The sequence below is a fragment of the Halomonas sp. Cn5-12 genome, from assembly GCF_021532545.1.
Classification (GTDB): domain Bacteria; phylum Pseudomonadota; class Gammaproteobacteria; order Pseudomonadales; family Halomonadaceae; genus Vreelandella; species Vreelandella aquamarina.
In genome coordinates this window covers 57,455-112,882 of the sequence record NZ_JAKGAY010000003.1, presented here as the reverse complement: position 1 = coordinate 112,882, position 55,428 = coordinate 57,455, and the positions used below count along the sequence as shown (strand labels likewise).

The following is a 55,428-nucleotide window of genomic DNA, read 5'->3' as shown; positions in this document are numbered from 1 at the left end:
TGTTGAAAGCCCGCCCGCTCCCCAGCGTTAGGCGGGCTTTTTGCGTTTATTCCGTATCTCAAGACGACCTGACAGGGCCGCGTATTGGCCCCAAAAGCGGGCCTAAGCCCGCTGGTACTAAACCGCTCGCAGCGTGCGCTCACGGCGCATGGCATAGAGCTGGTCTTTTAACGGTCCCGCGATAGCAATGGCGTGATCGAGCATCACGTCCTCCACCGCCACTCCGCGCTGCGCGGCCTCCTGTTCCACCACGGCTTGATGCGGTGGCGACAAGCGCCGATACGTTCGTGACAAAGCTGCACGGTTCACAGTCACTCCTCGGGCCTCGTCCGGCCCTTCTGCTAAGCGCGTAAGCGCTGCATCATCTGCTCAGTGATGCGGTTTTCGATGAGGTGCGCCATGAGCGCTTCTACCATTTCCTGCTGTGCTGTTTGCACGCTGTGGCCATTGGCCAGGCGGTCGAGCAGCACGTCTTGCCGGAGGTTGATCACCTCCATGCCCACCAGGGCACACTCCCGAATGGCGTGGGAGATAACGCCCCCGTGGCGCATTTCTGCTACCTGCTCCAGCGCGAGGTATTCCGAATCCTTGAAGCGAACGCGAGCGGGGTTGTCCAGGTGCTCGCCTTCCGGCTTCCGAGTGGCAGGAATACGGGGTTCACGGTTCAGCATTGAGACTTCCTTCTTCTGGTTTGCTGAGTTCGCGGCCTTCACAGGCAGGCGGTTGGGGTTAAGCGGCTTTGATGGCGATAAGGCGCGGGCAAAGCTCGACAGCCTTAACCTTTCCGCTTGTGAGCTTTTCGGCTACCAAGGCATGCACCTCAGAAACGCCATGCCGACCAGTGGCCCAGCCAGAAACAGTGCCTTGCTTAACGCCCAAGGCTTCCGCTGTTTTCTGCTGGTTACCAAAGTGCTTGATGAGTTTTTGGACTGGGGTTTCCATAGGTATGCCTAAAATAGAAAGGATTACCGATATACTAGATATAGGAACACCTTTTTGCAAGCATATAGGTTCGCCTATATCTTGCTGGGATATGACTATCGGTGATCGGGTGAAGCGTGCCCGCAAACACGCAGGGCTAAATCAGAGGGAATTGGCCAAGGCCATTGGCATTACACAGCCATCCCTTTCAGAGCTTGAGCGCGGCGAATCCCGCTCAAGCGCTTACCTCGTTCAGATCGCATCTGTTTGTGGGGTGGACGCCTCGTGGCTGGCAACCGGCTCAGGAGAAATGCTTGCTTCTGCTGCAAGGCGTGCGGGCGGCTCGGATGAAATTGAGCTCCACAATACCGAGATTGTCGAAGGCGGCTCCCCCGTCTCTCCTGATGAAGTCGAGCTTCCTTGCTTCCGTGAAGTCGAGTTCTCTGCTGGCGATGGTTGTACTCAGGTTGTCGAGAACCACGGTCATACGATGCGCTTCCCGCTGTCTAAGCTTGCCAAGCGCGGCGTATCGCCAGAAAACGCGGCGTGCGCGACAGCCAGTGGCAGTTCAATGGAGCCCACGATTGCTGACGGCTCCCCTATCGCTATCGACAAAGGCACGCGACACATCATTGACGGCAAGATTTACGCACTCGATCACGGCGGCATGCTTCGCATCAAACGTCTCTACAAGCTGCCGCTAGGACGTGTGCGCCTGGTCAGCGACAACAGTGACGAATACCCTGAGGAAACGCACAGCCTAATGGGCCCTGACGCACCAAAGATTATAGGTCGCGTGTTCTGGTGGGAGGTCTTTGACTAATGCTACGAGCTGTTATTACGATCGGCGCTTTCCTATCAGGCATTGCCATTGGAATCGCCTGGGCAAATGATCAAACTTTGGTATCGAAAGCAGAAGCTAAAAATAGCGTTGAACAATGCAGTATGTATTTTGCAGAAAATGCACCCACCAGCTTAGGTGTTGAAGTTGGCGTCGCGATGTGTAGACAGGCCAGTTACTAACTACCTTACCTTCTAAAACCCGCCAACCTGGGCGGGTATTTTTTTGCCTATCAAAAAATATAGGTATTCCTGTTGACTGACATGAAAGGTATGCCTATATTTATGAGCAGAACACAGCGCACCGTGTTCAGGCCCTCACAGGCCACGCTCTTTAACAACAGGATGAGCCTAGCCAGCCGTAGCGGGTAACGCCGCGAGAGTTCGCTAGGAGTACGCCAGTCTGAGGCTGTCGAAATATCAGACCATCTTCCCGACGCCGGGAAGATGATCGAAAAGCCCGTTCACTGAGCGGGCATCGGGATGGGCTCGGCGCCGTGTCGGGTTTCGGCTGCGGACAATACGGCCCACGGGCTGCGGTACGTTGAGTCCATCCCGATGCTTCACGAATTACACAGGAGAGCGTTATGGCTATCACGGTTACTCGATCCAATGCCCATCCAGGCTTTGAGCACTGCAGATTTAAAGCGCGCAATGGATACCTGCAAGGGTTTGGAAAGACAGAGCAAGCAGCTATTGATGCTTTGAATGAGCGCATCGGTCGCCTTGGCTGGAAAGGCGATCATGACTTCACGGTTAAACCAGACTAGCCGCTAATCAACAGGAGGTGGTATGGGCGTCAAGAAGCAGCCAGACATTCACGTCTGCGACCGCTGCGGTCATGAAACAACGGACAGTAGCGATAGGCGCGGCAGTGAAGAGGGTTCATTAACACTCAATTGGCGAGGTAGTAGAGGCGGCGCTGCATATAACGGCGATTGGGGCGGCGTTAATCATAAAGGTGATGGCTGGCTATGCATGAATTGCACTGATGCTTTCCTTGAATTTATGAAGGGCGCCACCCGTTCCGCTGGGTAACGCGGCCTACAGCGTCCCTCTCCGCTGAGAATAGAGAGGGTATCGGGGAGTGTTCTAGGCATACATTGGTGGCCATGACTGCCAGAGCAAGTAAGACGAGCACTCCACCGATGTTAACGCCATTGACATCGACTCCTTGCAATGGAATGCGCAGCCCTCTACGGAGGGCTTTTTTATGCCAGTTGTAAAGCAATTCTTTACACCTCAATGGAGCGCCTATGTATACCGACAAGAAAGGCCATGTTTACGAAAGCGACGCTGACCTAGACAGCGCGATCTTGTGGTTGGAGCAAGATGCGGCTTATTTGCGCGCTCAGGTAGAGAAGTACAACGACCGCGCGGTTAAGCAGGCGGTGGCCGATAACGCCAAACACAGCGCTGAGTATGCCGACCATCTACGCAGCCTGCGCCCAACCGTCAAGTAATCCTTGTCAGTTGGAATAGCGCTGCATCGACGTTATTCCCGCGCTGCTTGGCCCCCTTCCACTGGCACTGCGAGGGGGCGCAGATACAGCAGGCAGCGCGCCCAATTCTATGAGAGGTGTTTATGAGTACGACCGAACAAGAAAAGCCGGTTTATCCCGAAATGCACGTCAAGGGCGTCCGCTTTTCGCTCTATAAAAACGGCGAGGTCTGGGCGCGAACCAAAGACTTGCCAGCAGAGCTTATCTCAACTCTGCGAAATAAAGAGGATGGCTCCGCCTGGAAACCGTCTCATAAAAACTTCAACAGCCTGTGCAAGCAGTTTGTGCGCTACGGCGATGTTGACCACCTCATTAAGCAGCAAGAGAAGATATCGAAAGAGCGCGGCAGGAAGCGCAACGCTGGCGTGGAGCTTTTCGAGGCCCTAGATGAGCTAGTTGCAGTCAACGAGATATGCGATGAAACAGGGTATGTCGACGGCGAAGGATTTGTGGATATTGAGGCGGCGCTAGATAAAGCCCGGGCCGCACTGGCTAAAGCAAGAGGTGAGACATGACCACACGCTACCTGATCCGCGAGAAGCGCGGAGACATCATCACGCCACGCCCTGACCTGGGCGTTTTTTTTGGCCTGCGTTTGGCCCGCACCACGGCCAAGCGACTGGGCCGTCAAAACTGATCAAGAAGGTGGTCAAGCATGCCAACGAGAACACTTAGCCTCATCGCGCTGGCCGCCATCATCGGCAGCATGATCGTGGCCAGCAAGCTGGACGCATCCGATAAAGAGCGGATGCATCGTAAATACTGCCAAGAAGTGGCTGTTTGGGAAGCTGAAAAAGCACGCGGTATTGACCCGCTAGACCGTACCGGTCACCCGGACTACCGGGGTAACGCTGCAGAGGTGTGCCCAGGTATGCGGCCCGCTGCATTCAGCCCCTCTTACCCTTCCCCATTATTAGTTCAGTTCTGAGGTGCTTTATGAACCGCAACAAGCTAATTCAGCTACGCGCAGAATCCCTGAGCGAGTCCATCCATGACGGTGACGCCGCAGGCATTGCGCGTTTCGGCACATATTTAAATGAGGTTGGCGACTTGGCCAGCGCCGTCGAAGAGCTCAACGCCACCACTACCGTTGCGGATATGGTTGATGCCTATATCCAGTCACCCGCTGGCGAAACGGTGCTGTTCGCCTGGGCCAAAGACGTTGCAGAGGACGAGCAACTGGGCGAGGAAGAAGACCGCGCCGAAATGGAAGCCAACTGGAGAGCGGCATGAGCGAATGGCGACTCACAGGCAAAGCAGGCTGGGATGAAGAGACAGGCGTGGCGGTTTACTACGTCACCAAAGACAGCACCAGCTTGAACGTCAATGACCACGTTGAGCTAGGCAAGCTGCTGGCGGAAGCGCAGGACCAAGAGCCAAGCCGCGAAAACTAAAAAGCCCCTTTCGTGCTGGAACACGTCAGGGGCCACCGATCATCGTCGAGATTGATCACTTCGGAGTATAAACCATGACACACATCAGCGAGAAGCCACGCATACGCGTGCCTTCCGGACGCTATCGCGTGGTCGATAGCTCTGACCACTTGGAGTTATGGCGCCAAGTCGACAAGACACCAACCACTGCTGTTCGTGAAGCCAGCGTAGATGGCCAGCAGATCACCACGCTGGATGCGATGCACGTCATCGAGCAAGCCACCAAGCTATTTGGCCCCATGGGCATAGGTTGGGGCTACCGCATCGAAGATGAGCGCTACGACATTGGCGCCCCGATTTTAGGCACTAAGGGTGAGCTAATCGCTAACGAGCAGACCCACACCATCCGGCTAGCACTCTGGTACCGCTGGCACGGCGAACGCGGCGAGGTAACGCAGTTCGGCCACACCCGCGCCGTTTATCGCACTAGCGGCGGTAAGTGGAAGACCGACGGCGAAGCGCCGAAGAAGTCGATCACTGACGCTATCAAGAAATGCCTGTCACTACTGGGCTTCGCGGCTGACGTCTATTACGGCAAGTTCGACAACAAGGACTATACCCAGGCACAGCAAGCGGCTACCCGCATTGCGGTGGCCGAAGACCAGGACGCCGAAATAGAGAAGCTCCGGCAGGATTACACGGACTGGCTTAAACGTGAGTGCGAAACCCTTCGCCACCAAATTCCCCACCCCAAGAGCATCGAGCTGGCTGCCGACAGAATGATCGGCCGCATTCCGGACAAAGCATCCATGGCCCGCGTCGAACCCGACAAAGGCAGAGGCATGATCCTCAAGGCCCGCGATGAAGGTATCGCCCGGGTATACGCCGAGAAGGAAAAGGCCAAGCAACCACAAGAGGTAACGCAAAATGACTAACGCAGCCCCCAAAACCGACTACAAAGGCGAACTGGTCAAGCTGGATGCCGTTGAGCAGGCCCTGGCAGGGCTGCGTGAGCAGTACGGCACTGTGCCCGACATGCAAACCAAGGCAGGCTATGCATTGTGCAAGAAGGGCATCAAAGAGCTGACCACGTACCGGACTAGTACCGATAAGCTCCGGAAGGAAATCACGAAGCCGCACCGCGACTTTATCGACCGCGTGAATCAATACGGCAAGGACCTGATTGAAAAGCTCGAAGCCATCGAGAAGCCGCTGAAGGACGCCAAGCAGCACGAAGACGAGCGCGCCGAGCGAGAAAAGCAGCAGCGCATCGCTAAGTTGCGTGAGCGTATTCAGGTCGAAATTCTCAGCTACAAGGACACAGCGGTTGGGCTCGACTCAAACGCCTTGGCTGAGCTGCATGATGACGCCGTGAACATCAACACGGACGGTTTTTTTGACGTATCCAAAGAGGCCGAGGACGCCAAAGCGGAGGTGCTGCAGCACATCAGCGACATGCACGCCCACGCTCTTGAGAAAGAACGCCTAGCTACCGAGCAGGCCGAAGTGGAAGCCGAGCGCCGCCGCTTGCGTGAAGAAAATGAGAAGCGCGAAGCCGAGCAAAAGGAGCTGGAAGAACTGCGCCGCTTCAAGGCAGAACAGGAAGCGAAGCGTAACCCAGCACCTCAGCCACAGCCGAAACCAGAACCGGAACCAGCTCCCCTGCCCGCCGCTGCTGAGCGCAAGCCATTGGACACCAGCCGCCTGAGCGCTGCCGCCCAGCGGCATGAAGCGGAGGTCTTGCGGGGTGGCCAGGTGCAAGCACCGGAGCAAGTCACGATCAGCCGCGGCGAATACGACCAGTTGCTCGCGGATCAAGCCAAGCTGCGCGCCCTGGAAGCCATGGGCGTCGATAACTGGTCTGGCTATGAACAAGCCATGCAGCAGCTAGCCGCTTAAACCTTCCCTTAACCTCTGGGGCCTCAAGGCCCCTTTTCTTTGGAGCCCACTATGAACCCTGTTCTCTTCTTCGACACAGAAACCACCGGCCTGCCCGACTGGAAATCCCCCAGCGAAAGCAAACACCAGCCCCACCTAGTGCAGCTTGCCGCGATCCTGGCAGACACCGACACGCGTAAGGAAATCGCGACGCTGGATTTGATCATTGCTCCAGACGGCTGGGAGATTCCCGCCGAGGTATCTGCCATTCACGGCATAACGCAAGCACATGCCGCTGCGGTGGGCGTCGATGAGTCGCTTGCCCTGAACCTTTTTTTCCAGCTCTGGAACCGGTACCCACGCGTCGCCCATAACCGCACCTTCGACCAGCGAATTATCCGTATCGCCGCCAAGCGGTATATGGGAGAAGCCGAGGCCGAAGCCTGGGGCGATAAGGAAGAATTCGCCGACACTATGCTGCTGGCCAAGCCGATCATGCAGATGCTGCCGAAAGGTAAGTATGGCTACAAGTCGCCGAAGCTGTCCGAAGCCTACGAGTTCTTCACCGGTAAGCCGCTGGAGGATGCGCATAGCGCCATGGCCGACGCCCGCGCCTGCATGGAAGTCTACTGGCACCTGCTTGATCACGAAGCCAAGGCCGCATGAAGTCCATCACCAAAACCGTCACCACCACTTACACGCCTGAATGGATCAAAAAAGAGTTCCTGGTTTACGGGCCGGAATTCAGAAAGGCCCGCGAGCGGTCGCGCAAAAAGTACAGCCGCTGCTTCGCCTGCAATACGCCCTTTCAGGATGGTGACGTCATGGCGCTTGGTGGGTTCGGGAAGCACGGCAATAAAGCGCTATGCCAAACATGCGCCACCGATATAGCTGACGATGAAAATGAGGCATCTCAATGACTCTTACCAGCATCCCAACCACATTTCACATCCATATCCCCATCCGCGTTCTGCTGAGCTACGGCGACAAGCGTCTCGGGGATATCGTCACACATTCCGAAGGCGTTGACGGAGCTCGCAAAGAGCTTCGGCAAATGCTCGAAAACGGCAAGCAAGTCCTCGTCTGTGACAGCAGCTGCGATAACCGCAATCCCGACGGCTCGTGCGCAGGCCATCCCAGCGCCAAAGCGGTAGTCGCCTAATCCTTACCCATCCTGGGGCCAATGGCCCCACTACCCCCACCTCCATGAGGTAACTCGCAATGTCCCAACACCCAACCGATGTGACCAGGTTCCTCGAGGACCTGGATGGCGGCGTATTGGCCGAGCGCCTAGGCACTGTTTTGAGCCACGCAGCAGCAGCGGCGACGAACAACCCGAAGAAGAAAGCCAAGGTGTCGATCGACATGACGATCGAGAACATTGGCTCCGGCAGCAAGGTAGGCGTCAGCCATAAGCTGGCCTTCAAGATTCCGACTGAGCACGGCACGCAGTCGGAAGAACACACCACAGAAACGGTCATGTGCGTGAACACGGGCGGCGAAATGACACTAGAGCCCAAGAACCAGTTCGACATGATCGGCCACCCCCACCGCGATAAAGACTCGCACCAGGAGAAGCACTGATGTCATTGACTAAAGACGCCCTGCAGCACCTTGAAGCAAACCACAAAACCGGTACCGAAGCCGCCGAGGGTCACGCGCTGATCGTCGGCGAAGGCTTCAAGCTGGTTGACATGGAGAAGTACCAGGGTCACCGCCGCCGATTCCGTGGCCAGTTCAAAACCAAGGGCTTGCGGGACTTCATTTCTTACGTATCAGCTCGTCAAGCAGATGCCCCGGTATTCATCGACCGCGACGCCATGGCGGCATGCTCCTATCTGGATATCGGCGACAAGTCACTGCCTGGCCACTGCGACCACTCCGCCACGCTCAATCTGCCCAAGACACCGGAGTTCAGCGCCTACCTGAATGCTGACGGCAGCACTTTCGGGCAGGAAGACATGGTCGAGCTGGTAGAAGATTGGGGCCATCTGCTTACGTTTGAGAACAGCAAGGGTGAACCGCTGGAGCGCGGCAAAGTCATTCATGCGTTCCGCAAGGTCAGCCTGGATGACCTAACCAGCATCGAAAGCGATAAGCAGGAGCATTCTAGCCGCGTGGGCGTTATGAACAGCGTCACCGTCAAGAATGCTGACCGTCTGCCCACGGTGATTTACTGGAAGGTCACTCCATACGAGGGCCTGTCAGAGCGCACTCTAGCGATGCGAGTTTCCAGCAAGACCAAAGGCGGTCCATCGTTTGGGCTGCGCGCTATCGCGCTGGACGCCGCTAAAGAAGAGATCGCCGCCGAGTTCGCCAAGCTGGTGACGGACGGCTTGCCAGAGAGCGAATGCTTGCTGGGCACCTTCCAGCCCTAACATCAGCACACAACCACAGAGGGCCTTCGGGCCCTTTTCATTTGGAGGTCACATGGCCCGAGGCATTAACAAAGTCATCTTGATTGGCAACCTGGGCCAAGACCCAGAAGTACGTTTCACCACAGGCGGCACCGCTGTCGCCACTCTCAACATTGCCACCAGTGACAGCTGGCTCGACCGCAACAGCGGCCAGCGCCAGGAGCGCACCGAGTGGCATCGCGTCATCTTATTCAAGAAAACGGCAGAGACTGCGCAGCAGTACCTACGCAAAGGCTCGAAGGTTTACATCGAGGGCCGACTACAAACGCGGAAATGGCAAGACCAGAGCGGACAAGACCGCTACACCACTGAAATCGTCGCTAACGATATGCAAATGCTGGATAGCGGCGGACAACACCAGCAAACCCCACAGCAGGGCGGTTACCAGCAACCACCTCAGAATCAGCAACGCATTGCTCATCAGCAATCGCCAAATAACTTGCGATATGATGCCAAGCGACCCTATGGCGCACCTGATCAAACGCAATATGGCTATTTCGATGATGAAATCCCGTTCTGATAACTCTGAAATATTAATTCAAATAAAACTATATTTCACTCTTGTGACAAATTACTCGAAATTAAAATGCATAACTTTCAATTATACATCTTAAAATTACAGCAACCCTCTAACTACGCACAGTAACATCAATCAGAACAGATTGAGCTAAAATATTTTTCTTTTCATCAATATTTAACTCAGGCATTTCAACAGAAATCATCCCAAAGCCAGAAAGCTGATTAATATAATTACTCAATAAATCATAATGCAAAAAAGGTTTTAAACTTGTAGTAAATAAGGGAAATGAAACATCAAAGCCCTTAAACTTTACCCAGCGAACAGCATTATTAGGCCTGGGAATAAAGCTCAACTCAATAGAAGCATTTATTAACAAAACAAAAAAATCAATGTAAACAACCTCCAGCTTATTGTAATCACCCTTAAACTCATTAATCAAACTCACTTTATCAACAAGCTTAGTTGCAATTTCATTAAGTTTCGAAACCGCCCCCTTATCTTTGCCATGGGAGCACGTGATTACATTAGAGGGCGAGTTCAATGGAAACAGAATTTTATATAAATCGAAAGGATTAAACTCCCTCAAACCAAAGTCATTACTCTTATTGACCAACTTATCAAACTCCTCTAAATGCTTATAGAAATTGGAAAATGAATTCTGCAGATAGCTCATTTCAATCTGTTTTTTTGTCTGCTCTGATCTATGACTGGTAGCTATCAAGGCCACTAACGGAAACAATAGAGATAAAACCCCCAAAGGAACCTTGTAAATTTTCACTAATCCATCAAGCCCTTCGTACCCTGGCACGAAAACCAAACTAGAACTTTTATATATATATATAGCGATTGCTACTGCTACAACAATGACAAACAAAACTGGCAACCAAAATCTTTTAAGCTGCAACAACGATTTTTCTTTCACGGCAACTCCAAAATGTCTTTAGAAAACCCAAAAATTTCACGAGAGACCATATTATATGTATTTTGATAAAGTTATAAAGCATCTCCACTTATTTTGCGGCCTTGGTGGCGGTGCACTTGGCTTCAATCGAGGCCATGCCCGCATTGGCAACACGGAAGCCAAATTCCAATGCCTGGGCGGCATTGATGTAGACCCAGGTGCTATCGCTGACTTTCAGCGGCTCACCGGCACCCCTGGAACCGTGCTAGATATGTTCAGCCGTGACCAGTACGCCGCCTTTCATGGGCATGAGCCACCCAGCGAATGGAAGGAAGCCACACCTGCCGACATACAGGCAGCCGCTGGCAACCAGCGCCCCAACATCATCTTTCTAAGCGCGCCATGTAAAGGGTTCAGCGGCCTGCTCTCTCAAACTCGCAGCACCACGCCGAAGTATCAGGCGCTGAACCAGCTCACGGTTCGCGGCATGTGGCTTGCCTTAGAGGCATGGGCCGACGATCCGCCCGAGCTGATCATTTTTGAGAACGTGCCACGTATCGCCAGCCGTGGCCGAGAGCTGCTAAGCAAAATCACCAGCATGCTGCAGCGCTATGGCTATCACGTTGCTGAAACCACGCACGACTGCGGCGAAATCGGGCATCTAGCGCAGTCACGCAAGCGCTTCCTGCTGGTGGCACGCCATGCCGAGAAAGTGCCGCCCTTCCTTTATGAGCCCATCAAGCGACCGCTTCGCGCCGTGGGCGATGTACTTGGGCAAATGCCGATGCCAGGTGATGCGCTGGCCGGACCTATGCACCGTGTGCCTCGCTTGCAGTGGAAAACATGGGTGCGCCTAGCGTTTGTGGAAGCCGGTAGCGATTGGCGGTCACTGAATAAGCTGGCGGTCGAGGATGGCTACCTGAGTGACTACCTTATCGTGCCCGAATATCGCTCTGGCTACATGGGCGTGAATCACTGGCATGAACCAATGGGTACAGTTGCAGGACGCAGCACACCCACCAACGGGGCCTTCAGCATCGCTGATCCTCGCTTCAATCAGTCCGCCAAGTGGAAGGATGGACAAGCCTACGGCGTACGTCGGTGGGATGGCCCAACCGGTGCCATTACGGGCCAGCAGTCGCCCGGGCAAGGGGCGTTTGCGGTCGCAGACCCACGCCGCAAAGGGCCGACTTATGGCAAGTACGCTATCACGCCTTGGGATAAATCAACCGGCACCGTCATATCAGGTAGCACCACTGGCCAGGGAGCTTTTGGCGTTGCCGATCCACGCCCGGGGCTGAGCCGGTCGAAAGGCGACCATTATTTAACCGCTGGCCACTATGGCGTTGTGCCATGGCAATCATCGTGTGGTGCCGTTTCAGCATCCGCTGGCCATGACAATGGCAATTGGTCGGTTGCTGACCCTCGCTTGCCTGAGCCCAACGACAAGCTGGTAGCCGTGATTCGCGCACTAGACGGCACCTGGCACCGCCCCTTTACCACTTTTGAACTGGCCGCCCTTCAGGGGCTAGTGGATCCCTACGAACACCTCGAGCTTGAGGGCTTGAGCGATAGCGCTTGGCGTGAGCGTATCGGTAACGCGGTGCCTGCACCTGCGGCTGAAGCTATCGCCAGCGTAATGGGTACCACCCTGCTGCTGGCTTGGTCTGGCGAAACCTTCGCGCTAGGTAACACGCCTATCTGGGTGCGGAATGTCGCTGCCAGCCTATCGCTTCAGCAACCGAGTCACACTATCAACTAAAACGTAAACACTTAGAGAGGTGAAGCATGAAACTGAATATCACAACTCACATCATCGGTGATGACGAAAACGATAAACGCCCAATAGTTGCGGGAGGGAAAGTAGAAATGGCCAGCGCCCTGGGCGACCTAAAAGCAGAAGTCACCGAGGGTAAGCATAAGGGCCGCATCATAGAAGCTTTTGCGTGGCTCGCTTGCGGTAAAGAAAGCGCGACCATCAATATTACCGAGGCCTCAACAGGCCACTGCCTTGAGCGGGTCCATGCTATTGCGGTCATCAACGGCAAACCATGTAGCGCAACAAAGCTACCGGACGAAGCCTTGTGGAACATGACGCCCAACTTTATGGAAGCGGCCAAGAAAGCAGGTTTCTACCGCTTCGAGAAGGCAACCGATATAGAAGCCGATGTACTTTTCGAACGCATCGACGGCTTGCCGAAAATCAAAGCAACTGGCTCGCTGGTGGCATAGAAGAAACATGAGCTATTACCCCAAACCCACCATGTGCATGTCCTGCCGCCACGCTATAGCCGATTGTGGCCACCTGCCCTTTTCATCTATGCCTGTTCTAAGTACGAGCAAACGCCGCATTATAGTCAGCTGCACGGAGTACCAAGATGCTCGACCAGCTCCCGAACGCCAAGCGAATCGCCGAGATAGTCCGCAAACGGCGGCTTATTCCTGATACGCCACGCTGGCGATTATCGACCAGATTGTTCAAAGACTACCGCCGCCAATGAGCGGTTTTTATTGTGAGGTGTTTATGAGCGAACTAAAGCCTTGTCCATTCTGTGGAGGCAAAGCCGAGCTAGTTACCGGTGCTCCAGAATATTGGGTGAGATGCCTGACATGCGGTGCAGGTACCGATACTACCGCGAGCAGTAAACGGGCTACCGATAATTGGAATCGCCGTAAATCGCCTGATGGCTACCAGCTTGTGCCCATCGAAATGACCGATGACATGCTTGCGGCTGGATATCTTGGCGGCGTTAAAACAGTTGCTAAGAACTATGGACATTACTGCAAGAGTGAGAAGGACGCATGGCGGCGAATGCTCCGCGCGGCACCCAAAGCGCCATGTTAATTTTTCCCACCGATCAATAGGCCGCCAATTGAGCGGTTTTTTTGTGCCTGGAGAACGCCATGGGCGAAATGCTAATGAGCCGCGATGAAGCGGCCAAAGAATTGTCGTGCCACCCCGCCACTATTTCCAAATGGGTCAAGTCAGGCACCCTGCCCGGCATGAAGATCGGCGGCAAAACCTACGTCAACAAGCAAGCACTCAAAGCGATGATTGCCGGAGATGCACCGGTCAGCCACACTACCGATGCACCCGGCGCGATAACGGGAGGTAAGCCATGCCGTATAAGCGCCCAGACTCGCCGTTCTGGTGGGTCTACCTATCCCCGCCGGGAGGCGGCGAGCCAATTAGACGCTCTACTCGGACGACCGACAAGCAAGCGGCTGAAGCGCTAGAGGGGAAATGGAAGGCGCAGCTCTATCGCCAATCCTATTGGGACGAAGCCCCCGAGCGCAGCTTTGCCGAAGTGGCCACCGAATACCTGATCGCCAGTCAGGACAAGCGCTCATTGGCCGATATCAAGATGCGTACCGGCAAGCTCTACGACTTCTTTGGTGCCGACAAGGTCATGGGCAAGCTGGAAGGCGCCGACGTTCGCGCCTTTATTGCCTTTCGGCAGCGTGAAGGCGTCGGGCCTGCCACGATCAACCGAGAGCTGGCGATACTCGCCGCCATGATTACCCACGCGGTCACGCATCTTGAATGGTCGCTACCCAACCCTGTGAAGGGCCGGATGCTGAAAGAGCCGCCCGGGCGCGTGCGCTGGATCACACGGAAGGAGGCGGACACGCTGATCGAGAAAGCCAAGACCACCCGTGAGGGCGAGCGCTTGGCCGACTTCATCGAGCTTGCCCTGCATACAGGGGCGCGCAAGGGGGAATTGCTCAAGCTGGAGTGGCGGCGGGTGAACTGGGAGCACGCGCTGATAACGCTCGAGCCCGAGGACAGTAAAGCAGGCAAGCGCCGCACGATCCCGCTCAACGAGTCGGCCGTGGCCGCTCTCAGGAGACGGTACCGTTACGCGCAAACCTACTGCCCTTCCTGCCCCTGGGTATTTTGCAAGCGTGACGGCAGTCGTTACGTGTACCCGAACCCGGTGTTCAAAAAGGCGTGTGCGCTGGCAGGCATCAAAGACTTCACCATCCACGACTTGCGGCATACCTGCGCAAGCTGGCTGGTGTCGGAGGGCGTGCCGCTGGCCGATGTAAAGGAAGTGTTGGGGCACTCGACGATCAACATGACGGAGCGCTACGCACACCTGGCGCCACACCGAGCGAGGGACGCCGTGGCCAAGCTTCAATCACGTTCTCATCACGTTAAAGAACCGGTGGAGAATATCGAGGCGCTGCTGGGGAGGAAAAAGAAAGCCTAGAAACGAAAAAAGCCCCGTAAAAACGAGGCTTTAGAATCGAGGTGGCGGAGGGACAGGGATTCGAACCCTGGATAGGCTATTAACCTATGCCGGTTTTCAAGACCGGTGCATTCAACCGCTCTGCCATCCCTCCGGCTTATGGGTGCGTATAATAACAGCTTCTCCTTGTAAGTCAACGCCTTTTGAATAAATTAGTAAAGCCTTAAGCCTACCCGGGTAATGTCGCCGCCTTCCATTTCACTGACGACCCAGTGAATGCCGTGCCAGTCCACGTCGTCCCCCACCACTGGGTGGCCGCCCACCCGCAGAGAGACGAACTCGGCCAGGGTCATCTCCTGCTCGCCGGGGCTCAGAGTCAAGCCATAGGCTTGAGCGATGTCTTGCATTTGGGCGTTGCCGTCCAAAGTAAAGGTGCCAAAGAAGGCGCGCTCTTGCTTGAGCTTGGCATCGCCATTGAACAAGCGATTCAGGGCCACCAGGTCTTCACTGCGACCAATCACGCAGACCACATCCCCCAGTTTCAGTCGGGTGCTGCCTTTGGGGTGGAGCATGACGTGGTTGCGGAACAACGCCGAGATCAAGGCGCCGGAGGGAAACCGCAGCAGCCGGATAGGCACATCGTCCAGGTCCTGGTTTTCTACCGTGTAGACGAACATTTCAAAATCGTTTTCCGGCAGGATGCCCAGTGGACCGCGACGGTTGGGCATGGTACCCGCGGGTACTTCTACTTTCAGCCAGCGGGCCATGAGGGTGAGAGAGCCGCCTTGAATCAGCAGCGACATCAGCACCACCGCGAAAGCCACGTTAAAGTAGAGCGAGGCATTCTCTACCCCGCCAATGACCGGGAAGATCGCCAGCACAATCGGCACCGCCCCGCGCAGGCCTACCCAGGCAATAAAGAAGGTTTCTCGCCAGCGGAACTTAAAGAAAGGTTTGATAGTAATCAGCACCGCGATCGGACGAGCCACGAAAATCAGCGCCAGCGCAACAACCCCAGCAGGCAATGCCACTTCCCATAGCTGGCTGGGGGTCACCAGCAGGCCCAGCACCAAGAAGAGTCCAATCTGGCTTAGCCAGGCTAGGCCATCGTGTACCGGTAGAATAAAGTTCAGGTGCCGCCCTGGCTGGTTACCAATCATCAAGCCAGCCAGATAAATCGCGAGGAAACCACTGCCGCCCAGCACGCTGGTTAGCCCGAATACACTAAATCCAAGTGCAAGCGCCAACATGGCGTAAAGGCCGGGCGCTAAATCGAGCCAGCGCAGCAGTTTGGCGCTCAGCCAACCGCCACCAATGCCCACTGCCAAACCAATACCAAACTGAGAGATAAAGAACAGCAACGTTTCGGTAATGCCGCCAATATCCCCAACCAGCAGCTCCACCAGCATTAGCGTTAGGAAAATTGCCATCGGGTCGTTGGTACCCGATTCAATTTCAAGCGTGGCCCCTACCCGTTCGTTCAGGTTTACACCGCGGCCGCTTAGCATGGAGAAAACGGCGGCGGCATCGGTAGAGCCTACAATCGCCCCCACCAACAACCCTTGCACTATCGAAAGGTCGAAGACCCACATGGCGATAACGCCGACAATGGCACTGGTAATAAAGACGCCAAAGGTGGCCAGTGAAAGTGCGGGGCGAAAGCCTACGCGGAATGTTTTGAAACGGGTGCGTAAACCACCATCCAATAGGATCATGGCCAGTGCCAGATGGCCAATGGCGAACGCCATGGAGTAGTCGTCGAACTCGACGCCTAGCAGGCCCTCTTCGCCCGCCAGCATGCCCAGGCCCAAGAAAATCAGCAGCAGCGGCACGCCAACCATTGATGAAAGGCGGCTCGCTAATATGCTGAGCGCCATAAGGGAACCACCTACCAGGAAGAACGTATAAATTGCGTCCATGTCTCTCCGTCTCTACATCAATGCCGTTCTATTATTACATGTCGGTGCTGAATTTACTGAGCGTGTTCGCTTGGTTTATGCAAGGGGCTAGCCAGGTGCTTTACCTGAAAGCTAAACTTCGCCGTCCTACCATCGGGAGTTGAGGTTATGTTGAACGCTTTTTTGCGTGGCCGTTCATTTCTAGCACTGTCATTGGTCTTTTTTTTATTATTTTCATTTTCAGCGACTTACGCAAACGAAGAGCGTGATTCAGGAAACCTCGACGCCCCTCTTTCTTTAGAAAGCGATGTAGCGCTTCCTGAAGGGCTGTGGCCTGCAGGCGACAACAGCGCAGCTGAAGTGCCTGAAGAAGCGCCCAGTATGGCGGTGATTCCCCCGCCCCCTCTCGATCCGCCGCCACTGAAACAGCTAACGCTGATGCTAGATTGGTACTTAAGCCCCCAGCATGCCGCCCTCATCGTGGCGAAAGAGCGGGCCCTGTTTGCCGCCCAAGGGCTTGAAATCGAGCTATTAACCCCAGCCGACCCATCCATTGCGATTAAGCTGCTGGCGGCCGGAGAAGTTGATTTAGCGCTCACCCGCCAGCCGCTGCTACATTTACATGCCCACGATGGCGCGCCAATTACACGCATCGCCACGCTGATAGAAACACCGTTAAATGCAGTGATCGTGGCAGGTGAAGCGCCAGCACCCGCAGCGGTTGCCGACGCCCTAGCCGATTTACACTACGGTTATTCCACCCGCGAGGGGCGTGATGTGTTAGTGGAACAACTTCTGCCCCGTTCAGTGCGCCAAGTCGATGACTTCGTTGCGCCTGAAAGCGTCCATTTTGATGCCGCCGATGCACTACGTTCGAGCAGAGTCGACGCCGTGGCGGATGGTTTTTTTCATACGCTGCCCCAGCAGCTCGCCTCCGATGGCATCGTCACTCATACCGTGCGCTACAGCGACATCGATATCCCGCGCCACGATGGGCTGATTCTATTAGCCAATAGCGACTCCGTTGCTCGTCAGGCCACCACCTGGTCGCGGGTGCTGATCGCTCTGGAAGAGGCCAGCAACTGGATGATTGAGCACCCCGAAGAAGCCTGGACGCTGCTGGTCACAACACACCCCGTACTGGATAACCCCATCAATCAAGAGGCGTGGGATGACCTGCTCCGCCGCGTTGCGTTAAGCCCTGCGGCACTAGACGAGCGGCGCTATGCGGCGTTTGAAAGCTACTTGCAGAGTGCGGGCGTCACAGAAAATTCAATTCCCATCACGCGGCTGGCGGCGAACCCCCACTTACTGATGGAGCGCTAACCCGCACGCCGTAATTACGATTGCGCCGCTATAAAGGCGTCGATCGCTTGCTGAAACGCATCAGGCTGGTCGGCATGCAGCCAGTGGCCAGCGTTTTTGAGGGTGACCAGCCGCGCCCGAGGCAGCACTTCACGCAGCGCTGGCAGCATATCGTCGCTCACGTAGTGGGAATCGGCACCGCGCAGTACCAGCGTCGCGCCTTCAAACGGGGAATCACCATCGGGCTCACCGATGATGGCCTCGTAGCCGTGTTGAATTTCATCCAGGCCAACCCGCACGCCCATAATGCCCTGCTCATCGCGCACTAGGTTGGTGGCCAAAAACAGCCGCGTGGGGCGCGAATCGACGTGCTCTGCTAGCAGGGCGTCTGCTTCGCGGCGATTGGTTGGCTTGCCTTTTCGTACTTGCTCCAGGGCAGCAAACACATCGTCATGGCCGTGCTGATAGGCCACCGGGGCAATATCGGCCACCATTAGCGAGAGGCAGCGCTGCGGCGCTTGGCGCGCCAGCGTAATGGCTACCTTGCCGCCCATGGAGTGGCCTAAAATATGCGCTTGCTCAATACCCAGCTTATCTAACGCTGCCAGCACATCCTGGCTCATGGCGCGATAGCTCATGCCTTCTGCGTGTGGGGAGCGTCCGTGGTTACGCAGGTCCACCGCCACTACCCGGCGCTTGCGCTGCCACACTTTCAAATGCGAGCGCCAATTATCGGCACTGCCGAGCAAGCCATGAATCACGACCAGCGGCTGGCTATCCGCGTCGGCGTCAGCAGGCAGGTCAATCGCGTAAAGATCCACGGGGACATGGTCGGTCATGCTATTTCCTTATCGGTTAAGCGGTTCGCGGCGCAGCATCGTCCTGCCCTGTCCATACCACCAAACGACGCGTTAGCCATGCGAGCAGCAGGCCATAGAGCGGCAGGAAGAACAGCAGGCTAATGCCCAGCTTAATGGCGTAGTCAACGGCAGCAATTTCTACCCAGTGCTGAGCCATAAAGGGGTCAGGACTGTTATAGAAGGCGGTGGCAAAGAAGGCAAACGTATCGGCAAGATTGCCCAGAATGGTCGAGCACACAGGTGCGACCCACCACGCCCACTGGCGCAGGCGGTCAAACACCTGCACATCGAGCAGTTGCCCCAATACGTAAGCAAGGAAGCTTGCTACTGCAATGCGGGCAACAAACAGGTTCCACTCGCCGAGTGCCTCAATGCCGGCAAAGCTGCCGCGTGGGAAGATCACTGACACCACGTAAGACACCAACAGCGCCGGAAACATCACGCGTAGGATAATCGTGCGGGCTGGCCCTTTACCAAATAGGCGCACCGTTAAGTCGGTGGCTAGAAAGATAAACGGAAAGCTGAACGCGCCCCAGGTGGTATGAAACCCAAACAGCGTAAACGGTAGCTGCACCAGATAGTTACTGGCAGCAATGATGGCGATATGGAAGGCGACCATTACCATGAGACAACGGCGATGCTGAGCGTCGGTTAAAGCAAACATACAGATTGGCCTTTTTTTGGTTGATAGAGGGGTTAGGGAACCCTCGAAAAAGCGCGTTGAGCGCCACTGGGGCGCGCATTATACGCGTTCCTCACGGCAAACGCACAAAGCCGCCCATGGGGTTGGGCGGCTTTGTGCGTGGTTTGAGTGTAGCAGAGAAGATGCTTAGCTATCGGTGGAGGTTGCTTGATCGGCAGCACCCACGTTGCGTTCACGCATCGCTGCATGCACATCTTCCAAACTGGTGGGGTCATCAATGGTAGAGGGAATGCCGAAGGATTTTCCATCGGCGATATTGCGCAGCAGTTTGCGCAGTATCTTGCCCGAGCGGGTTTTGGGCAACCGGTTCACTACCAGCACCTGCTTAAAACAGGCGATGGGGCCGATATGTTCACGCACGCGCTCAATCAGTTCTGCTTCCAGGGTTGCTTCGTCGCCGTTAAAGCCATCTTTGGGAATCACTAGCCCCACTGGTAGCTGCCCTTTTAGTTCATCATGAATGCCGATTACCGCACATTCCGCCACTGCCGGATGCGCGCCCACTACTTCTTCCATCTCACCGGTAGAAAGGCGATGACCCGCTACGTTAATCACATCATCGGTGCGCCCCATGATGAACAGGTAGCCCTCCTCATCAAAGTAGCCGCCGTCGCCGGTTAGGTAATAGCCAGGGTAAGCGGCCATGTAGGCACTTTGAAAGCGCTGCGGATCACGCCATACACCCACCAAACACCCCGGCGGCAGCGGCTGCTTGATGACGACGCTGCCTTGCTGCATGGCGGGCGCTTGTTCGCCGTCGCGGTCCAAAATCTGCACGTTGAAACCAGGCACAGGGTAAGTAGCAGAGCCTGCTTTAGTGGCCGCTGCTTCAATGCCCGGCAAGTTGGCGGCAATCGGCCAGCCGGTTTCAGTTTGCCACCAGTGGTCGATGACCGGCACATCGAGCAGGTCATCCAACCAATGGAAAGTCGGTGGATCTAAGCGCTCACCAGCAACATATAAGTGCTGCAGGCTGCTAATATCGTACTTTTCTAGCTGCTTGGCCTCAGGGTCCTCTTTTTTGATGGCCCGAAACGCTGTTGGGGCGGTGAAAAAACTCTTCACTTTGTACTCATCAATCAAACGCCAAAACGCCCCTGCATCCGGTGTTTTCACCGGTTTACCTTCATACACTACCGTGGTGCAACCGCGCAGCAGCGGCGCGTAAACGATATAGGAGTGCCCTACTACCCAGCCCACATCCGAAGCGGTAAACATCACATCGCCTGGATTAAGGTCGTAAATCACTTCCATCGAATAGGCCAAGGCGACCGCATAGCCGCCAGTGTCTCGCACCACTCCTTTGGGCTTACCGGTAGTGCCGGAGGTATAGAGCACATACAGCGGGTCGGTGGCTTTCACGGGTACGCAATCCACAAAGGGAGCATCTGCCACGAGTTCTTGCCAGTCCACATCGCTAGGTTGTAACTCTGCACGATGCGCTTCGCGCTGAAATACCACGCAAGCATCTGGCTTGAAGCTGCTCAGCGAGATAGCTTTTTCGACAATGGGCTTATAGGGCAGCACCTTATCAACTTCGACTCCACAGGAAGCAGCAATCACTACTTTCGGTTCGGCGTCTTCAATGCGTACCGCTAGCTCGTGGGGGGCAAAACCACCAAACACTACCGAGTGCACCGCGCCTAAACGGGCGCAGGCGTACATGGCAATCAGCGCCTCAGGCACCATGGGCATATAAATAATGACACGGTCGCCTTTGGTTACCCCCAGCTTGGCAAGACCGCCAGCAAACCGCGCCACCCGGTCACGTAGCTCAAGGTAGCTAATGGTTTGCTTGGATTGAGTAACCGGTGAGTCCCAATAAATGGCGGGTTGATCACCGCGCCCTTGCTCAACGTGGTAGTCAATGGCGGCATAGCAAATATTCAGTTCGCCATCGCCAAACCAGCGAGCGTGCTGCTGGTCGTCATAGGTAAGGATGGTGCTAGGCGGCGTGTACCAAGGCAGCTTTTTGGCCTGCTCGGCCCAGAAAGTCTCAGGATGCTCAATAGAGTGCTGGTAGGTGCGCTGATAGAGGCTCATGGTGACCTTGTGATTATTGTGTCGGTTGATAAGCATCTTCGAAGCAAAGATGAATTGTTGACACTTTATAAAGTAACCATCAATTTCACCCTCATACTATGGGATAAAACGCGACCAAAGCCGTAGCCAAACGCAGACATTGTCGACAAAAAAGCCTTCACTACCATTGATAGAGCGTTAAACCCATATTTGGACAAAAACCGCTAAATTACTGATCATTAAACAACCCAATCCTCGCGACGCGACGATGGCCACATAATCTATAACAACGCTGTCACTACAGTGTAGGCAAGGAGATCCTCATGTCTGCTTCTACTAGCGCCGCTGAACGTCTTCTGGAACATAACTGTCATGCTATTGAAGCAGGCACTAACCTGCTCAAAGCGTTGGCGAATGAAAAACGCCTGCAGATCCTGTGTTTGTTGGCAGAAAAAGAGCTGTCGGTAACGCAAATTAATCAGCAGCTTTCATTGAGCCAGTCGGCGCTTTCTCAGCACTTGGCGATTTTGCGTCGCGACCAGTTGGTCAATACGCGGCGGGAGTCTCAAACCATCTATTATTCACTCAGCAGCGAAAGCGCCAAGGCAATTATTAACACCCTGGCGCAACACTATGCTGCCTAGTATTGGGCACTCAGTCTTGGCTACTTAGCACTCGCTGTTCAAGCGAATCTAACGACGCTGCCAGCCTGCCGCGTCGATCACGCCCAGAGCCTTCACCATGGCATGCTCCACGCCCGCCGATACCGCTAGCCCGACCTTGCGGCTGATGGTTTTCGGCGGCTCTAGCTTCACGCGATACACCTGCGCTTGAGAAATACGTTCTACTAAATAGGCCTCGCTGGTTCCGACACTATCCACCAGCTTCTGCTCTAATGCTTCACTGCCGTACCAAATCTCTCCGGTGGCAAGTTTTTCAATATCCATATCAGGCCGATGCTTAGCCACGTAAGTTTTAAATAGGCGGTGAGTGTTTTCTAGGTCATCGATAAATTTCTCACGCCCTTCTTGGGTGTTTTCCCCGAGCACGGTCAACGTGCGCTTATATTTACCGGCAGTAAGTAGCTCAACATCGATATCGTTGCGTTTGAGAAGGCGATGAATATTGGGCACCTGGGCGACCACGCCAATAGAGCCAATCACCGCAAACGGCGCGGCTTTAATGTGGCTGGCGGTACAGGCCATCATGTATCCACCGCTGGCGGCCACTTTGTCGATGCATACCGTGGTGGTGAGCCCCGCTTCTCGCAGCCGGTCCAATTGAGCAGCGGCTAAGCCATAGGCGTGTACCAGACCACCTGCTGATTCCAAACGCACAATGACTTCATCATCAGTGCTGGCCACCTCAATCACCGCCGATACCTCTTGGGCGAATTGCTCGGCTTGTGAGGCTTTAATATCGCCATGGAAATCCAGCACCCATACTTTTTGGGCGTTTTGGGCCTCGCTCTTGTCTTTCTTGGCCGCCTTTTGCCGGGCTTTCTCTTCGTGGCGAAGCGCCTTAACCAGCTTTTTACGTGCGCCATGCACTGTTGTTGTCACGCGTAGCCGACGATTGCGCGCCCGGCGTTGATCATTAAGCGACTCTACATAAAGCTTAAGGCCATGTTCGCTGCTCTCTTTATTACGCCGCATCATCACCAACAGAATCCCAGCAGCGGCCATCACTAAGATTGTCTGCAGTAAAAATGTGCCCATTTCCGCGAGCCATTCAGTCATCATCGCTCTCCTCTTGCTGTGTTGATACGGTTCAAATGTGAATTTTTTGCTCTCTAGCACGCAAACATTGCGTGGACTGCTAATGAGACTTGATTAAAACAGATGTTTAAAATAGTCTCACCCAAAGCATCAACTGCTTGTTAGCCGACTAACGCTTAGGAACTAATCTATGTCATCTAATACACTTGAAAAGTTGCAGTCCCGCTTCGACCCAGAGGCGGCAAAAGGGATGAATGAGGTTTTTCAATTTCATTTTTCCGACGCCGGCAGTTACTACCTGGATATCCAGGACGGTACGCTGGGTGTACATGAAGGTGAGCACGACGATCCATCGGTCAGCCTAAGCATGAGCACTGACACGCTAAAGGGCATTATGAGTGGCGAGATCAACGGCATGACAGCCTTCATGACTGGCAAGCTTAAAGCCACCGGCAACGTAATGCTGGCGACTAAGCTCACCAGCTTGTTCCCCAGCCAGTAAGCCTGCCCTGCTAGCGCCATCGCGCCAGGTGGGTTTCAATTAAGTCACGCGAAATTGTGTAAGGCGGCGGCAGCGACGGCAGCTGCCGCGGTGAAAACCACGCGGCATCACTAATTTCTACGCCATCAATTTTGATGCGCCGCGTGGTGGCTTCGGCAAAAAAGCCAAACATCAGCGAATGCGGAAAAGGCCACGCCTGACTATGGTGGTAACGCAGTTGGTCCACATGCACGCCCACCTCTTCAAATATCTCTCGATGCACGGCCTCTTCCGCCGACTCCCCAGGCTCAATAAACCCTGCCAAAGTAGAGTAACGCCCAGGTGGAAAACGCGGGCTACGGGCTAGCAGCATCGCTTCACCACTGGTCACCAAAGTAATGATACAGGGCGAAATACGCGGATAGTTACGATGACCGCAGGCATAGCAGTGCATCGCGAACTCTGCTTCAAGCTTGGTCGCCTTTTCGCCGCAGCGGCCGCAGAAGCGATGGTTCTCAAGCCAGGCGCCTACCTGCAAGGCCGTTGAGAGCAGGCTGAACCATGACGCGGGTAGCTCACTTAGCCACTGACGTCCATCAATCCAGTCATCGCCCGGCTTATTCTCTACCAGTAGCGCCACGGGTTCATCGTGCCAATAGCATAGTGGCTGCATCTGCTCGCTCCAGGGCTGCAACGGCTGTAACGGCGTTAATTCCCCCGTGAGCGGCGCTGGCGCAATATGGCTACGGGAGACACGGATGACCCGCCCCTCTTTGGCATGATGAGGAATTTCACGTTTAAGCATCGGCAGAGGCACCGTCTAGCGGCTCTTGAAACCAGCGCAACTGGTGCGCTTCGCATTTGGCTTGATGAGCGGCGTGCTCTTCAGCAGTTGGCCTCACCACCCGAAGTTGGCCTGGGGTTAGCGAGAGGCGCTGTATTGAAAGCCCTTCGCTCGCCTGATTTTGCTGTTTTTTGTCACCACCACTTTCTGAATCTAACGTTAGCGCCGTTTGGCCGCCGGTCATTGCTAGGTAAACATCAGCAAGAATCTCGGCATCCAACAGTGCGCCGTGAAGTACCCGGTGACCATTATCGATGTCGTAGCGCTTACACAGCGCATCCAGGCTATTACGCTGGCCTGGGTGCATCTCCCGTGCCATGACTAGCGTATCCAGAATACGGCAGTGATCTCGCACCGGGCCTAACGCGGGTGCCTGGCGGCGCTTATTGAGCATGCCTAGCTCATGGTCAATAAAGCCGACATCAAAAGGCGCGTTATGGATAACCAGCTCGGCCCCTTCAATAAACGCCCAGAACTCATCTGCGATCTCGGCAAAGACCGGTTCATTAGCCACTTTGGCATCGTCAATGCCGTGTACCGCGACCACTTCCGCGTCGATGTGGCGCTCTGGGTTGATGTATTGGTGATAGGTGCGCCCGGTAAACCGTCGATTGATCATCTCTACGGCACCGATCTCTACCAGCCGGTGACCATCTTTGGGGTCAATGCCGGTGGTTTCCGTATCTAGGATGACTTGGCGCATGCCGCTCTCCTCTGGTGTTCATCGATGGCTTCATTAGCCAACTCATCTGCACGCTCATTACCAGGATGACCATTGTGCCCTTTTACCCAGTGCCACTCTACTTGATGCCGCTGGGTTTCTTCGTGGAGGGTCTTCCAGAGCTCAGCATTTTTCACGGGCTGCTTGGACGCCGTTTTCCAACCGCGCTTAATCCAATTATGGATCCACTGGGTAATGCCCTGGCGCACGTATTGTGAGTCGGTCCATAGCGCCACTTCGCAAGGCTTATTGAGGGTTCGCAGTGCCATGATGGCAGCCATTAGCTCCATACGATTATTGGTCGTATCTGCTTCATAGCCTTTTAAGGTTTTCTGATGAGGGCCGCTTTCCAGCACCACCCCCCAGCCACCCGGGCCTGGATTACCTCGGCAGGCCCCATCGGTATATACCGTCACACGGGGCAGCCCCTCGGCGGCTTGCTTACTCACGTTCACTATCCTTTTTTAGACGACGTTGACCTGCCGGATACCGCATAGGCGCACCCGTGCGTGTGGCCCCTAACGATGAGGGCGACACAGGCGCGCGTAACCCAAATTTCACACGCTGAACCGGTGCATGGCGCTGGCGACGCTGCGCTTGAATCATATAACTTTCGCCCAGAGGAAGATTATGCCGACGCCCTAACGCCTCCCAGCGCTCTCCGCAGGCGGTGCTCATCGGGCCACGAAAGCAGCAATAGTCTACGCGCTCCACCTCAAAATCGACAAACGCCAGCCAATCCTTGAGCCGGCTCGCAGAGCGCCAATGGCCGCTCCAAGGGAAGTCTGCCTGCTGCTTGCGCCAGCGCTGGGTCAGCCCGTTCAAGCCTAGCGGGTTAAAGCCAAACAGTACCAACACGCCATTATCCGCCGTAACGCGCGCGGCCTCTTGCAGCGTGTAGTGCGCATCGGAAAGATGTTCTAACCAGTGATGAATGACAACGGTATCGAGGCAACAGTCGGGGAGCGCCAAACGATCCGGTGGGCATACCAACGTCGAGTCGCTGTCTTCCAACGCAAGGCTGGGTGCCCAGCGAATCGGGTGAGCGATTGCTGACATTGTCATTAATGCCGGCCCCATACCCATCTCTAGGCTATGCCTGCCCTTACGGCCCTCAACCACCGGGCCAAGGCAGGCCCGCTGGGTTTCCCATAGCGCGCGTCCTGCCTCTGTTTGCCAGTACGCCTGCGCGTTGGTCATGCGCTGGGCGAGGCTGGTGGCCTTTGGCGAATTTGACATAAACAGCGCTTCCCTCCACAGTAACGTCTTTTTAACGTCGTTATGCGCCTAGCTTCCGCGCGCACAGCCCGTCATTTTGAACCTTAAAGGATCTCGCCCATGCTGAGCGTGACACCGATTCCTGCCCTAAGCGATAACTATATTTGGCTATTAAGACAGGATACCAGTCAAAGTGTTTGCGTGGTGGACCCCGGTGAAGCCGCGCCTGTCATCGAGTTCCTCGAGCGTGAATCGCTCACTCTGGATACCATTCTGATTACTCATCATCATCAGGACCACACTGGCGGACTAGATGCGCTAGCCAAGCGCTATTCACCCCGTGTGATTGGTCCTGACAACCCCAGCATCAAAGGAATTGATGAGCGAGTGGGCGAAGGGGACCAAGTACGCATTATGGGGCGCCTGTTTGAAGTTATGGCCACTCCTGGCCATACGCTTGATCACATTAGCTACTTTACGCCGGGTATTCCTGGCCTGCTTTTCTGCGGCGACACGCTATTTTGCGCCGGTTGCGGACGCTTGTTTGAAGGCACCCCAGAGCAGATGTTTACTTCATTGAACCGCTTTGCGGAACTACCTGAAGATACCCTGGTCTTTGCAGCACATGAATACACGCAGGCGAACCTGACGTTTGCACGTGCTGCCGACCCTGATAATGATGCTGTTACGCATGCACTGCAGGAGTGTGAGAAGGCACGGATGTTAGACCGGCCTACTTTACCCAGCACGATAGGACGCGAGCTGAAAATCAACCCCTACCTGCGCGTGGGCACCGATAGCGTGCGCCAAGCGGCAGGCTCTCAGGGGGCAAACGATGATGACCTCGCCACGTTCACCACTCTACGGGAGTGGAAGAACCGTTTTTAAGAACGCTATCGAATAGAAACGAACCAAACTATGACCTATCGAACGATTCGCCAGCGCTTACTGTTAAGCGCTGGCAGTACCGTAATAATGGGCCTTTTTCTGGCCGCAGCGGCAAACTCTCAAGCCTCTGCCACTGACACAAACCGCACCTATACCCCTGTTAATGACGCATCGATGGACGACGGCAACCAGAAAAATGCCAATCGTTTTCAGCCTACTGCGTTGCATCACCACTTCTGGGAAGCCCTTGTGCTTGAACCCCAGGATGCCTGGAGTTCACTACGCTCAAGCTTCCAATGGCAGGAAAAAAAATTGCCTGCCGATGCTCAGGCTAGAGTCGATGAGTGGATTGAGTACTACCGCTCCAGCCCGCATAACATCGCGGCTATTACCGAGCGCGCCACCCCTTGGCTTGCCTGGATTGCGCAGCAGGTCAGCGACCGCGGTCTGCCCGGCGAAATTGCCCTGATTCCTTTCGTTGAAAGCTCGTTCGACCCCAGTGCGCGCAGTCACTTAGGTGCTGCTGGCCTGTGGCAGTTTATGCCAGGCACCGGCGATGCCTTAGGGCTGGTGCGTAACGGCAACTATGATGGCCGTTTGGATGTAGTGACTTCGACAGAAGCCGCTCTGGATTATCTAGAGATGCAGGCAGACCAGTGGTACGAAGGGGACCTGATGCTATCACTGGCAGCCTACAATGCTGGTGCCGGTACCGTGAACCGGGCTCAGCGCCAAGCACAGAGCCAAGGGTTGGATGGCAAATACTGGGATCTTTCCCTCCCCCACGAAACCATGCAATACGTGCCTAAGCTCAAGGCAATTGCGACGATTATTAATGATCCCGAGAAGTACGGTGTCAGCCTGCCGGATATCCATCCAGACCCCGCGTTTGCGAAAGTTCAATTGGAACAGCCGGTGAGCTTAGCCCAAGCCTCCCAGTTGTTGGATGTCAGCCAGTCCGCGCTGGCCGAGCTAAATCCTGGCCTGCTGAATGGCAGCCTCGACCCACGCAGTGCACAGACGCTTCTAGTGCCTGAAGAAGTTGATACTCAGGTATTAGCTCAGCTTTCGCAATCAGACGATACTGCGCTGGCCTCAGCCAGCACGCCTGCCGTGCACCGCGTTGAAAGAGGCGACAATCTTTCCGCCATTGCCGCGCAGTATAATCTTGATCAGCAAGACTTAATCAGGTGGAATGCTATAGATCGCCCGGAAGCACTGCAGCCAGGACAGCTGCTGTCGCTCTCTGGTCGTTAATACTCTTTGGCTACTAACGCATCAGATCAGTAGTTTAGAATTAAGGCTTTGCAAGGTGTTCACCTAGGTTTTGTTACTACAGGAAGTTGCCAATGCCACGTGGTGTGATGTTCACTAAAACGCTTTTGCTAATAAGCGGCTTGCTGCTGAGTTTGTCGCTATCTGCTTCAGAGGAGACCGTTGACACCACCACTACTGCTGTTGAAACGGTGCATGGGCTATCGCTTTACGATAGCCCGGAATTGCCGGAAGATTTCGCCTACTTTCCCCACGTTAATCCGCAAGCTCCCAAAGGCGGCTCCATTACACACACCGCCGTAGGCGGTAGCTTCGATTCCACCAATCCTTTTATTATTCGCGGAACGCCCGCCACCGGCATTTCTCAAATTTATGACACGCTGATGGCCAGCAACCCCAATGAGCCGTTTAGCCTTTATGGCTTACTAGCGAAAGGCGTGCGCCTGGATCCTGAGCGCCGCTGGATTGAGTTCGACCTACGTGAGGAAGCCCGCTTTCAGGATGGCGAGCCGGTCACTGCCTACGACGTAGTATTCTCCTTTGACTTGCTACGTGAAGAGGGTAACCCCTTCTATGCCAGCTATTATGCGGGCGTTGAGCGAGTCATCGCTATAAACGAACATCAGGTACGCTTCGAGTTCAACGATACCGAGTCTCGGGAGCTGCCGCTGATTGTGGCCCAGCTCCCCATTCTTCCCCGCCACTATTGGGAACCCCGCGACTTTAGCGCCCCAACCCTGGAAGCACACCCAGGTTCCGGCCCCTACCGGATAAGCGAAGTGGATCCAGGGCGGCGCATTGTGTACCAGCGCAACGAGAACTACTGGGGCAAAGATCTGCCGGTCAACGTCGGCCGTTACAACATCGACCGCGTGGTATACGAATACTATCGAGACCGGGATATCGCCTGGGAGGCGTTTAAAGCCGGGTTAACAGATTTCCGTATTGATGCCCGCGCAGCCACCTGGGCCATTGGCTACAACTTTCCCGCCTACCAAGATGGCCTGATTAAGCGCATCACCGTTCCTGATGTAAACCCGTCGATGATGCAGGCGTTTGTCTTCAATCTCCGCGAAGAGAAATTTCAAGACCCACGGGTGCGTGAAGCCTTGAGCCTGACGTTCGACTTCCCCTGGTTAAACACCAATATTTTCTATAACACCTACGCTCGCACGGAGAGCTTCTTCCAAAACTCGGAAATGGAAGCCATCGGCGAACCCTCCGAGGCTGAGCTGGCGTTGCTCGAACCGTTTCGTGATGAGCTGCTGGCATCTCATCAGTCAGAGCGACTTTTCACTGATCCACTCCCCATTGAGCATCCGGTGGAGCTTCGTGAACGCTTAAGGCTAGCGCTTGAGCTTCTGCGTGAAGCGGGTTACCGCGTCGATGATGGCGTACTGGTTAATGCCGAAGGCCGCCCACTCTCGCTGGAGGTACTGCTTTACGACTCAGGCTTAGAGCGCGTTGTGCAGCCCATGCTGCGGAACATGGCGCGCTTGGGTATCCAGACCTCCCTACGCATTGTCGATATCAACCAGTACCTTAACCGCGTACGGGATTATGACTACGACATAGTGATCAGCCACTTCCCGCAATCCAATAACCCCGGTAACGAACAGCGGGACTACTGGACCAGCGCCGCCGCCGAAGCGCCGCAAAGCCGCAATCGGATGGCACTGGCCCACCCCGCCGTTGATGCCCTGGTGGAAGAGATCATTCGGGCAGAAGACCGCGAGTCGCTGGATACCGCTACCCGCGCCCTTGATAGGGTGCTGCGCTGGGGCTTTTATGTGATCCCCCACTATCACTCCGGCGAGACACGCATTGCAGTATGGGATAAGTTTGGTTACCCGGAACCATTTCCCGCCTACGCCATGGATTTAGATGCCTGGTGGGTAGATAGCGAACGTGAAGCAGCGCTGCAGCGACGTAATCGTCGCCGCTAGCGTTTGTCGTTGCGGCTGACCTTCGTTTATCACAATCGCTCACAACAATAGCCTGTTTACATCATTTCGTGGAGTGCACTGTGGCACGTTATACCCTACGCCGACTGCTACTAATGATCCCGACTCTGTTCGGGATCATGCTGCTTAACTTCATGATTGTGCAAGCCGCCCCCGGCGGGCCGATTGACCAAATGCTGGCGCGTTTTGAAGGCGCTAACGCCATGGCCAGCACACGGCTGGATATGGGCGGTGCCGATGTACAGATCAACGATGACTCCCGCGGGGCGCGCGGTATCGACCCGCGCTTTATCGAACAGTTGGAGCAGCAGTTTGGCTTTGATAAGCCTGCCCATGAACGCTTCATCGGCATGATGGCGGACTATCTCACCTTGGATTTTGGCACCAGCTTTTTTAGAGACAGGCCGGTGATTGACCTGATGATCGAGCGGCTGCCGGTGTCGATCTCCCTCGGTTTATGGACCACCCTGCTGGTCTATGTGATTTCCATTCCGTTAGGCATTCGTAAAGCCCTGCGCCACGGTTCACGCTTCGACGTATGGACATCGGGGCTGGTCATTGTCGGGTATGCGATTCCTGGTTTTCTGTTCGCCATTCTACTAATAGTACTGTTTGCTGGCGGCACCTACCTGGACTGGTTCCCGCTACGCGGGCTGACCTCGCCGGATTTTGACGAGCTATCCGCTTGGGGCAAAGTGAAAGACTACTTCTGGCACATCACCCTGCCGGTTATCTCGGCGGCCATTGGCAGCTTCGCCACCCTCACCATGCTAACCAAAAATAGCTTTCTGGATGAAATCCATAAGCAGTATGTACTCACTGCCCGAGCCAAAGGCGCCGATGAGCAGCGCGTGCTGTATGGGCACGTCTTTCGCAATGCCATGCTAATTATTATCGCGGGCCTGCCCTCGGCAATGATCGGTATTTTCTTTACCGGCGCGCTGCTGATCGAGGTGATTTTCTCCCTGGATGGGCTGGGCCTGCTGGGCTTTGAAGCGGTCATGCAGCGTGACTATCCGGTAATCTTCGGTACGCTGTTTCTCTATACCGTCATCGGGCTGCTGCTCAAACTGATCTCGGACTTAACCTATGTGTGGGTTGATCCGCGTATCGATTTCGCGTCGAGGGAGTCTTAATATGCACGTTCTTACCTCACGCCTCTCGCCTATTACCTTGCGCCGACTGGCAGCGTTTAAAGCTAACCGCCGTGCACGTATCTCGCTGTGGCTCTTTGGCATCCTGTTTATCATTAGCCTGTTTGCCGAGCTGGTCGCCAACGACAAACCTATTGTGATGCAGTATGACGGCCAGTGGTACGTGCCGCTGCTGGTGGATTATCCAGAAACCGAGTTCGGAGGTTTCCTCCCTACCCGTGCCGATTACCTGGACCCGTTTATCCAGCAGCAGATCAGCGACCACGGCTGGGCGCTCTGGCCGATCATTCCGTTCTCCTATCAAACCCTGGATATGCAGATGACGCAACCCTCGCCTGCGCCGCCGGATAGCCGCCACTGGCTGGGCACCGACGACCAGGGCCGCGACGTACTGGCGCGGGTGATTTATGGGTTCAGGCTATCCGTAGCATTTGCGCTAGTGCTCACCGCTGGGTCATTGGTGATTGGCGTTTTTGCTGGCGGGGTACAGGGCTACTTCGGCGGCAAGGTGGATCTCATTGGCCAGCGAGTTACTGAAATTTGGTCGGGGCTGCCGGTACTGTTTTTATTGATTATTTTGGCCAGTTTTGTACAGCCTGGCTTCTGGTGGCTGCTGGGTATCATGCTGCTTTTCTCCTGGCTGGGGCTTGTGGATATTGTTCGTGCCGAGTTTTTGCGGGCCCGCAACCTAGAGTACGTTCGCGCCGCCAAAGCCATGGGGCTTCCTTCACGGCTGATTATGTGGCGGCACGTACTGCCTAATGCCATGGTCGCCACGCTGACGTTTATTCCCTTTCTGTTCACTGGTGCCATCGGCACGTTAACCGCACTGGACTTCCTCGGCTTTGGGTTGCCACCGGGCGCTCCATCGCTGGGCGAGCTAGCCGCTCAGGGCAAAAATAACCTGCACGCCCCTTGGTTAGGGATCACTGCGTTTATGACCCTGGCGATCATGCTTTCCCTGCTGGTATTTATTGGCGAAGGCCTACGCGACGCCTTCGACCCACGCCATGTTAAACAGCGCCCTATCTCTGTCCAGGAAAATTCTGCTCAGGAAACGCCCCATGTCTGAACCCACTACCAAACCGTTACTGCGTCTTAAAGAGTTAACGGTATCTTTTGATGGCAATGTGGTCGTGGACGCTCTTTCGCTAACGGTTAACGCTGGCGAAACACTGGCCATTGTCGGGGAGTCCGGCTCGGGTAAGTCGGTTTCCGCACTAGGGGCCATCGACCTACTGCCAAGCAATGCGGAAGTGCGCGGTCAGCGCTGGCTGGAAGAGACCGACCTGACGCGGCTAAACAAGCGCGACTGGAACGGCATTCGTGGCAATCGTGTTGGGTTCATTTTTCAGGAGCCGATGACCTCGCTTAACCCGCTGCACCGCATTGGCAAACAGATTAGCGAAACGCTGCGGCTACACCAAGGCTTGAGCGGCCAAGCAGCCCGCCGCCGGGCAAAAACACTGCTTGAACAAGTCAAACTACCCCGTCCTGAAGAGCTACTGGATGCCTGGCCCCACCAACTCTCCGGCGGGCAGCGCCAGCGGGTGATGATTGCCATGGCGATTGCCAACAACCCTGCGCTACTGATTGCCGATGAACCCACCACCGCACTCGATGTCACCGTGCAGCAGGAGATTCTCGCGCTGCTTAAAGAACTGCGCGACCAGCACGGCATGGGCGTACTGCTGATTAGTCATGACTTAAACCTGGTACGCCGCCACGCCGACCGCGTCTGCGTGATGTATCAGGGCAAGGTGCAGGAAACCGGCAGCGTTACCGAGGTGTTTAGCAACCCACAAAGCGATTACACCAAAGCACTGATTGCCGCCGAACCCGAAGGCCGCCCTGCAGAACCCGCAAACACAACGCCTCTGCTGACAACACAGCAACTGCGGGTAAGCTTTAAGCGGCCTAAAACGGGGCTGTTTCAGCGCCAGCCTCCCGCCTTTGAGGCGTTAAAGGCCACCAACCTGACTATTGCCCCCGGTGAAACCCTGGGCATTGTTGGAGAGTCGGGGTCCGGTAAAACGACACTCGCCTCGGCGATTATGCGTTTGGTCGCCAGCCAGGGCGAGGTGCAGCTTGGCGATACACCGCTCAGCCAGCTCTCGGGTGACGCGCTGCGCCGCCAGCGCCATCGTCTGCAGATGGTGTTTCAGGACCCCTACGGTGCCCTTTCACCGCGGATGCCGGTATTCGATATTGTCAGTGAAGGCTTGCGCTTTCACTATCCAAAGCTTACCGATGCGGAAGTGGCCGAACGGGTACACCGCACCTTGTGGGAAGTCGGCTTACCGGAAAGCTGTGCGGCCCGCTACCCTCACGAGTTTTCCGGCGGACAGCGCCAACGCATTGCCGTAGCCCGAGCGATTATTTTAGAGCCGGAACTGCTGGTGCTAGATGAGCCCACGTCCGCCCTTGACCGCACCGTGCAAAAGCAGCTGGTTGTGCTGCTGCGCGAACTGCAAGCCCGCCGCCAGCTTAGCTATCTGTTTATCAGCCACGACCTTGCCGTGGTACGGGCGATGGCCCATCGGGTCATGGTGCTAAAAGATGGCGAAGTGGTCGAACAAGGCAACTGCTTGGACGTACTTGCTGCCCCTCAACACGCCTATACCAAAGCACTCATCGAAGCTGCGCACTTGCACTAAGTGCCTGCTTAACTTTTTATTTAAGCAATTTTTCGGATGTTCTGCTGCCTTTAGTCGAAACAAGATAACGGTATAAAATATAGTATTTTTACACAAACAAGATACCGCAATGGACATCTAGTCCATTGCGGTATCTCAACGGAAAAAGGTCGCTTAAAAGCTGGCGATCTCTTCCGGGGTAAGCTCCCGCCATTCGCCAGGAGCAAGGTCATCGGGCAGCAATACATCACCAATCGAGCGGCGATGTAGCGCGTTAACGTGGTTGCCTAAAGCGGCAAACATGCGCTTCACCTGATGGTAGCGCCCTTCGGTAATGGTGAGTTCCGCTTGTTGCGGGGTGATAAAACGCAGCATGGCGGGCTGGGTAGGCGTTTCCTCACCTTCCAGTAAGATACCCTCAGCCACCTGTCCTATCGCCTGCTGGGCGGCCTCGCCTTCCATCGGCTCAGCCAACTCCGCTATATAGACTTTGGCACAGCGGTGGCGTGGCGAGGTAACTCGGTGCGACCATTGGCCATCATCGGTCAGTAACAGTAGGCCCGTGGTATCCACATCTAGCCGCCCTACTGGCTGCAGCCGCTCCACTTTAGGTAAGTCGATAATGTCGATTACCCGCGGGTAGAGACCCCGGCGAGCGGTACACTCCACATCCACCGGTTTATGCATCATCACGTAGCGAAGCCCCACTAGGGCGAGCCGTTCGCCGTTGAGCTTCACTTCGTCATTTTCAGTATCTACCTGGGTGGCCGCCTGCTTGATCGGTTCGCCATTGAGCGTCACTTCACCGTTTTTAAGCGCACGTTTTGCTAGGCTGCGGGTTAGCGGTGTGGTCTCACTTAAAAAACGATCAAGGCGCATTATTGCCCCACTCCTGGCAGCAACGAAAAGCGGTCGGCATCTTGCCAGGCAGGAAATTTTTCACGAAAGGCATCTAGGTCCGTTTTATCTAGCGTCCCCGTTTCAATAAACGGAGTATGGGCAGGATGGTCGATCAGAGGTTCGCCTTTAAAATCGACCAGCATGGAGTCGCCACTATAGGCCAGCCCCTTGGCATCTTCACCCACGCGGTTAACACCCACCACGTAGGCGAGGTTTTCCACCGCGCGCGCCTGTAGCAAGGTACGCCACGGATGCCGCCGAGGAGCGGGCCAATTAGCCACGCACAGGATGGCATCATACTCGAAATGCTCGCCCTCTGCTGGCTGCTGGCGCATCCACACTGGGAAACGCAGGTCGTAACACACACTAAGCTGCAGCTTAAAACCGTTGAGTTCTACGATGTGGCGCTGCTTGCCCATGCCATAGCGTTCATGCTCCCCGGCCATGCGAAACAGGTGGCGTTTGTCGTAGTAGCTCACTTCTCCCGTTGGCGTTGCCCACACCATACGGTTGTAGTACTGGCCGTCGTCAACAATGGCGACGCTGCCGGTCACCACGCAGCCCCTTGCCTTCGCCTGGGTTTGCAGCCAGGCAACGCTTTGGCTCTCTTTCATGGGCTGCGCCATTTCCCGGGAATTCATCGTGAAACCGGTGGCAAACATCTCTGGCAGTACAATCAGGTCAGTGTCGCGACTGTCTAAATCACCCAGCAGTGCCTCTAAATGCGTGTGGTTGGCTTGAGGATCTTCCCAGCGTAAGTCGCACTGCACCAGGCTAGTTTTTAATTGACTCATGCCGCGTCTCCTTTGCATCGGTGTCTTTATCAATTGTGTGCTAGATTAGCATTTTTACTTAATGAGGCTGCTATGCTTCCATCCGCTCCTAGGGACCCTGAAGCGGTCAAAGGCGTCATGTTTGGCTTAACCGCCTACATCATGTGGGGTTGTTTCCCGCTGTTTTTTGCCCTCTTTGACGGGATTCCGGCCTTTGAGATCTTGATTCACCGCATTTTGTGGTCGTGCCTATTCCTGGTGGGGCTGATTAGCGTGCTGGGCCGCTGGTCACCGGTCGTGGCTGCATTGGTGCACCCTAAGCGCTTGGGCCGAGTGTTAGCCTGCGCGCTGCTGATCGCCTTTAACTGGGGCATCTATATCTATGCGGTGGAGAGCAAACAGGTGCTGCAAGCCAGTTTAGGCTACTTTCTCACCCCGTTGGTGAATGTAGCACTGGGCATGCTAGTACTTCGGGAAGTCATGGCGAAGCTACAGCTTGTGGCGCTGGGCCTCGCCAGCCTTGCCATTGCGATTCAATTTATCATGCTGGGTGAATTACCGTGGCTTAGCTTGCTGCTTGCCCTTAGCTTCGGCAGCTATGGGCTGTTTCGTAAGCAAGTGCCACTGGATGGACTGTCAGGCCTCTTCGTGGAAACGCTGCTGCTATTCCCGCTGGCGCTAATGGCGCTTACCTGGATGAGCTGGCAGGGCGAGTCACATTTCCTCCACGATGCGCCCATGTCCGTGCTGTTAGTCGTGAGCGGAGTCTTAACTGCCCTGCCGTTGATGGCCTTTGCAGGCGCGGCGCGTCGCTTACGCTTGGCCACGCTGGGGTTCTTAATGTATATCAACCCCAGCATTCAGTTCCTAATTGCCTTGACGATTTTCGGTGAGCCCCTGGGCATGACCCAACTCGCTACGTTCTTGATGATCTGGACCGGTCTTGCGCTCTACTCCTGGTCCTCATGGCAATCACGCCCGCGTCAAGCGGTAGTTTGACGAAGCAGTCGGTAACGCTGGCTGCTCTTTATGAGCCACACTGGTTGCGGTGTTTTTTTCCGGCGGGTAGCCAACACGGAAACCGCCCCAGTGCTTGCCATTAATATAAATCGGCACTGAGAGGTCGTGCATGATCTCGCCAGTATCACGCTTGTAGGTTTGCAGTAGCAGCGGTTTCTCGTGTGCACCGCAACGGCTACCGGTAGGATCATCAAAAATACGCTTACTGCGGCAGTACTTTAGATCGTGGTCATAATCGCCGGTTGGCGCGCGGCTTACAGCAGCATTGTGGGTAGGCACGTAGCCGTTACGGTCACAAGCAATGGCGTAGCTCAAGCCATATTCGTTGAGTAACGGCTCCTGAAGGCTGGGCAACTGCTGATCCGTGAAAGAATCGAACCCGGTATGGTAAAGCGGGGGCCGAGTGCCGTTAATAGCCGGATAATCTGGTTGGAACAGCGCTCTTTCTGATAGCTCCCCTCGGGCAATGGCTTTCTCAAACAGTTTACCGATGCGGTCAGCGGTTTGGCGGGCGGCAAGGAAAACCGTTTGGTGCCGACCCATTAAGCGCTGCTGAGCTAGCTCGCCATCTAAACCCTCTGCGGCATCCATCAGTGCGCGCGCCTGTAGCGCCAGTTCATGCATATTACGATTGCCTTCATCGACATCATCTTCCAATTGGCGCAGGCTGTCGGCAACGGTTTGGCTGTGCTCTTTGGTGCTTGCTGTTCATAGCGTCAGCAACGCTGGTTATCTCCTGCTGAACTTGATCAAACTCTTCGGTAATTGTAGCTAGGCTGCTGCCCACCCGCTGCATGCCCTGAGAGCGCTCGCGAACGCGGGTCATTAAGTCTCCCATAGTAGCCACCACGCTTTGCCCACTTTGGTGCATGTCTTTGACCAGTGCATCGACACTTTGCGTCGCAGTGGAGGTTTTCAAAGCGAGGTTACGCACTTCTCCTGCGACCACAGCAAATCAATCGGTGCTGATCAGCGCTATAAACACTATATAACCCGACAGCCATCACCCCCATACCACCCAATGAAGCGCACAACACAGCGAGGTATTTCCAAGCACCTGGTTGAGACACCAGCCCGATAGAGGCTATCAGTAGTAGCAATGGCACCAGCCAACGAAGTAGTCGCATGTGAGGCACTCTTTTTTAGTTGACGTTGTTGAGTTGGAAAACGCTGGGATGTAGGAGACCCCTCTTTCTCAGTAATCTTAACGGGTTATGCTAATGAAAGAAGTAGCACTTTGGGGGAAGAGCGATCTGTATTGCTGGCAAGGAAACGGCAAATGCCGTAATTATCGTTATAACGCGCTAAACTATTGCCTTTATTTTCAATGCTGCCCTTATGCACACTCGGTCTAAGCCATAGGAGCTTATGTTTAAGCGCTATTTGCCTATTTTTACCTGGCTGCCCCACTACCATAAGCGTTTGCTTGGAGCCGACCTTCTAGCGGGCTTGATTGTGACCGTTATGGTCATACCTCAATCGCTAGCTTATGCCCTGCTTGCGGGATTGCCAGCCGTGGTAGGCCTCTATGCGAGTATTCTGCCGCAACTGCTGTATACCTTTCTTGGCACCAGCCGCACTCTGGCGGTAGGGCCAGTCGCCATCATCGCGCTGATGACTGGGGCCGCGCTATCCTCGGTGGCCGCGCCTGGTACCCCCGAGTACCTGCAGGCTGCGCTGGTGCTCTCGCTGCTCTCAGGTACCATTTTGGTGGCCATGGGCGCGCTAAAGATGGGCTTTTTCAGCAATTTTTTAAGCCACCCGGTTATTTCGGGCTTTTTGACCGCTTCGGGAATTTTGATTGCCGTTAGCCAGTTAGGCAGCCTGTTGGGCGTTTCAAGCAGCGGTTTCACTCTGGTAGAGCGCCTGATGACGCTACTGCCTAACCTGCCTACGTTTAACCCTTATACAGTTGCCATTGGCGGTGGAACGCTGCTGTTTCTGGTGTTAATGCGCCGCTATGGAAAACAAAGCTTGATAAAGGTAGGCCTTCCCGCAACACTCGCTGATTTAATGGCCAAAGCCGGGCCCGTTTTTGCCGTGGTGGTCACTACGTTGGCGGCGTGGCACTGGCAGTTGGCTTACGAGCATGGGGTAGCCGTGGTCGGCACTATTCCCAGCGGTCTGCCCGCACTTAGCTTTCCCTGGGGGGATGCGTCGTTATGGCGAGCACTATTAATACCCGCCATGTTGATTAGCCTAGTGGGGTTTGTCGAGTCGGTTTCTATGGGGCAAATGCTGGCAGCAAAACGGCGCCAGCGTATCTCCCCCAACCAGGAGCTGATTGGCTTAGGGGCCGCCAACTTAGCGGCAGGGTTTACCAGTGGCATGCCTGTCACCGGCGGCTTATCTCGCACCGTCATCAACTACGATGCGGGCGCACAAACGCCTGCTGCTGGGGCCTTTGCCGCGCTCGGCATTGCACTTGTGACCATGGCATTTACCGGCTGGCTCTACTATCTGCCCATTGCCACTCTAGCGGCCACCATCACAGTGTCTATTTTAACGCTGGTGGATATCCCCATGCTGCGCCAAACCTGGCGCTATTCGCGCAGCGACTTTGCCGCCATGGCGGTCACGATTCTATTAACGCTGGTGGAAGGCATTGAAGCGGGTATTATTGGCGGGGTGACGCTCTCCATTGCGCTCTTTTTATACCGCACCAGCCGCCCTCACAGCGCATTAGTGGGCCGAGTGCCGGATACCGAGCACTTTCGTAATGTAGAGCGGCACGATGTGGAGACGGTAAGCAACGCAGCCCTACTGCGCATCGATGAGAGCCTCTACTTCGCCAATGCCCGTTATCTCGAAGACACCATCTACAACTTAGTGGCCAGCCGCCCAGAGCTTGAGCATGTCGTGCTGATTTGCTCTGCGGTCAACCTCATTGATGCGTCTGCCCTAGAGAGCCTGGATGCCATCAATGCTCGCTTAAAGGATTCCGACGTCAAACTGCACTTATCAGAGGTGAAAGGCCCGGTGATGGACCAGTTGAAAAAAAGCGACTTCCTGGATGCGTTAACCGGGCGGGTATTTTTAAGCACCTACGCGGCATGGCGGCAATTCTCTTAGCTTAGGAACGCATAAACCACTGAAAAGCCAGGCAACCGCCTGGCTTTTTTTGTGAGCCTAAGGACTATTTTTGGCTGCCCACCAGAACAGCGTTGACAGCCTCTCTGGCCTTACCTACTATCACTCGACCACTTAGCAAAACCAAATACCGCATAGCAAAACATAAAGTAACTGAACGTAACGAGCCCAAAAGTAACAATCACAATAGAAGCAACCACAATAAAGGAGCATCTCAATGCGTCCGTTTGCTCACCGCCTACTCATCGCCGCACTTCCCCTTTCTTTATTGAGTGCATCAATCAGCCATGCCAGCGAGGTAGAACTCCCTGGCACCATGGCCTGGACCGCCTACGGCACCAACTCTAGCGGTTACGCCCAAGCCGTTGCGATTGGCAATATGCTGCAGAATAAGTACGACTCTTCTGTGCGCATTCTGCCTGGTGATAACGATGTTTCCCGTATGACGCCCCTTAAACAGGGTCGCGTTGACCTGTGCGCTTGCGGTATCGCCAGCTACTACGGCGCTGAAGGGGTCATGATGTTTGCCGACCGCGACTGGGGCCCGCAGCCACTTCGCGTCATTACCACCTCTACCGCATCGTTTGGCCTGTCACTGGCCGTGGCGGGTGACTTGGACGTTGAAACCCCCGCCGATTTAGCAGGCAAACGCATTGCTTATATCCGCGGTGATGATGCTCTAAACAAAGGCACCGAGGCGTACCTTGCCTTCGGCGGCCTAACCTGGGATGACGTTGAACGCGTTGACTACCCCGGCTATGCCCGCTCTTTCGACGGTATTATTGCCGGCGATGTGGACGCCTCGTTCACTACCACCGTTACACCGCCCGCTCAGCAGCTTGCGAGTAGCCCTCGGGGGGTTAGCTGGCCAGTGCTTGATCCTAATGATGAAGCTGGCTGGGAACGCATGGCGGCGGTGGCACCCTACTTCCGCCCCCATGAAGTCACCGCCGGTGCAGGCGGTATTAGCGCCGAAAACCCGCTACCCAGCGCCAGCTACCCCTACCCCATTGTGGTCGCCAACCAGGACCTGGATGACAATGTCGCTTACGGTTTAATCAAAGCGATGCAGGAAAACTACGACGACTATAAAGATAACGCGCCGGGTGCGATGGGCTACGCACTGGAGTACCAGGATTTACAGTGGGTGGTGCCCTTCCATGACGCAGTAGTGGAGTACTACAAAGAGATCGACGTATGGACCGATGAGATGCAGGCCCACCAAGACCAACTCGTTGAGCGTCAAAATGTATTAATGCAGGCCTGGGAGCAGTTTATGCAAGACGCACCCAGCGATGCTGATACGTTTACCACTGAGTGGATGGCCGCCCGCGCCACGGCGCTCACCGATGCTGGGTTCGAGCCGATCTTCGAGTAACTCGCCACGGGGCGGCGCTCGCCGCCCCTGCTGATTGATGGAACGCCCTATGACCACCGATACCGCACCTGCCAGCACGCCGCAGGTTAAAGAAAAGATCAGCCAAATCCGCGAGCTGCCACTGGCGCTTCGTTGGGTGCCTGCCACCGTCACCGTATTACTGATGATGATGACGCTGGATTACCTGTTTAACTGGGGCTGGCTCACCTTCGTGACCGGGCTGGAAACTCAGTTTTACTACGCAGTGGTGGCACTGCTTCTGCCGCTCGTGTTTCTGCTATGGCCCATGCGCAGCAGCCAGCAGGAGCAATCCATTCCCTGGTATGACTACCTGCTTAGCGCTGTCACGCTGATCGTGGGTGGCTACTTTGTGTATAACGCTGTTCCCATTCTGGAGCGCGGCTGGGCGTTTGCAGCTCCAGATATCGCCATTTATTTCAGCTATGCCTACTGGTTATTGATTATCGAAGCAGCCCGCCGAGCCGGCGGTTTGCCGATTGCCATCATTGCCGGGGTGTTCTCTCTCTACCCCTTAGTAGCCGATATCGTTCCTGGCCCCATCCAGGCATTCCCCTCTAGCCTGCCTGAAACGGCGATGTACCACACCATGAGCACCGAAAGCATCATGGGGGTTCCGCTACAGGCGTTTGCAGGCCTGGTGATTGGCTTTCTGGTGTTTGGCGTGGTGCTGCAAAAAAGCGGCGGCGGCAAATTCTTCATTAATTTAGCCTTTGCGCTTTTAGGCCATGTACGCGGCGGCCCGGCTAAGGTGTCGATTTTTTCCAGCGGCCTGATGGGTTCCATGAGCGGCAGCGTGATCAGTAACGTGCTGACCACCGGGGTACTCTCGATTCCGGCCATGCGCCGCATTGGCATGAGTCGCTCGTTTGCGGGCGGTGTGGAAGCCTGCGCCTCAACCGGTGGCGTATTGATGCCCCCAGTGATGGGTGCCACCGCCTTCGTGATGGCCATGTTCCTGGATATTCCCTACTCAGCGGTGGCGCTGGCAGCGGTAATTCCCTCGATTCTCTATTTCCTTGGCCTGTTCATTCAAATTGATGCCTATGCCGCGCGCAATGACATCAAAGGCCTGCCCGCCATAGAGCTGCCGTCGATTAAGCAAACGCTGAAAGAGGGCTGGTACTTTATCTTCGTCTTCGGCCTGCTGGTATGGATGCTGCTGATCATGCAGCGCGAAGCGGTTGCCCCGTTCTATGCGACCGCCCTGCTGTTAGTGCTCAACCAACTCTCTAAGCAGAACCGCTGGGGTTGGAAGGATGTCACCGAAACGCTCTCGTCAGCGGCCAAGCTATTTGCCGAACTTATCGCCATTCTGGCGGGCGTTGGTATGTTAGTAGGCGCACTCTCCATGACCGGCCTGTCGGGCACCATTGCCAACGACTTTATCAATATCGCCGGCGGCAGCGTGCCATTGCTGCTAATTATGGGCGCGGTCACCAGCTTTGTGTTGGGCATTGGCATGACCGTCACAGCAGCCTATATCTTCCTGGCGGTGGCGCTCGCCCCTGCGCTGATTCAAGGCGGCGGTCTGGACCCCATGGCGGTGCATATGTTCATCCTCTACTGGGGCATGCTCAGCTTTATCACGCCACCCGTGGCACTGGGTGCCTTTGCCGCCGCCACCGTGGCCGGTGCCCGCCCGATGGAAACTGGCCTGCAGGCCATGCGCTTAGGCAGCGTGATTTACTTTATCCCCTTCCTATTCGTGCTGAACCCCGCGCTGATTATGCAGGGCGAGCCATTGATGATCATTGCCGTGTTTATCCAGGCAGTCATCGGCATCATTCTGTTTGCCTCTGCCATGCAAGGCTACCTGATGGGTGTTGGGCGATTGGGCTACGGCGCGCTGCAGGAGATCGTCATTCGTGCCCTCGTGTTGATCGCCGGTCTGCTGCTAGCGCTACCTGGCGGCGGTCTGGTGCCGTTAAGCCAATGGGAATTAATCGGCCTCGCCGCGTTAGCACTGGTACCCGGCGTTTTAATGGCGCGTTTAAGCCAGCGCCACCATCGGCGTTCGCTTACTGCCAACGCTTAATCTAACTTCGAGGAATCTTATGAGCACAAAAACAACACTCTCCCTCGTATTCAGTAGCTTGGCTGCTGGGCTAATCATCACGAGCAACGCTAGCGCCATGCCCAGCACGCTTAACTGGACCGCTTACGGCACTGGCACCAGCGGCAATGCGCAAATCATGGCGATTAGCCAACTGCTACAAGAGGAGCATGGCACGCAGTCCAGAGTCATTCCTGGCGAAAACGACACCATGCGTATGACGCCGCTGAAAACGGGCCGCGTGGATCTGTGCGCCTGCGGAATCGCGAGCTACTACGGCTCCGAAGGGGTGATGATGTTTGCCCGCCCCGACTGGGGCCCACAGCCTATTCGCGTCATTTCAACCTCGATGGCCAGTTTTGGGTTAGGCATGGCGGTCGCGGGAGACGTGGACATTGAGTCAATCCACGACCTTAAAGGCAAGCGATTGGCCTACCTGCGCGGCGACGACGCGCTGAACAAAGCTGCTGAAGCCTACCTAGCATTCGCAGGTTTGACCTGGGATGACGTTGAACGCGTCGACTTCCCCGGCTACAACGCCGCCTTCGACGGTATTATCAGCGGCCGTGCCGATGCCGCTATTACCACCACCGTGACACCGGCGGCGCAGCGGTTAGCGGCGAGCCCTCGTGGATTGCAGTGGCCGGAACTACCCACTGAAGACGCCGCAGGTTGGGCACAGATGCTGGAGGTGGCCCCCTACTTCCAACCCCACGACGTCACTTCAGGCGCAGGTATTAACGCTGACCAGCCGCTTGCCAGCGCCAGCTACCCCTATCCGATCATGGTGAGCAACGCCGATTTAGCCCCTGAAACGGTCACCGGCTTGATCACCACGCTGGTGGAGTCTTTTGACGACTATAAAGATAACGCCCCAGGGGCTAGCGGCTATGCCCTTGAGAATCAAAACATGACCTGGGTGGTGCCGTTCCACGATGCTGTGGTGGCGTACTACCAAGAAAGCGGCGTATGGACCGATGAAATGGACGCCCACCAGAACGCATTGGTGGAGCGGCAACAGCTGCTAATGGACACCTGGGAAGCCTATCAAGCCGATGCGCCCGAAGACGAAGCGGCGTTTATCGACGGCTGGATGGAAACTCGGCACGCCGCCTTACAAGAAGCTGGGTTAAACCCCGTTTTTTGATGTTGCTTCAATCACGACGGAAATCATTACCTAAGGCCGCCTCTGCGCGGCCTTTTGTTTAGCCAACTACGTTCCGCAATGCAGAACGCTGTTTTGCATTATTGACTCCAACGGCGTCTTTCGCCATGATCACCTCATTCCGAATAACAACTTTAAATTTCATATAGCGAAATACGGGAGCCACTATGAGTGTTCACTACCAGCGACATGGCGAGGTCGGCGTCATTAGTATCGCTAACCCGCCCGTCAACGCATTGAGCCAAGCGGTGCGTAGCGGTTTGCTCAGCGCCCTTGAAGAGGGGTTGGCCGACCAGCAGGCCCAAGCACTGGTGGTGATGGCAGAGGGGCGCACCTTTATCGCCGGGGCCGATATACGTGAATTTGGTAAGCCGCCCCAAGCACCGCTGCTACCGGATGTCATTACACAGCTAGAAGCCTGCTCGAAACCGCTCATCGCATCGCTACACGGCACTGCGCTAGGCGGCGGCTTGGAAGTTGCGCTGGGTTGCCACTATCGTGTTGCGCTGGCAGGCACACGCGTAGGTTTACCAGAAGTGAAGCTTGGCTTACTGCCCGGCGCAGGCGGTACCCAACGGCTGCCCCGCTTGGTAGGTGTGGAAAGATCCTTAGACATCATCACCAGCGGGCGCTTTGTGGAAGCCGCTGAAGCGCAGGATATCGGCATTATCGATGCCATCAGCGATGCCCAAACACCGCTGGAAGCGGGTTTGGCAGCGGCAAAAGAGGTATTAGCGGGACAACAGCAGGCGCGCATCACCGGTCAGTTACCCACTCCAGAGGCCAACTCCCAGGCCATTGATGACATGCGAGAGCAGCTTGAATCCAGCGCACCGGCACTGTTTTCACCGTTTCGCATTGTGGACGCCGTTGACGCCTGCACCAAAGCCACATCTCTGGAAGAGGGTTTGCGCCGCGAGCGTGAGCTATTTCTTGCCTGTATGGACTCCCCGCAGCGCGCAGGGCTGATTCACCTCTTTTTTGCCGCTAGAAATCCCCATGTCGTCCCTGGCGTAGACAATGCTGAGCCCTTTGCGCAGATCGCCCTCATCGGTGAGCACACGCTGTTTGAGACGTTTCATACCGCCGCCCAGCGCGCCAACATAACGCTTACCGATACCCCAAACGATAGCACCGAGCTGTGCCTGCTCGCCCCTGGCGAAGATGTCAGCACCTGCCCTTCTCAAGCCGTCACCGTAGCGCTGCAGCCACTCACCGACAGTGCCTCAGCCACACTCCTAAGCCTAGTACTTGCCGAGCGCGGCCCGTTCCATGAATTGGTGAATCACCACGCCAGCGCGACCGACCAGCAGCGGGCTGCCTTAACGCTCAAAGCGCTGCGGGCCAACGTGGTGGTTAGCAAGTCGCCTAGCGTATTGAGCACGCTGTATAACGCCGCAAAGCAAGCGCCCGACAACGACGCTCAGTCAGCCATGGAGCAGGCGAGCCTGACGCTAGCACAGCAAGGCGCCTGCTACCGCGAGAGCGATATTGATCTGTTGGCGGTGGAAGCGTTGGGCTACCCACGCCATTTAGGCGGGCCGCACCGCCAAGCCTCTCTGCCATCCCATTTATCGACTCACAAAAAGACGCCTTCCGAGGATGCACACTCATGAACCTGACGTTTAGCCCCGAAGAGCAGGCATTCCGCGAGGAAGTCCGCCGATTTTTAGCCGATGCACTGCCGAGCGACATCCGTGAGCGCGTGCGCCTTGGGCGGCATCTGCGCGCCGATGACCACATCCGCTGGCAGAATATTCTCAGCGATCAAGGGTGGCTTGCCGCCAACTGGCCTGTTGAGCACGGCGGTCCAGGCTGGGGCCCGGTGCAGCGGCATATTTTCGACGAAGAGTGCGCCGCCGTCCACGCCCCTACGGTGGTGCCCTTTGGCGTCAATATGGTCGCGCCAGTGATCATGAAATTTGGCAGTGTGGAGCAGCAACAGCACTACCTACCGCGGATTCTTAATAACCAGGACTGGTGGTGCCAAGGTTATTCTGAGCCGGGCGCTGGCTCGGATTTGGCCGGTTTATCCACCCGCGCCGTGCGTGATGGCGACCACTACATCGTCAATGGCCAGAAAACCTGGACCACCCTAGGCCAGCACGCCAATATGATGTTCTGTTTGGTACGCACCGACCCCCACGCGAAAAAACAGGCGGGTATCAGCTTCTTGCTGATTGATATGCAGTCCCCTGGCATTACCGTACGGCCGATTATTACCCTCGACGGCGCTCATGAAGTCAACGAAGTGTTTCTCGATAATGTGCGCGTGCCGGTAGAAAACCGTGTGGGTGAAGAGGGCCAAGGCTGGACCTGCGCCAAATTCTTGCTCACTCACGAGCGTACCGGCATTGCCGGGCTTGGCCACGCCAAGCAGGCGCTGCGCCATTTGAAGTCCCTCGCTTCCCGTATGCAACATCGCAGTAAACCGCTTTTATCGCTCCCCAGCTTTCGCCAGCGGGTGGTCAAAGCCGAGCTTGAACTGATGGCGCTTGAAGTGACCAACCTGCGCGTGATTGCCGCAGCGCGGGATGGCGGCGTGCCGGGTGCAGAAAGCTCGCTGCTAAAAGTACGCGGCTCTGAGCTGCGCCAAGAGATTAGCGAGCTTACCCGCCGTGCGCTTGGCCCTGCTGCCCTGCCGTTTTTCCCCGAATTTCTCCATGGTGATGAATCGCTGGCTGACGAGTACGCCCAAGGCGCTGCCGCCAGCGCCCAGTATTTTAATCGTCGCAAGCTGTCGATTTATGGCGGTGCCAACGAGATTCAAAAAAGCATCGTCGCTAAAACCATTTTAGGAATGTAAGGGGGTCACCATGGATTTTGCACTTACCGACGAGCAGCGCATGCTCGAAGAGACACTGACACGCTTGGTGGCCGACCAGGTAACGCCCGAGCAGCGCCGCGCTATGCTGGAAGCGCCAGCCCAAGGGGCCAGCCCGCTATGGCGCACGTTTGCCGAGCTGGGCCTGCTGCATATGCCGTTTAGCGAAGACGTCGGCGGGCTAGGCGGCGACGGCACCGATGTAATGATTATTATGCAAGCGTTGGGGCGCGGCTTAGTGCCAGAAGCGTACCTGTTTGGGTTAGTCATGCCTGGGCAGCTGCTTGCGCTATGCGCCAACCCCGCACAGCAGGAGCGCTGGCTGGCTCCGCTGTTAGAAGGTGAACACCAGCTCGCCTTGGCTTGGCAAGAACACACCGCCCGATATGACGCTTTCGATATTTCGACCCAAGCGAGCCAACACAATGGCCAGTGGCAGCTTAACGGCCGCAAAGATGTCGTGATGAACCTCAGCAATGCCGCCGCCACGCTGGTGACCGCCCAACTGCCTACCGGCAAGCTAGGCGTGTTTATCGTCCCTGCCAATACTCAAGGCGTCACCTTACAGACCTATCGCACGATGGATGACCAGCCCGCCGGTGACCTAACGTTGAACAGCGTGACTCTGCCGCTAGAGAACTGCCTAAGCGAAGACGCAGGTGACGCATTGGCAGAGGTGCTGGCCCTGGGTCGCGCCGCACTTTGCGCCGAAGCCATCGGCGCAATGGAAACTGCCTGCGACCAAACCCTCGCCTATTTAAAAGAACGCAAGCAGTTTGGCCTGCCGCTGGCCACGTTCCAGTCACTGCAGCACCGCATGGTGGATATGCACCTTCACCTAGAACAGTCGCGCTCCATGGCGATTCTCGCCGCCACCAGCCTCTCGCTGCTTGCTGATGAGCGGGACTATAAAATCGCCGCGGCCAAGGCTTACTGCGGCGAGTCCGCGCGCTTTATTGCGGAACAGGCCATTCAGCTTCATGGCGGCATGGGTATGACCGAAGAGTGCTACGTGGCCCACTACGCCAAACATCTGGTGATGTTTGATCACTACCTGGGCGACAGCGACTATCACCTTGAGACGGTGAGCGAACAGCTCGACGCCGCCTAAGGAGAAGCTCATGCGCAGTGAAGAAACGTCACTTGTACGCGTTGAGACTACCGAGGGCGGTATCGCCGAAGTGACCATTGCGCGCCCTGCGGTGCGCAATGCGCTCAACGAGCCCACGGCCCTGGCGCTCAATGAAGCATTAGCGACCGTGGCGACCGACCCGCAGGTGCGTTGCGTGATTCTCAGCGGTGAAGGTAGCGCTTTTTGTGCCGGTGCTGATTTAGCGGAATTCGAAAAGGCCTCCACCCAGCCTGCCAGCGAGCGGCTGGCAACGCTTTTTTTGCCTGCGCTGCGCAGCATGATGACGATGGAAAAGCCCGTAATCGCCGCGGTGAGCGGCGCTGCCGCGGGGATTGGTGTGTCCTACGTGCTAGCCAGCGATATGGTGGTGATGGGCCGCTCGGCTTACCTAAAACTGGCCTTTATCAATATTGGCTTGATTCCCGACGGCGGTGCTTGCTGGCATTTGGTACGCAAGCTTGGCCACGCGCAAGCTTTTGAGATGGCGGCACTGGCTACACCCATCGACGCCGAGCGCTGTGTGGCGCTGGGCCTAGCCAACCGAGCGGTGGAGGATGGTCAGGTGTTAGCGGAAGCACGAGCGCTGGCACAGGCCCTGGTGGCTCAATCCCCTCAAGCGCTGGGAGCAACAAAACGGGCCATGCGGCAGGCGGCAAACCTGTCGCTTGACGACACGCTAACGCTTGAAGGCGCACTGCAAGATGAGTGTAAAGCCACCGAGGATTTTCACGCCCGCGTGGCTGCTTTTCGTCAGCGCCGTCGTAACTGATCCAGTGCTTGCTGATAATCCGCACGCAGCGTGGCTATTTCATCGGCCACGCTGTTCAGTGTGGTAATACCCCCCACCCCTTGCCCTGCACCCCAAATATCCCGCCACGCTTTTGCCTTACTGCTGCCGCCTGACCCATAGCGCATGGCGCTTTTGTCACCCTCAGGCAGTGCCTCTGGGTCCATCCCTGCCTGCTCGATGCTTTGGCGCAGGTAGTTACCGTGCACGCCAGTAAATAGATTGGTATAGACGATATCCCCCGCAGCGGCTTCCAATACCATCTGCTTGTACGCGGGCTGAGCATTGGCTTGCTGGGTGGCAATAAAGCGCGTGCCCATATACACCATGTCCACGCCCAGCGCCTGAGCGGCAGCGATCTGCTCACCTTTGGTAATCGCCCCTGCCAGCACCAGCGGGCCATCGTAAAACTGCCTGACCTCCGCCACAAAGGCGAAGGGGTTAAGCCGCCCCGCATGGCCGCCTGCCCCATGGCAGACCAAAATTAGCCCATCCACCCCGGCATCGATGGCTTTTTTAGCGTGCCTGAGTGTGGTCACGTCGTGAAATACCATGCCGCCATAAGCGTGCACTTGCTCGACCACCCGATTGGGCGCATGCAGGCTGGTAATGATCAGCGGCACCTTGAACTCAGCGCATAGCGCCACATCGTGATCCAGACGGTCATTGGTGGGGTGCACGATCTGATTCACCGCAAACGGCGCGGCGGGCTGCTGCGGATTCTGAGCGTTATAGTCGTCTAAGGTATCGGTAATCTGCTGCAGCCACTCCCGAAGCACTTCCGCAGGCCTGGCGTTCAGCGCCGGAAACGCGCCAATAATCCCCGCCTTACACTGGGCAATCACCAGCTCAGGGCCAGAAACGATAAACATGGGAGAGCCGATAACCGGCAGCGTCATGGAGGCAGTCAGTTGGGTTAGCATACGTGGCTCATTATCATTGTTTGTAAGCCCATCAGCGTAAAACCCCAAAAAAAGGGGTTTTAAAGCATGGCCAAAATAGCTGGCATGGCCGGAACAGCCCGTAGCGGGGGTCTTTCGCCAGGGATGGCGAAAGTAGCGCCCATGGACGGGTTTACAGCGCCCCCGCCTAGGGCTATTCCGGACAGCCTCCTAAACTTACAGCTTGCTTTCCAGCTCAGGAAGAATCTCAAACAGATCCCCTACCAGGCCGTAGTCGGCCACCTGGAAGATCGGCGCTTCGTCGTCTTTGTTGATGGCGACGATCACCTTGGAGTCTTTCATGCCCGCCAAGTGCTGAATCGCACCTGAAATACCCACCGCAATATAAAGCTCAGGCGCGACGATCTTACCGGTCTGGCCCACCTGCATGTCGTTAGGAACAAAGCCCGCATCGACCGCCGCACGCGAAGCGCCAATGGCCGCGCCCAGCTTGTCGGCAATGCCATCCAGCAGCTTGAAGTTCTCGCCGTTACCCATGCCACGGCCACCGGAGATGACGACCTTGGCACCGCCGAGTTCCGGGCGGTCGCTCTGGGCCAGCTCTTCTTTGACAAAGCTGGATTGGCTGTTGTCAGCGGCGAACGCTACCGCTTCCACGGCTGCGCTGCCGCCCTGACCCACCGCATCGAACGCGGTGGTGCGCACGGTGATCACTTTCAGCGCGTCGTCACTTTTCACCGTGGCGATGGCGTTACCGGCGTAGATCGGGCGCTTGAAGGTATCGGCGCTCTCTACCGCGATAATATCCGATAGCTGGCTGACGTCTTTCAGCGCGGCTAGGCGCGGCAGGACGTTTTTGCCGGTGGTGGAGGCGCTGGCCAGTACGTGGGTATAGTCGCCTGCCAGTTCCACCAGCAGCGCGCCCATGGGCTCGGCCAGCTGATGGGCGTAAACGGCGTTATCGGCAACGCGCACGTTGTTGACGCCGTCGAGCTGGGCAGCTGCCTCGGCGGCCGCTTGGACGCCTTCACCGGCGACCAGCACATCAATATCGCCACCGATGGCCTGGGCCGCCGCCACGACGTGAGCGGTCGCGCCCGCCAACTGACCTTCATGAAGGTCGGCAAGTACCAGAATGCTCATGAGATCAGCTCCTTTTAAAGCACTTTGGCTTCGTTTTTCAGTTTGTCGATCAGCTCGTCCACCGAGGCGACTTTAATACCGCCTTTGCGCTCGGCGGGGGATTCCACTTTGAGCAGCGTGACCTTGGAGGCCACTTCCACGCCGTAGTCAGCGGGGGTTTTGACATCCAACGGCTTCTTCTTGGCCTTCATGATGTCCGGCAGCTTGGCGTAGCGCGGCTCGTTCAGGCGCAGGTCGGTGGTGACGATCGCCGGCAGTGTGAGGGCCACGGTTTGCAGGCCGCCGTCGATTTCACGCGTCACATTAACCTTGTCGCCGTCTACCGCCACTTCCGAAGCAAACGTGCCCTGGGGCAGATTGGTCAGCGCGGCGAGCATCTGGCCGGTCTGGTTGTTGTCGGTGTCGATGGCTTGTTTGCCAAGGATCACCAAACCGGGCTGCTCTTCGTCCACCACTTTGGCCAGCAGTTTAGCCACCGCCAGCGATTCGGCGCGCTCGTCGGTTTCAATGTGGATGGCGCGGTCAGCCCCCAGCGCCAGCGCGGTGCGCAGCTGCTCTTGGGCAGCCTTGGGGCCTACGGTCACGGCCACGACTTCGGTAGCCACACCCTTCTCTTTCAGGCGCACCGCCTCTTCCACGGCAATTTCGCAGAAGGGGTTCATGGCCATTTTGACGTTGGTAAGGTCCACATCAGAATGGTCCGCTTTGACGCGGATTTTGACGTTGTAGTCGATGACGCGTTTCACCGCGACGAGGATTTTCATAAGGCATGCTCCAGCGATTGAACCATCGGCTTTTTATTCCGCATAGCAAAATAATATTTCACTTTATAAAAATAACAATAAAAAAACGCCTGCCAAAGGTCAAGCGTTTCCTTGAACAGCCCACCTCAGAAAGGCGACCAACCAAACCATAACGCCAGCAGCGGGATGGCAGCGACCAGAAAGCGTCCGTTCCAGCGGTAACCGATGCGGGTGGCGGGTACGCCGGTAAAGCGCGAGAGAATCAGCATGGAAGCGGTCATTGGTGATGACATCAGCGCCAGCGCCCAGCCTACCATTAACGATGCCCCAATCAGCTCAGGCGTTAACCCTTCAATGCCCAGCGTGGGGAGCAAGCCCACCAACAGCGTCACCGTAACAATCGGGTTGACGCCTATTTGCGCTAGCCCCACCACCATCAGCATGGCCAACACCGCATTCAAAGTGCCCAGCGGGTCTAGCACCGCCAATAGCGGTGCTAGCTGCTGAGTATCCACCAAGCCCACGCATACATGCCCCAAATAGCCTGCCGCCCCCAGCACCACGATTTCATTAGCGCTGGGAGACAGCAACCAAGGTAGCTGACGATGCACCGCCGTTATGGCGGCAGGCAACCCGCCAAAGCCCAGCCTGCGACGCTGCCAAGCCAGCCATAAAAGCGCCCCGGTAGGCGCGCCCAGCAGCGCGGCAATGGGTAGTCGTAACTCCAGCAGCCACGCAATGGAAAACACCAGCGCCACAATGCCGATTAGCAAAACGCTAAACTGCGCCAACGGGCGCAGCGACGGGGTGACATAGGTTTTATTGGCGGGTGGGTGCGGGCCGGTGAAGTAGTCCACCGCCCAGCCCGCCATAAAAATCAGCGCGGCGGCCCCGAGAATATAGGGTGCCAGCTGTGGCCAGGTGACCTGGGGAAGGCTTGAGAGGACCACGGCCACCCCGATACCCATGGGCGAAATCAGCGGGGCCAGCGAAAACCCGCGCAGCAGCGCTAGCATCATGCGCCGCTGGCGGGCCTCACGCACCCAGGCGCGCCCTTGGGCGGCACTGAGGGTATTGCTCTTCTCGATCATCGCGGCGAACAGATTCAGCACGCCAATGTTCAAAATGATGCCAAACAGCGCCGAACCCAGGGATAAGATCGGGTAGCGACGGCTAGGCGGCTGAAGCAGCATGCTTTGCCCGCAGCGGCGCACTAAACGAGAGCGATAGGCAGGTAGGCGCAGCATACTCAGCGCCACCACAAAGGTAGCAAAAAACGCGAAACGCCCACTCGCCTCAAACAGCAGTTGCCCAGGCGTAGGCGAGCGCCACAGCGCGAGCAGTGTGAGTACGCCAGCGGCACACAGCAGCCCCTTGGCCATGCGGGTGAGTTGACCTTTCAGGGTCATCAAATAGAGCAGCAGCGCAACAATGCCTGCGGCTTGCCACGCCACGCTGCCACCCACCAAATGAATCAGCGTGGCAAGCGTCACCAGTAGCAAACAGGAAACCCGCAGGCGGGCTGGGCTCACTCGCTAGACTCCCTCAACTGCGGGTCGGGAACGCCTTGTGACGATTCGCTGCCGCTACGGCGACGAAAAGAGCCTTCGCCCATAGCGACGAGATTGCCCTGCTCATCCACGATCTCACCGCTGGTCATGAAGGTTTTTTGCCCGCCGCCACGCAGCGTGCCCGTGGCCCGTAACACGCCTTGCCGAGCAGGCCCCACAAAGGTGGTGGTAAGTGACAGCGTCATCCCGCGACGAATATTCCCCGGCACATCGCAGTGCAGGCCCGCTAGGCTTAAGGCGCTGTCCAGCATGGAAGCCAGTACGCCGCCGTGCACGTTGCCGCTGCGGTTGAGGTGCTTGGATTCAATGGTGAGTTCCACCACTGCGCGCCCCTCTTCCCACTCCACCACGTGCATGCCCAGCAGTTCGTGATAACCCATCAGCGCCTGCGGTGTGATTGAGGCGTCAGCGCCGTCTGTTTCGCTCATAAAGCGCTCTCCTGCTGGGCCAAGTCGCGTAGCCGTCCTTTTAAAATCTTACCGCTGGCAGTGGAAGGCAGCGCATCCATCAGCACAATTTGGGTCGGACGCTTATAAGGCGCAAGCCGTTCGGCAATAAAGGCTTTGAGTTCTGCCATATCAACCTCAATACCCGGCTCACACTGCACAAATGCCACGACCTCTTCATTGCCTGCCACCTGCCGCCCAACCACTGCGGTTAAGGTCACCGCAGGATGCTCATTGATGACCGCTTCCACATCTGGCGGGTAGATGTTGAAGCCCGAGCGAATAATCAGCTCTTTACTGCGGCCCACGATATAGAGCTGATCATCGTGATCCAGCTTGGCGATATCACCGGTATTGAGCCAACCATCTTCCGTTAAAGTGGCGCGGGTGGCGTCCGGCTGGCGGAAGTAGCCCTTCATGATATTAGGGCCACGCACCCACAGCTCGCCGATCTCATCGCCTGCCTTTTCTGACGTGCCGCTGCTGCCTAAGGGCTCTAACCGATACTCCAACAGCGGCAGCACGCGGCCCACGGTGCTGCTCTGGTGGCGGTCTTCAATGCGGGTTTGACTAATCGTCGGGCTGGCTTCGGTGAGACCGTAGCCATTGTGCAGCGTTAGGCCAAACGCAGCTTCCACGCGTTTTTTGGTATCGCTATCCAGCGGCGAGCCGCCTGCGGAGATATAGATAAGCGCAGGTGCTTCTAACGCGCGCTGCTCACGCTTCAAGTACTCCAGGGCGCGAGCGTACATAGCAGGCACGCCCTGAAGCACGGTAATGCGCTCCTCTTTGAGCGTTGCCAGCAGCTGTACCGCGTCAAACCGGGGCACGGTATAAAGGCACGCGCCGTTATACAGCGAGCCCATACACACTGATGAGAGGCCAAACACATGAGACATCGGCAGCACGCCGTACACCCGCTGCCCTTCACTCAGATGACGCATGCCGCCGGAAATAGAGGCGATATACAGAATACCGCGATGGGTCAGCATGACGCCTTTCGGCGTGCCGGTGGTGCCTGAGGTGTAGATCATCGCGGCTACCTGCTCGGCACCGCTGGCGTGAACAGGCTCTGGCTCGCTATCAAATAGCGGTGAAATCGCTAGGCCGCCGAGCTGCGGATGCTGATAGCGGTCAGCCGCGTGGCGCTCGGCGTGCTGGCTCGCCTCTTGGGAGGCTTCGCAAGTGTAAAACACTCGGCGAGGCAGGCAGTTGCCCTGAATTAAATCCACTTCCTGAGCGGAGAGG

The 55,428-nt window shown here is 56.2% G+C and carries 61 protein-coding genes, 1 tRNA gene and 1 pseudogene (1 of these 63 running past the window's edge); 40 read left to right on the top strand and 23 right to left on the bottom strand.

All coding sequences use genetic code 11. From position 1 onward, the window contains the following. Positions 1-117 precede the first annotated feature (117 nt). The 3 genes from L1249_RS03245 to L1249_RS03235 are packed head-to-tail and all read right to left on the bottom strand — an operon-like array spanning position 118 to position 942. On the bottom strand, positions 118-309 hold the full coding sequence (locus tag L1249_RS03245; RefSeq protein WP_144984972.1) for a hypothetical protein: 192 nt from the start codon (positions 307-309) through the stop codon (positions 118-120). Positions 310-341: 32 nt separating this feature from the next. Then, positions 342-671, bottom strand: a complete 330-nt coding sequence (locus tag L1249_RS03240) for a hypothetical protein (RefSeq protein ID WP_235253284.1) — start codon at positions 669-671, stop codon at positions 342-344. Between the two features lie 58 nt (positions 672-729). Further along, complete coding sequence (locus L1249_RS03235) at positions 730-942, bottom strand: transcriptional regulator (RefSeq protein WP_144984966.1); 213 nt, start codon at positions 940-942, stop codon at positions 730-732. A gap of 109 nt (positions 943-1,051) precedes the next feature. On the opposite strand from L1249_RS03235, the gene L1249_RS03230 reads away from it, so the two are divergent. The 17 genes from L1249_RS03230 (at position 1,052) to ssb (ending at position 9,451) form a co-directional block, all read left to right on the top strand. Further along, positions 1,052-1,744: an XRE family transcriptional regulator gene (locus L1249_RS03230; protein ID WP_235253282.1), complete on the top strand. Its 693-nt coding sequence runs from the start codon at positions 1,052-1,054 to the stop codon at positions 1,742-1,744. Next, positions 1,744-1,944 carry a hypothetical protein gene (locus L1249_RS03225; RefSeq protein WP_235253281.1) on the top strand — a complete coding sequence of 67 codons (201 nt, stop codon included), beginning with the start codon at positions 1,744-1,746 and terminating at the stop codon, positions 1,942-1,944. Before L1249_RS03230 ends, L1249_RS03225 begins: the two co-directional genes overlap by 1 nt. Positions 1,945-2,348: 404 nt before the next feature. Then, on the top strand, positions 2,349-2,531 hold the full coding sequence (locus tag L1249_RS03220) for a hypothetical protein (protein WP_235253275.1): 183 nt from the start codon (positions 2,349-2,351) through the stop codon (positions 2,529-2,531). A 486-nt stretch (positions 2,532-3,017) separates the two neighbouring features. Next, positions 3,018-3,224, top strand: a complete 207-nt coding sequence (locus L1249_RS03215; protein WP_235253263.1) for a hypothetical protein — start codon at positions 3,018-3,020, stop codon at positions 3,222-3,224. A 122-nt stretch (positions 3,225-3,346) separates the two neighbouring features. Further along, on the top strand, positions 3,347-3,778 hold the full coding sequence (locus L1249_RS03210; RefSeq protein ID WP_235253256.1) for a hypothetical protein: 432 nt from the start codon (positions 3,347-3,349) through the stop codon (positions 3,776-3,778). Then, complete coding sequence (locus tag L1249_RS17415) at positions 3,775-3,900, top strand: hypothetical protein (protein ID WP_268825150.1); 126 nt, start codon at positions 3,775-3,777, stop codon at positions 3,898-3,900. The genes L1249_RS03210 and L1249_RS17415 overlap by 4 nt, the downstream gene beginning before the upstream one ends. An 18-nt stretch (positions 3,901-3,918) precedes the next feature. After that, on the top strand, positions 3,919-4,191 hold the full coding sequence (locus L1249_RS03205; protein ID WP_235253248.1) for a hypothetical protein: 273 nt from the start codon (positions 3,919-3,921) through the stop codon (positions 4,189-4,191). Positions 4,192-4,199: 8 nt separating this feature from the next. Beyond that, positions 4,200-4,496: a hypothetical protein gene (locus tag L1249_RS03200; protein WP_235253234.1), complete on the top strand. Its 297-nt coding sequence runs from the start codon at positions 4,200-4,202 to the stop codon at positions 4,494-4,496. Next, positions 4,493-4,657, top strand: a complete 165-nt coding sequence (locus L1249_RS03195; RefSeq protein ID WP_235253221.1) for a hypothetical protein — start codon at positions 4,493-4,495, stop codon at positions 4,655-4,657. Before L1249_RS03200 ends, L1249_RS03195 begins: the two co-directional genes overlap by 4 nt. Before the next feature lie 74 nt (positions 4,658-4,731). Next, positions 4,732-5,571, top strand: coding sequence for a hypothetical protein (locus tag L1249_RS03190; protein WP_235253213.1), 840 nt, complete (start codon positions 4,732-4,734; stop codon positions 5,569-5,571). Continuing rightward, the gene (locus tag L1249_RS03185) at positions 5,564-6,535 is read left to right on the top strand and encodes a hypothetical protein (RefSeq protein WP_235253204.1); all 972 of its coding nucleotides are present in this window, start codon (positions 5,564-5,566) and stop codon (positions 6,533-6,535) included. The genes L1249_RS03190 and L1249_RS03185 overlap by 8 nt, the downstream gene beginning before the upstream one ends. Positions 6,536-6,586: 51 nt before the next feature. Further along, positions 6,587-7,180 (top strand): 3'-5' exonuclease, encoded by a 594-nt coding sequence (locus tag L1249_RS03180; RefSeq protein ID WP_235253183.1) that lies wholly within the window; start codon positions 6,587-6,589, stop codon positions 7,178-7,180. Next, entirely contained in the window at positions 7,177-7,434 is a 258-nt protein-coding gene (locus tag L1249_RS03175; RefSeq protein WP_235253174.1) for a hypothetical protein, read from the top strand. Before L1249_RS03180 ends, L1249_RS03175 begins: the two co-directional genes overlap by 4 nt. After that, entirely contained in the window at positions 7,431-7,676 is a 246-nt protein-coding gene (locus L1249_RS03170) for a hypothetical protein (RefSeq protein WP_235253166.1), read from the top strand. The genes L1249_RS03175 and L1249_RS03170 overlap by 4 nt, the downstream gene beginning before the upstream one ends. A 59-nt stretch (positions 7,677-7,735) precedes the next feature. Then, positions 7,736-8,098 (top strand): hypothetical protein, encoded by a 363-nt coding sequence (locus L1249_RS03165; protein WP_235253137.1) that lies wholly within the window; start codon positions 7,736-7,738, stop codon positions 8,096-8,098. Next, positions 8,098-8,892 (top strand): DUF2303 family protein, encoded by a 795-nt coding sequence (locus tag L1249_RS03160; RefSeq protein WP_235253124.1) that lies wholly within the window; start codon positions 8,098-8,100, stop codon positions 8,890-8,892. Before L1249_RS03165 ends, L1249_RS03160 begins: the two co-directional genes overlap by 1 nt. 52 nt (positions 8,893-8,944) lie before the next feature. Further along, positions 8,945-9,451, top strand: a complete 507-nt coding sequence (gene ssb, locus L1249_RS03155; protein ID WP_235253110.1) for a single-stranded DNA-binding protein — start codon at positions 8,945-8,947, stop codon at positions 9,449-9,451. A gap of 109 nt (positions 9,452-9,560) precedes the next feature. On the opposite strand, the gene L1249_RS03150 is transcribed toward ssb, so the two are convergent. Continuing rightward, entirely contained in the window at positions 9,561-10,373 is an 813-nt protein-coding gene (locus L1249_RS03150; RefSeq protein WP_235253101.1) for a hypothetical protein, read from the bottom strand. Positions 10,374-10,428: 55 nt separating this feature from the next. Between L1249_RS03150 and L1249_RS03145 the strand changes: the two genes are divergently transcribed. From L1249_RS03145 to L1249_RS03130, 5 genes are all read left to right on the top strand, one after another. After that, positions 10,429-12,114: a DNA cytosine methyltransferase gene (locus L1249_RS03145; RefSeq protein WP_235253099.1), complete on the top strand. Its 1,686-nt coding sequence runs from the start codon at positions 10,429-10,431 to the stop codon at positions 12,112-12,114. 26 nt (positions 12,115-12,140) lie between these two features. Next, a complete protein-coding gene (locus L1249_RS03140; protein WP_235253091.1) occupies positions 12,141-12,584 on the top strand; it encodes a hypothetical protein in 444 nt (147 codons plus the stop codon). 265 nt (positions 12,585-12,849) lie between these two features. Then, on the top strand, positions 12,850-13,197 hold the full coding sequence (locus L1249_RS17650) for a Lar family restriction alleviation protein (protein WP_442908417.1): 348 nt from the start codon (positions 12,850-12,852) through the stop codon (positions 13,195-13,197). A 59-nt stretch (positions 13,198-13,256) separates the two neighbouring features. Continuing rightward, entirely contained in the window at positions 13,257-13,589 is a 333-nt protein-coding gene (locus L1249_RS03135) for a helix-turn-helix domain-containing protein (RefSeq protein ID WP_144984849.1), read from the top strand. Beyond that, on the top strand, positions 13,472-14,566 hold the full coding sequence (locus L1249_RS03130; protein ID WP_235253084.1) for a tyrosine-type recombinase/integrase: 1,095 nt from the start codon (positions 13,472-13,474) through the stop codon (positions 14,564-14,566). The genes L1249_RS03135 and L1249_RS03130 overlap by 118 nt, the downstream gene beginning before the upstream one ends. Positions 14,567-14,608: 42 nt before the next feature. Here L1249_RS03130 and L1249_RS03125 read toward each other — a convergent pair. Together L1249_RS03125 and L1249_RS03120 are read right to left on the bottom strand one after the other, a co-directional pair. Then, positions 14,609-14,699: transfer RNA gene (locus tag L1249_RS03125), tRNA-Ser, on the bottom strand. 58 nt (positions 14,700-14,757) lie between these two features. Next, positions 14,758-16,464 (bottom strand): potassium/proton antiporter, encoded by a 1,707-nt coding sequence (locus L1249_RS03120; protein WP_044629139.1) that lies wholly within the window; start codon positions 16,462-16,464, stop codon positions 14,758-14,760. 147 nt (positions 16,465-16,611) lie between these two features. On the opposite strand from L1249_RS03120, the gene L1249_RS03115 reads away from it, so the two are divergent. Then, positions 16,612-17,769 (top strand): ABC transporter substrate-binding protein, encoded by a 1,158-nt coding sequence (locus L1249_RS03115; protein ID WP_044629140.1) that lies wholly within the window; start codon positions 16,612-16,614, stop codon positions 17,767-17,769. 14 nt (positions 17,770-17,783) lie between these two features. Here L1249_RS03115 and L1249_RS03110 read toward each other — a convergent pair whose 3' ends face one another. The 3 genes from L1249_RS03110 to L1249_RS03100 form a co-directional block, all read right to left on the bottom strand. Beyond that, on the bottom strand, positions 17,784-18,587 hold the full coding sequence (locus L1249_RS03110; protein ID WP_044629141.1) for an alpha/beta fold hydrolase: 804 nt from the start codon (positions 18,585-18,587) through the stop codon (positions 17,784-17,786). A 16-nt stretch (positions 18,588-18,603) separates the two neighbouring features. After that, on the bottom strand, positions 18,604-19,272 hold the full coding sequence (locus L1249_RS03105) for a 7-cyano-7-deazaguanine/7-aminomethyl-7-deazaguanine transporter (RefSeq protein WP_044629142.1): 669 nt from the start codon (positions 19,270-19,272) through the stop codon (positions 18,604-18,606). Between the two features lie 165 nt (positions 19,273-19,437). Further along, the gene (locus L1249_RS03100; RefSeq protein ID WP_082051434.1) at positions 19,438-21,390 is read right to left on the bottom strand and encodes a propionyl-CoA synthetase; all 1,953 of its coding nucleotides are present in this window, start codon (positions 21,388-21,390) and stop codon (positions 19,438-19,440) included. A 266-nt stretch (positions 21,391-21,656) separates the two neighbouring features. Here L1249_RS03100 and L1249_RS03095 point away from each other — a divergent pair, with 266 nt between their 5' ends. Further along, entirely contained in the window at positions 21,657-21,977 is a 321-nt protein-coding gene (locus tag L1249_RS03095) for an ArsR/SmtB family transcription factor (protein ID WP_044629143.1), read from the top strand. A gap of 48 nt (positions 21,978-22,025) precedes the next feature. Here L1249_RS03095 and sohB read toward each other — a convergent pair whose 3' ends face one another. Further along, entirely contained in the window at positions 22,026-23,072 is a 1,047-nt protein-coding gene (gene sohB / locus L1249_RS03090) for a protease SohB (RefSeq protein WP_044629144.1), read from the bottom strand. Positions 23,073-23,241: 169 nt separating this feature from the next. On the opposite strand from sohB, the gene L1249_RS03085 reads away from it, so the two are divergent. Beyond that, positions 23,242-23,553, top strand: a complete 312-nt coding sequence (locus L1249_RS03085; protein WP_044629145.1) for an SCP2 sterol-binding domain-containing protein — start codon at positions 23,242-23,244, stop codon at positions 23,551-23,553. Between the two features lie 10 nt (positions 23,554-23,563). Here L1249_RS03085 and nudC read toward each other — a convergent pair whose 3' ends face one another. The 4 genes from nudC to L1249_RS03065 are packed head-to-tail and all read right to left on the bottom strand — an operon-like array spanning position 23,564 to position 26,336. After that, positions 23,564-24,337 carry an NAD(+) diphosphatase gene (gene nudC, locus L1249_RS03080; protein ID WP_044629146.1) on the bottom strand — a complete coding sequence of 258 codons (774 nt, stop codon included), beginning with the start codon at positions 24,335-24,337 and terminating at the stop codon, positions 23,564-23,566. Beyond that, the gene (dnaQ, locus tag L1249_RS03075) at positions 24,330-25,079 is read right to left on the bottom strand and encodes a DNA polymerase III subunit epsilon (protein ID WP_044629147.1); all 750 of its coding nucleotides are present in this window, start codon (positions 25,077-25,079) and stop codon (positions 24,330-24,332) included. Before dnaQ ends, nudC begins: the two co-directional genes overlap by 8 nt. Further along, positions 25,061-25,546: a ribonuclease HI gene (rnhA, locus tag L1249_RS03070; RefSeq protein WP_228168452.1), complete on the bottom strand. Its 486-nt coding sequence runs from the start codon at positions 25,544-25,546 to the stop codon at positions 25,061-25,063. Before rnhA ends, dnaQ begins: the two co-directional genes overlap by 19 nt. Continuing rightward, complete coding sequence (locus L1249_RS03065) at positions 25,539-26,336, bottom strand: class I SAM-dependent methyltransferase (protein WP_228168453.1); 798 nt, start codon at positions 26,334-26,336, stop codon at positions 25,539-25,541. Before L1249_RS03065 ends, rnhA begins: the two co-directional genes overlap by 8 nt. 99 nt (positions 26,337-26,435) lie before the next feature. Between L1249_RS03065 and gloB the strand changes: the two genes are divergently transcribed. The 6 genes from gloB (at position 26,436) to L1249_RS03035 (ending at position 34,253) form a co-directional block, all read left to right on the top strand. Continuing rightward, positions 26,436-27,203: a hydroxyacylglutathione hydrolase gene (gloB, locus tag L1249_RS03060; protein ID WP_074210562.1), complete on the top strand. Its 768-nt coding sequence runs from the start codon at positions 26,436-26,438 to the stop codon at positions 27,201-27,203. Between the two features lie 30 nt (positions 27,204-27,233). Continuing rightward, positions 27,234-28,460: a transglycosylase SLT domain-containing protein gene (locus L1249_RS03055; RefSeq protein WP_228168454.1), complete on the top strand. Its 1,227-nt coding sequence runs from the start codon at positions 27,234-27,236 to the stop codon at positions 28,458-28,460. Between the two features lie 92 nt (positions 28,461-28,552). Then, positions 28,553-30,424, top strand: coding sequence for an extracellular solute-binding protein (locus L1249_RS03050; protein WP_228168455.1), 1,872 nt, complete (start codon positions 28,553-28,555; stop codon positions 30,422-30,424). Between the two features lie 80 nt (positions 30,425-30,504). After that, positions 30,505-31,578 carry a microcin C ABC transporter permease YejB gene (locus L1249_RS03045; RefSeq protein WP_228168456.1) on the top strand — a complete coding sequence of 358 codons (1,074 nt, stop codon included), beginning with the start codon at positions 30,505-30,507 and terminating at the stop codon, positions 31,576-31,578. A 1-nt stretch (position 31,579) separates the two neighbouring features. Next, positions 31,580-32,668, top strand: a complete 1,089-nt coding sequence (locus tag L1249_RS03040; protein WP_044629154.1) for an ABC transporter permease — start codon at positions 31,580-31,582, stop codon at positions 32,666-32,668. Next, positions 32,661-34,253: an ABC transporter ATP-binding protein gene (locus tag L1249_RS03035; protein WP_228168457.1), complete on the top strand. Its 1,593-nt coding sequence runs from the start codon at positions 32,661-32,663 to the stop codon at positions 34,251-34,253. The genes L1249_RS03040 and L1249_RS03035 overlap by 8 nt, the downstream gene beginning before the upstream one ends. A 153-nt stretch (positions 34,254-34,406) precedes the next feature. On the opposite strand, the gene L1249_RS03030 is transcribed toward L1249_RS03035, so the two are convergent. Next, complete coding sequence (locus L1249_RS03030) at positions 34,407-35,111, bottom strand: pseudouridine synthase (RefSeq protein ID WP_058577908.1); 705 nt, start codon at positions 35,109-35,111, stop codon at positions 34,407-34,409. Next, positions 35,111-35,926 (bottom strand): amidohydrolase, encoded by an 816-nt coding sequence (locus L1249_RS03025; protein WP_044629157.1) that lies wholly within the window; start codon positions 35,924-35,926, stop codon positions 35,111-35,113. The genes L1249_RS03030 and L1249_RS03025 overlap by 1 nt, the downstream gene beginning before the upstream one ends. 72 nt (positions 35,927-35,998) lie before the next feature. On the opposite strand from L1249_RS03025, the gene rarD reads away from it, so the two are divergent. Beyond that, positions 35,999-36,904 carry an EamA family transporter RarD gene (gene rarD, locus L1249_RS03020; protein WP_137093182.1) on the top strand — a complete coding sequence of 302 codons (906 nt, stop codon included), beginning with the start codon at positions 35,999-36,001 and terminating at the stop codon, positions 36,902-36,904. Here rarD and L1249_RS03015 read toward each other — a convergent pair. Further along, positions 36,878-37,880 (bottom strand): annotated as a pseudogene (locus L1249_RS03015) (methyl-accepting chemotaxis protein); the annotation flags it as partial. The gene rarD and the pseudogene L1249_RS03015 sit on opposite strands and share 27 nt — an antisense overlap. Positions 37,881-38,293: 413 nt before the next feature. Here L1249_RS03015 and L1249_RS03005 point away from each other — a divergent pair. The 8 genes from L1249_RS03005 (at position 38,294) to L1249_RS02970 (ending at position 49,357) form a co-directional block, all read left to right on the top strand. After that, positions 38,294-39,997 carry a SulP family inorganic anion transporter gene (locus tag L1249_RS03005; RefSeq protein ID WP_137093184.1) on the top strand — a complete coding sequence of 568 codons (1,704 nt, stop codon included), beginning with the start codon at positions 38,294-38,296 and terminating at the stop codon, positions 39,995-39,997. A 235-nt stretch (positions 39,998-40,232) separates the two neighbouring features. Continuing rightward, positions 40,233-41,393: a TAXI family TRAP transporter solute-binding subunit gene (locus L1249_RS03000; protein WP_172416210.1), complete on the top strand. Its 1,161-nt coding sequence runs from the start codon at positions 40,233-40,235 to the stop codon at positions 41,391-41,393. 49 nt (positions 41,394-41,442) lie between these two features. Continuing rightward, the gene (locus tag L1249_RS02995; protein ID WP_172416211.1) at positions 41,443-43,449 is read left to right on the top strand and encodes a TRAP transporter permease; all 2,007 of its coding nucleotides are present in this window, start codon (positions 41,443-41,445) and stop codon (positions 43,447-43,449) included. A 19-nt stretch (positions 43,450-43,468) separates the two neighbouring features. Continuing rightward, positions 43,469-44,614 (top strand): TAXI family TRAP transporter solute-binding subunit, encoded by a 1,146-nt coding sequence (locus L1249_RS02990; RefSeq protein WP_172416212.1) that lies wholly within the window; start codon positions 43,469-43,471, stop codon positions 44,612-44,614. Positions 44,615-44,799: 185 nt separating this feature from the next. Then, entirely contained in the window at positions 44,800-46,248 is a 1,449-nt protein-coding gene (locus L1249_RS02985; protein WP_172416213.1) for an enoyl-CoA hydratase/isomerase family protein, read from the top strand. Further along, positions 46,245-47,438 carry an acyl-CoA dehydrogenase family protein gene (locus L1249_RS02980; protein ID WP_172416214.1) on the top strand — a complete coding sequence of 398 codons (1,194 nt, stop codon included), beginning with the start codon at positions 46,245-46,247 and terminating at the stop codon, positions 47,436-47,438. The genes L1249_RS02985 and L1249_RS02980 overlap by 4 nt, the downstream gene beginning before the upstream one ends. Positions 47,439-47,448: 10 nt before the next feature. Further along, the gene (locus tag L1249_RS02975) at positions 47,449-48,567 is read left to right on the top strand and encodes an acyl-CoA dehydrogenase family protein (protein ID WP_172416215.1); all 1,119 of its coding nucleotides are present in this window, start codon (positions 47,449-47,451) and stop codon (positions 48,565-48,567) included. A gap of 10 nt (positions 48,568-48,577) precedes the next feature. Then, positions 48,578-49,357, top strand: a complete 780-nt coding sequence (locus L1249_RS02970) for an enoyl-CoA hydratase/isomerase family protein (protein ID WP_172416216.1) — start codon at positions 48,578-48,580, stop codon at positions 49,355-49,357. Here the strand turns inward: L1249_RS02970 and L1249_RS02965 are convergent. The 6 genes from L1249_RS02965 to L1249_RS02940 all read right to left on the bottom strand — a co-directional run. Further along, entirely contained in the window at positions 49,339-50,298 is a 960-nt protein-coding gene (locus L1249_RS02965; protein WP_044629168.1) for an NAD(P)H-dependent flavin oxidoreductase, read from the bottom strand. The genes L1249_RS02970 and L1249_RS02965 overlap by 19 nt on opposite strands. Positions 50,299-50,493: 195 nt before the next feature. Continuing rightward, the gene (locus L1249_RS02960) at positions 50,494-51,420 is read right to left on the bottom strand and encodes an electron transfer flavoprotein subunit alpha/FixB family protein (protein ID WP_058577901.1); all 927 of its coding nucleotides are present in this window, start codon (positions 51,418-51,420) and stop codon (positions 50,494-50,496) included. Positions 51,421-51,434: 14 nt separating this feature from the next. Further along, complete coding sequence (locus tag L1249_RS02955; protein ID WP_101147005.1) at positions 51,435-52,184, bottom strand: electron transfer flavoprotein subunit beta/FixA family protein; 750 nt, start codon at positions 52,182-52,184, stop codon at positions 51,435-51,437. 125 nt (positions 52,185-52,309) lie between these two features. Beyond that, positions 52,310-53,695 carry a hypothetical protein gene (locus L1249_RS02950; protein ID WP_062373855.1) on the bottom strand — a complete coding sequence of 462 codons (1,386 nt, stop codon included), beginning with the start codon at positions 53,693-53,695 and terminating at the stop codon, positions 52,310-52,312. Beyond that, on the bottom strand, positions 53,692-54,162 hold the full coding sequence (locus L1249_RS02945) for a PaaI family thioesterase (RefSeq protein ID WP_172416217.1): 471 nt from the start codon (positions 54,160-54,162) through the stop codon (positions 53,692-53,694). The genes L1249_RS02950 and L1249_RS02945 overlap by 4 nt, the downstream gene beginning before the upstream one ends. After that, positions 54,159-55,428, bottom strand: the 3' portion of a protein-coding gene (locus L1249_RS02940) for a class I adenylate-forming enzyme family protein (protein WP_172416218.1). The gene runs 332 nt beyond the window's last position; the window shows 1,270 of its 1,602 coding nt (coding positions 333-1,602); the start codon falls outside the window, past its right edge — the gene reads right to left on this strand; it ends in the stop codon at positions 54,159-54,161. Before L1249_RS02940 ends, L1249_RS02945 begins: the two co-directional genes overlap by 4 nt.

Excerpts from the sequence above, each read along its gene's own strand:
- L1249_RS03240 (WP_235253284.1), bottom strand. The coding sequence starts at position 671 with ATGCTGAACCGTGAACCCCGTATTCCTGCCACTCGGAAGCCGGAAGGC.
- L1249_RS03235 (WP_144984966.1), bottom strand. The coding sequence starts at position 942 with ATGGAAACCCCAGTCCAAAAACTCATCAAGCACTTTGGTAACCAGCAG.
- L1249_RS03225 (WP_235253281.1), top strand. The coding sequence starts at position 1,744 with ATGCTACGAGCTGTTATTACGATCGGCGCTTTCCTATCAGGCATTGCC.
- L1249_RS03220 (WP_235253275.1), top strand. The coding sequence starts at position 2,349 with ATGGCTATCACGGTTACTCGATCCAATGCCCATCCAGGCTTTGAGCAC.
- L1249_RS03215 (WP_235253263.1), top strand. The coding sequence starts at position 3,018 with ATGTATACCGACAAGAAAGGCCATGTTTACGAAAGCGACGCTGACCTA.
- L1249_RS03210 (WP_235253256.1), top strand. The coding sequence starts at position 3,347 with ATGAGTACGACCGAACAAGAAAAGCCGGTTTATCCCGAAATGCACGTC.
- L1249_RS17415 (WP_268825150.1), top strand. The coding sequence starts at position 3,775 with ATGACCACACGCTACCTGATCCGCGAGAAGCGCGGAGACATCATCACG.
- L1249_RS03205 (WP_235253248.1), top strand. The coding sequence starts at position 3,919 with ATGCCAACGAGAACACTTAGCCTCATCGCGCTGGCCGCCATCATCGGC.
- L1249_RS03200 (WP_235253234.1), top strand. The coding sequence starts at position 4,200 with ATGAACCGCAACAAGCTAATTCAGCTACGCGCAGAATCCCTGAGCGAG.
- L1249_RS03195 (WP_235253221.1), top strand. The coding sequence starts at position 4,493 with ATGAGCGAATGGCGACTCACAGGCAAAGCAGGCTGGGATGAAGAGACA.
- L1249_RS03190 (WP_235253213.1), top strand. The coding sequence starts at position 4,732 with ATGACACACATCAGCGAGAAGCCACGCATACGCGTGCCTTCCGGACGC.
- L1249_RS03185 (WP_235253204.1), top strand. The coding sequence starts at position 5,564 with ATGACTAACGCAGCCCCCAAAACCGACTACAAAGGCGAACTGGTCAAG.
- L1249_RS03180 (WP_235253183.1), top strand. The coding sequence starts at position 6,587 with ATGAACCCTGTTCTCTTCTTCGACACAGAAACCACCGGCCTGCCCGAC.
- L1249_RS03175 (WP_235253174.1), top strand. The coding sequence starts at position 7,177 with ATGAAGTCCATCACCAAAACCGTCACCACCACTTACACGCCTGAATGG.
- L1249_RS03170 (WP_235253166.1), top strand. The coding sequence starts at position 7,431 with ATGACTCTTACCAGCATCCCAACCACATTTCACATCCATATCCCCATC.
- L1249_RS03165 (WP_235253137.1), top strand. The coding sequence starts at position 7,736 with ATGTCCCAACACCCAACCGATGTGACCAGGTTCCTCGAGGACCTGGAT.
- L1249_RS03160 (WP_235253124.1), top strand. The coding sequence starts at position 8,098 with ATGTCATTGACTAAAGACGCCCTGCAGCACCTTGAAGCAAACCACAAA.
- ssb (WP_235253110.1), top strand. The coding sequence starts at position 8,945 with ATGGCCCGAGGCATTAACAAAGTCATCTTGATTGGCAACCTGGGCCAA.
- L1249_RS03145 (WP_235253099.1), top strand. The coding sequence starts at position 10,429 with ATGTATTTTGATAAAGTTATAAAGCATCTCCACTTATTTTGCGGCCTT.
- L1249_RS03140 (WP_235253091.1), top strand. The coding sequence starts at position 12,141 with ATGAAACTGAATATCACAACTCACATCATCGGTGATGACGAAAACGAT.
- L1249_RS17650 (WP_442908417.1), top strand. The coding sequence starts at position 12,850 with ATGAGCGGTTTTTATTGTGAGGTGTTTATGAGCGAACTAAAGCCTTGT.
- L1249_RS03135 (WP_144984849.1), top strand. The coding sequence starts at position 13,257 with ATGGGCGAAATGCTAATGAGCCGCGATGAAGCGGCCAAAGAATTGTCG.
- L1249_RS03130 (WP_235253084.1), top strand. The coding sequence starts at position 13,472 with ATGCCGTATAAGCGCCCAGACTCGCCGTTCTGGTGGGTCTACCTATCC.
- L1249_RS03120 (WP_044629139.1), bottom strand. The coding sequence starts at position 16,464 with ATGGACGCAATTTATACGTTCTTCCTGGTAGGTGGTTCCCTTATGGCG.
- L1249_RS03115 (WP_044629140.1), top strand. The coding sequence starts at position 16,612 with ATGTTGAACGCTTTTTTGCGTGGCCGTTCATTTCTAGCACTGTCATTG.
- L1249_RS03110 (WP_044629141.1), bottom strand. The coding sequence starts at position 18,587 with ATGACCGACCATGTCCCCGTGGATCTTTACGCGATTGACCTGCCTGCT.
- L1249_RS03105 (WP_044629142.1), bottom strand. The coding sequence starts at position 19,272 with ATGTTTGCTTTAACCGACGCTCAGCATCGCCGTTGTCTCATGGTAATG.
- L1249_RS03100 (WP_082051434.1), bottom strand. The coding sequence starts at position 21,390 with ATGCTTATCAACCGACACAATAATCACAAGGTCACCATGAGCCTCTAT.
- L1249_RS03095 (WP_044629143.1), top strand. The coding sequence starts at position 21,657 with ATGTCTGCTTCTACTAGCGCCGCTGAACGTCTTCTGGAACATAACTGT.
- sohB (WP_044629144.1), bottom strand. The coding sequence starts at position 23,072 with ATGACTGAATGGCTCGCGGAAATGGGCACATTTTTACTGCAGACAATC.
- L1249_RS03085 (WP_044629145.1), top strand. The coding sequence starts at position 23,242 with ATGTCATCTAATACACTTGAAAAGTTGCAGTCCCGCTTCGACCCAGAG.
- nudC (WP_044629146.1), bottom strand. The coding sequence starts at position 24,337 with ATGCTTAAACGTGAAATTCCTCATCATGCCAAAGAGGGGCGGGTCATC.
- dnaQ (WP_044629147.1), bottom strand. The coding sequence starts at position 25,079 with ATGCGCCAAGTCATCCTAGATACGGAAACCACCGGCATTGACCCCAAA.
- L1249_RS03065 (WP_228168453.1), bottom strand. The coding sequence starts at position 26,336 with ATGTCAAATTCGCCAAAGGCCACCAGCCTCGCCCAGCGCATGACCAAC.
- gloB (WP_074210562.1), top strand. The coding sequence starts at position 26,436 with ATGCTGAGCGTGACACCGATTCCTGCCCTAAGCGATAACTATATTTGG.
- L1249_RS03055 (WP_228168454.1), top strand. The coding sequence starts at position 27,234 with ATGACCTATCGAACGATTCGCCAGCGCTTACTGTTAAGCGCTGGCAGT.
- L1249_RS03050 (WP_228168455.1), top strand. The coding sequence starts at position 28,553 with ATGCCACGTGGTGTGATGTTCACTAAAACGCTTTTGCTAATAAGCGGC.
- L1249_RS03040 (WP_044629154.1), top strand. The coding sequence starts at position 31,580 with ATGCACGTTCTTACCTCACGCCTCTCGCCTATTACCTTGCGCCGACTG.
- L1249_RS03035 (WP_228168457.1), top strand. The coding sequence starts at position 32,661 with ATGTCTGAACCCACTACCAAACCGTTACTGCGTCTTAAAGAGTTAACG.
- L1249_RS03030 (WP_058577908.1), bottom strand. The coding sequence starts at position 35,111 with ATGCGCCTTGATCGTTTTTTAAGTGAGACCACACCGCTAACCCGCAGC.
- L1249_RS03025 (WP_044629157.1), bottom strand. The coding sequence starts at position 35,926 with ATGAGTCAATTAAAAACTAGCCTGGTGCAGTGCGACTTACGCTGGGAA.
- rarD (WP_137093182.1), top strand. The coding sequence starts at position 35,999 with ATGCTTCCATCCGCTCCTAGGGACCCTGAAGCGGTCAAAGGCGTCATG.
- L1249_RS03005 (WP_137093184.1), top strand. The coding sequence starts at position 38,294 with ATGTTTAAGCGCTATTTGCCTATTTTTACCTGGCTGCCCCACTACCAT.
- L1249_RS03000 (WP_172416210.1), top strand. The coding sequence starts at position 40,233 with ATGCGTCCGTTTGCTCACCGCCTACTCATCGCCGCACTTCCCCTTTCT.
- L1249_RS02995 (WP_172416211.1), top strand. The coding sequence starts at position 41,443 with ATGACCACCGATACCGCACCTGCCAGCACGCCGCAGGTTAAAGAAAAG.
- L1249_RS02990 (WP_172416212.1), top strand. The coding sequence starts at position 43,469 with ATGAGCACAAAAACAACACTCTCCCTCGTATTCAGTAGCTTGGCTGCT.
- L1249_RS02985 (WP_172416213.1), top strand. The coding sequence starts at position 44,800 with ATGAGTGTTCACTACCAGCGACATGGCGAGGTCGGCGTCATTAGTATC.
- L1249_RS02980 (WP_172416214.1), top strand. The coding sequence starts at position 46,245 with ATGAACCTGACGTTTAGCCCCGAAGAGCAGGCATTCCGCGAGGAAGTC.
- L1249_RS02975 (WP_172416215.1), top strand. The coding sequence starts at position 47,449 with ATGGATTTTGCACTTACCGACGAGCAGCGCATGCTCGAAGAGACACTG.
- L1249_RS02970 (WP_172416216.1), top strand. The coding sequence starts at position 48,578 with ATGCGCAGTGAAGAAACGTCACTTGTACGCGTTGAGACTACCGAGGGC.
- L1249_RS02965 (WP_044629168.1), bottom strand. The coding sequence starts at position 50,298 with ATGCTAACCCAACTGACTGCCTCCATGACGCTGCCGGTTATCGGCTCT.
- L1249_RS02960 (WP_058577901.1), bottom strand. The coding sequence starts at position 51,420 with ATGAGCATTCTGGTACTTGCCGACCTTCATGAAGGTCAGTTGGCGGGC.
- L1249_RS02955 (WP_101147005.1), bottom strand. The coding sequence starts at position 52,184 with ATGAAAATCCTCGTCGCGGTGAAACGCGTCATCGACTACAACGTCAAA.
- L1249_RS02945 (WP_172416217.1), bottom strand. The coding sequence starts at position 54,162 with ATGAGCGAAACAGACGGCGCTGACGCCTCAATCACACCGCAGGCGCTG.